51 protein-coding genes and 1 tRNA gene (1 of these 52 cut by a window edge) are annotated in these 56,257 nt (G+C 67.8%); 29 read left to right on the plus strand and 23 right to left on the minus strand.

Annotation, left to right across the window (positions count from 1 at the left end):
* Positions 1 to 326 precede the first annotated feature (326 nt).
* Both ASE22_RS22180 and ASE22_RS22185 read right to left on the minus strand, forming a co-directional pair.
* Positions 327 to 1,460 (minus strand): polysaccharide biosynthesis/export family protein, encoded by a 1,134-nt coding sequence (locus tag ASE22_RS22180; RefSeq protein WP_235537449.1) that lies wholly within the window; start codon positions 1,458 to 1,460, stop codon positions 327 to 329.
* Between the two features lie 154 nt (positions 1,461 to 1,614).
* Positions 1,615 to 2,277: an ABC transporter ATP-binding protein gene (locus ASE22_RS22185; RefSeq protein ID WP_056364768.1), complete on the minus strand. Its 663-nt coding sequence runs from the start codon at positions 2,275 to 2,277 to the stop codon at positions 1,615 to 1,617.
* 132 nt (positions 2,278 to 2,409) lie between these two features.
* Between ASE22_RS22185 and ASE22_RS22190 the strand changes: the two genes are divergently transcribed.
* Positions 2,410 to 3,540 (plus strand): glycosyltransferase, encoded by a 1,131-nt coding sequence (locus ASE22_RS22190; protein ID WP_235536319.1) that lies wholly within the window; start codon positions 2,410 to 2,412, stop codon positions 3,538 to 3,540.
* Positions 3,541 to 3,576: 36 nt separating this feature from the next.
* Positions 3,577 to 4,899 (plus strand): glycosyltransferase family 4 protein, encoded by a 1,323-nt coding sequence (locus tag ASE22_RS22195; RefSeq protein WP_056364773.1) that lies wholly within the window; start codon positions 3,577 to 3,579, stop codon positions 4,897 to 4,899.
* Here the strand turns inward: ASE22_RS22195 and kdsA are convergent, their stop codons facing one another.
* From kdsA to ASE22_RS22215, 5 genes are all read right to left on the minus strand, one after another.
* The gene (gene kdsA / locus ASE22_RS22200) at positions 4,900 to 5,751 is read right to left on the minus strand and encodes a 3-deoxy-8-phosphooctulonate synthase (RefSeq protein WP_056364775.1); all 852 of its coding nucleotides are present in this window, start codon (positions 5,749 to 5,751) and stop codon (positions 4,900 to 4,902) included.
* A gap of 36 nt (positions 5,752 to 5,787) precedes the next feature.
* Positions 5,788 to 7,656 (minus strand): glucans biosynthesis glucosyltransferase MdoH, encoded by a 1,869-nt coding sequence (gene mdoH, locus ASE22_RS22205; RefSeq protein WP_056364777.1) that lies wholly within the window; start codon positions 7,654 to 7,656, stop codon positions 5,788 to 5,790.
* A gap of 144 nt (positions 7,657 to 7,800) precedes the next feature.
* On the minus strand, positions 7,801 to 9,393 hold the full coding sequence (locus tag ASE22_RS22210) for a glucan biosynthesis protein (RefSeq protein WP_235536321.1): 1,593 nt from the start codon (positions 9,391 to 9,393) through the stop codon (positions 7,801 to 7,803).
* A 76-nt stretch (positions 9,394 to 9,469) separates the two neighbouring features.
* Positions 9,470 to 10,063, minus strand: coding sequence for an HGGxSTG domain-containing protein (locus ASE22_RS28050; protein WP_082545576.1), 594 nt, complete (start codon positions 10,061 to 10,063; stop codon positions 9,470 to 9,472).
* Positions 10,060 to 10,299, minus strand: a complete 240-nt coding sequence (locus ASE22_RS22215) for a hypothetical protein (protein ID WP_235537450.1) — start codon at positions 10,297 to 10,299, stop codon at positions 10,060 to 10,062. The genes ASE22_RS28050 and ASE22_RS22215 overlap by 4 nt, the downstream gene beginning before the upstream one ends.
* A 256-nt stretch (positions 10,300 to 10,555) precedes the next feature.
* On the opposite strand from ASE22_RS22215, the gene ASE22_RS22220 reads away from it, so the two are divergent.
* From ASE22_RS22220 to ASE22_RS22260, 9 genes are all read left to right on the plus strand, one after another.
* Positions 10,556 to 11,020 carry a helix-turn-helix domain-containing protein gene (locus ASE22_RS22220; protein ID WP_056364779.1) on the plus strand — a complete coding sequence of 155 codons (465 nt, stop codon included), beginning with the start codon at positions 10,556 to 10,558 and terminating at the stop codon, positions 11,018 to 11,020.
* 7 nt (positions 11,021 to 11,027) lie between these two features.
* Complete coding sequence (locus ASE22_RS22225) at positions 11,028 to 11,366, plus strand: hypothetical protein (RefSeq protein WP_056364781.1); 339 nt, start codon at positions 11,028 to 11,030, stop codon at positions 11,364 to 11,366.
* A 180-nt stretch (positions 11,367 to 11,546) separates the two neighbouring features.
* Entirely contained in the window at positions 11,547 to 12,197 is a 651-nt protein-coding gene (locus ASE22_RS22230; RefSeq protein WP_056364786.1) for a heavy metal-binding domain-containing protein, read from the plus strand.
* A gap of 20 nt (positions 12,198 to 12,217) precedes the next feature.
* Complete coding sequence (locus ASE22_RS22235) at positions 12,218 to 12,616, plus strand: DUF6232 family protein (RefSeq protein WP_056364788.1); 399 nt, start codon at positions 12,218 to 12,220, stop codon at positions 12,614 to 12,616.
* 244 nt (positions 12,617 to 12,860) lie between these two features.
* Positions 12,861 to 13,601: a DUF5131 family protein gene (locus ASE22_RS22240; RefSeq protein WP_056364792.1), complete on the plus strand. Its 741-nt coding sequence runs from the start codon at positions 12,861 to 12,863 to the stop codon at positions 13,599 to 13,601.
* Entirely contained in the window at positions 13,601 to 14,767 is a 1,167-nt protein-coding gene (tcmP, locus tag ASE22_RS22245; protein ID WP_056364794.1) for a three-Cys-motif partner protein TcmP, read from the plus strand. Before ASE22_RS22240 ends, tcmP begins: the two co-directional genes overlap by 1 nt.
* 89 nt (positions 14,768 to 14,856) lie before the next feature.
* The gene (locus ASE22_RS22250; RefSeq protein WP_056601484.1) at positions 14,857 to 15,270 is read left to right on the plus strand and encodes a DUF3010 family protein; all 414 of its coding nucleotides are present in this window, start codon (positions 14,857 to 14,859) and stop codon (positions 15,268 to 15,270) included.
* A gap of 7 nt (positions 15,271 to 15,277) precedes the next feature.
* Positions 15,278 to 16,360 carry a serine/threonine protein kinase gene (locus ASE22_RS22255; RefSeq protein ID WP_082545579.1) on the plus strand — a complete coding sequence of 361 codons (1,083 nt, stop codon included), beginning with the start codon at positions 15,278 to 15,280 and terminating at the stop codon, positions 16,358 to 16,360.
* 183 nt (positions 16,361 to 16,543) lie between these two features.
* Positions 16,544 to 17,299: a hypothetical protein gene (locus ASE22_RS22260; protein ID WP_056364804.1), complete on the plus strand. Its 756-nt coding sequence runs from the start codon at positions 16,544 to 16,546 to the stop codon at positions 17,297 to 17,299.
* Positions 17,300 to 17,717: 418 nt separating this feature from the next.
* On the opposite strand, the gene ASE22_RS22265 is transcribed toward ASE22_RS22260, so the two are convergent.
* Positions 17,718 to 19,592, minus strand: coding sequence for an ABC-F family ATP-binding cassette domain-containing protein (locus ASE22_RS22265; protein WP_056364807.1), 1,875 nt, complete (start codon positions 19,590 to 19,592; stop codon positions 17,718 to 17,720).
* Positions 19,593 to 19,874: 282 nt separating this feature from the next.
* On the opposite strand from ASE22_RS22265, the gene acs reads away from it, so the two are divergent.
* The 6 genes from acs to ASE22_RS22295 all read left to right on the plus strand — a co-directional run bounded on the left by acs (position 19,875) and on the right by ASE22_RS22295 (position 25,412).
* Positions 19,875 to 21,812 (plus strand): acetate--CoA ligase, encoded by a 1,938-nt coding sequence (gene acs, locus ASE22_RS22270; RefSeq protein WP_056364810.1) that lies wholly within the window; start codon positions 19,875 to 19,877, stop codon positions 21,810 to 21,812.
* Positions 21,813 to 21,864: 52 nt separating this feature from the next.
* On the plus strand, positions 21,865 to 22,407 hold the full coding sequence (locus ASE22_RS22275; protein WP_056364812.1) for a cytochrome b: 543 nt from the start codon (positions 21,865 to 21,867) through the stop codon (positions 22,405 to 22,407).
* A gap of 694 nt (positions 22,408 to 23,101) precedes the next feature.
* Positions 23,102 to 23,617, plus strand: a complete 516-nt coding sequence (gene rplJ, locus ASE22_RS22280) for a 50S ribosomal protein L10 (protein ID WP_056364815.1) — start codon at positions 23,102 to 23,104, stop codon at positions 23,615 to 23,617.
* A 62-nt stretch (positions 23,618 to 23,679) separates the two neighbouring features.
* Positions 23,680 to 24,057 carry a 50S ribosomal protein L7/L12 gene (rplL, locus tag ASE22_RS22285; RefSeq protein WP_056364819.1) on the plus strand — a complete coding sequence of 126 codons (378 nt, stop codon included), beginning with the start codon at positions 23,680 to 23,682 and terminating at the stop codon, positions 24,055 to 24,057.
* A gap of 153 nt (positions 24,058 to 24,210) precedes the next feature.
* Positions 24,211 to 24,882, plus strand: coding sequence for a hypothetical protein (locus ASE22_RS22290; protein ID WP_056364822.1), 672 nt, complete (start codon positions 24,211 to 24,213; stop codon positions 24,880 to 24,882).
* A gap of 35 nt (positions 24,883 to 24,917) precedes the next feature.
* Entirely contained in the window at positions 24,918 to 25,412 is a 495-nt protein-coding gene (locus tag ASE22_RS22295) for a hypothetical protein (protein WP_156397276.1), read from the plus strand.
* 45 nt (positions 25,413 to 25,457) lie between these two features.
* On the opposite strand, the gene ASE22_RS22300 is transcribed toward ASE22_RS22295, so the two are convergent.
* From ASE22_RS22300 to ASE22_RS22320, 5 genes are all read right to left on the minus strand, one after another.
* On the minus strand, positions 25,458 to 26,204 hold the full coding sequence (locus ASE22_RS22300) for an HvfC/BufC N-terminal domain-containing protein (RefSeq protein ID WP_056364826.1): 747 nt from the start codon (positions 26,202 to 26,204) through the stop codon (positions 25,458 to 25,460).
* A complete protein-coding gene (gene bufB / locus ASE22_RS22305; protein WP_056364831.1) occupies positions 26,201 to 27,034 on the minus strand; it encodes an MNIO family bufferin maturase in 834 nt (277 codons plus the stop codon). The genes ASE22_RS22300 and bufB overlap by 4 nt, the downstream gene beginning before the upstream one ends.
* Positions 27,035 to 27,090: 56 nt before the next feature.
* Positions 27,091 to 27,360: a BufA2 family periplasmic bufferin-type metallophore gene (bufA2, locus tag ASE22_RS22310; RefSeq protein WP_056364834.1), complete on the minus strand. Its 270-nt coding sequence runs from the start codon at positions 27,358 to 27,360 to the stop codon at positions 27,091 to 27,093.
* Between the two features lie 84 nt (positions 27,361 to 27,444).
* Positions 27,445 to 28,086 (minus strand): DUF1109 domain-containing protein, encoded by a 642-nt coding sequence (locus ASE22_RS22315; RefSeq protein ID WP_056364835.1) that lies wholly within the window; start codon positions 28,084 to 28,086, stop codon positions 27,445 to 27,447.
* A complete protein-coding gene (locus ASE22_RS22320) occupies positions 28,083 to 28,622 on the minus strand; it encodes a sigma-70 family RNA polymerase sigma factor (RefSeq protein ID WP_056364840.1) in 540 nt (179 codons plus the stop codon). The genes ASE22_RS22315 and ASE22_RS22320 overlap by 4 nt, the downstream gene beginning before the upstream one ends.
* Positions 28,623 to 28,855: 233 nt before the next feature.
* Here ASE22_RS22320 and ASE22_RS22325 point away from each other — a divergent pair, with 233 nt between their 5' ends.
* From ASE22_RS22325 to ASE22_RS22335, 3 genes are all read left to right on the plus strand, one after another.
* A complete protein-coding gene (locus ASE22_RS22325) occupies positions 28,856 to 29,125 on the plus strand; it encodes a BufA1 family periplasmic bufferin-type metallophore (RefSeq protein WP_056364842.1) in 270 nt (89 codons plus the stop codon).
* Positions 29,126 to 29,195: 70 nt separating this feature from the next.
* Positions 29,196 to 29,699, plus strand: a complete 504-nt coding sequence (locus tag ASE22_RS22330; RefSeq protein WP_200933202.1) for a DoxX family protein — start codon at positions 29,196 to 29,198, stop codon at positions 29,697 to 29,699.
* Between the two features lie 171 nt (positions 29,700 to 29,870).
* Positions 29,871 to 30,563, plus strand: a complete 693-nt coding sequence (locus ASE22_RS22335) for a VIT1/CCC1 transporter family protein (protein WP_056364845.1) — start codon at positions 29,871 to 29,873, stop codon at positions 30,561 to 30,563.
* A gap of 137 nt (positions 30,564 to 30,700) precedes the next feature.
* On the opposite strand, the gene ASE22_RS22340 is transcribed toward ASE22_RS22335, so the two are convergent.
* Entirely contained in the window at positions 30,701 to 31,699 is a 999-nt protein-coding gene (locus ASE22_RS22340) for a L,D-transpeptidase (RefSeq protein WP_056366092.1), read from the minus strand.
* Between the two features lie 286 nt (positions 31,700 to 31,985).
* Between ASE22_RS22340 and ASE22_RS22345 the strand changes: the two genes are divergently transcribed.
* From ASE22_RS22345 to ASE22_RS22375, 7 genes are all read left to right on the plus strand, one after another.
* A complete protein-coding gene (locus tag ASE22_RS22345; protein WP_156397277.1) occupies positions 31,986 to 32,237 on the plus strand; it encodes a hypothetical protein in 252 nt (83 codons plus the stop codon).
* Between the two features lie 63 nt (positions 32,238 to 32,300).
* Positions 32,301 to 33,206: a hypothetical protein gene (locus tag ASE22_RS22350; protein WP_156397278.1), complete on the plus strand. Its 906-nt coding sequence runs from the start codon at positions 32,301 to 32,303 to the stop codon at positions 33,204 to 33,206.
* A gap of 340 nt (positions 33,207 to 33,546) precedes the next feature.
* Positions 33,547 to 37,911, plus strand: coding sequence for a DNA-directed RNA polymerase subunit beta (rpoB, locus tag ASE22_RS22355; protein WP_056366095.1), 4,365 nt, complete (start codon positions 33,547 to 33,549; stop codon positions 37,909 to 37,911).
* Between the two features lie 77 nt (positions 37,912 to 37,988).
* A complete protein-coding gene (gene rpoC / locus ASE22_RS22360) occupies positions 37,989 to 42,260 on the plus strand; it encodes a DNA-directed RNA polymerase subunit beta' (protein WP_056364856.1) in 4,272 nt (1,423 codons plus the stop codon).
* A 1,409-nt stretch (positions 42,261 to 43,669) separates the two neighbouring features.
* Complete coding sequence (locus tag ASE22_RS22365) at positions 43,670 to 44,020, plus strand: hypothetical protein (RefSeq protein WP_056364859.1); 351 nt, start codon at positions 43,670 to 43,672, stop codon at positions 44,018 to 44,020.
* A gap of 21 nt (positions 44,021 to 44,041) precedes the next feature.
* Positions 44,042 to 44,974, plus strand: coding sequence for a diacylglycerol kinase family protein (locus ASE22_RS22370; protein WP_056364862.1), 933 nt, complete (start codon positions 44,042 to 44,044; stop codon positions 44,972 to 44,974).
* A complete protein-coding gene (locus ASE22_RS22375; protein ID WP_056364864.1) occupies positions 44,971 to 45,702 on the plus strand; it encodes a metallophosphoesterase family protein in 732 nt (243 codons plus the stop codon). The genes ASE22_RS22370 and ASE22_RS22375 overlap by 4 nt, the downstream gene beginning before the upstream one ends.
* Positions 45,703 to 45,727: 25 nt before the next feature.
* Here the strand turns inward: ASE22_RS22375 and ASE22_RS22380 are convergent, their stop codons facing one another.
* The 3 genes from ASE22_RS22380 to ASE22_RS22390 all read right to left on the minus strand — a co-directional run bounded on the left by ASE22_RS22380 (position 45,728) and on the right by ASE22_RS22390 (position 48,553).
* A complete protein-coding gene (locus ASE22_RS22380; RefSeq protein WP_056364867.1) occupies positions 45,728 to 46,906 on the minus strand; it encodes a GGDEF domain-containing protein in 1,179 nt (392 codons plus the stop codon).
* A 287-nt stretch (positions 46,907 to 47,193) separates the two neighbouring features.
* Positions 47,194 to 47,270, minus strand: a tRNA-Asp gene (locus tag ASE22_RS22385).
* Between the two features lie 62 nt (positions 47,271 to 47,332).
* Entirely contained in the window at positions 47,333 to 48,553 is a 1,221-nt protein-coding gene (locus tag ASE22_RS22390) for an AI-2E family transporter (RefSeq protein WP_056366098.1), read from the minus strand.
* A 385-nt stretch (positions 48,554 to 48,938) separates the two neighbouring features.
* Between ASE22_RS22390 and ASE22_RS22395 the strand changes: the two genes are divergently transcribed.
* Positions 48,939 to 49,508 (plus strand): cell wall hydrolase, encoded by a 570-nt coding sequence (locus ASE22_RS22395; RefSeq protein ID WP_056364870.1) that lies wholly within the window; start codon positions 48,939 to 48,941, stop codon positions 49,506 to 49,508.
* Positions 49,509 to 49,602: 94 nt separating this feature from the next.
* A complete protein-coding gene (gene ybaK, locus ASE22_RS22400) occupies positions 49,603 to 50,079 on the plus strand; it encodes a Cys-tRNA(Pro) deacylase (protein ID WP_056364871.1) in 477 nt (158 codons plus the stop codon).
* A gap of 91 nt (positions 50,080 to 50,170) precedes the next feature.
* Here the strand turns inward: ybaK and ASE22_RS22405 are convergent, their stop codons facing one another.
* From ASE22_RS22405 to ASE22_RS22430, 6 genes are all read right to left on the minus strand, one after another.
* On the minus strand, positions 50,171 to 50,500 hold the full coding sequence (locus ASE22_RS22405; RefSeq protein ID WP_056364874.1) for a hypothetical protein: 330 nt from the start codon (positions 50,498 to 50,500) through the stop codon (positions 50,171 to 50,173).
* A 10-nt stretch (positions 50,501 to 50,510) separates the two neighbouring features.
* Positions 50,511 to 51,908 (minus strand): MBOAT family O-acyltransferase, encoded by a 1,398-nt coding sequence (locus tag ASE22_RS22410; RefSeq protein WP_056364877.1) that lies wholly within the window; start codon positions 51,906 to 51,908, stop codon positions 50,511 to 50,513.
* Positions 51,909 to 52,036: 128 nt separating this feature from the next.
* Positions 52,037 to 53,473 carry a GDSL-type esterase/lipase family protein gene (locus ASE22_RS22415; RefSeq protein ID WP_056364880.1) on the minus strand — a complete coding sequence of 479 codons (1,437 nt, stop codon included), beginning with the start codon at positions 53,471 to 53,473 and terminating at the stop codon, positions 52,037 to 52,039.
* Positions 53,470 to 54,666 (minus strand): SGNH/GDSL hydrolase family protein, encoded by a 1,197-nt coding sequence (locus ASE22_RS22420; protein ID WP_056364885.1) that lies wholly within the window; start codon positions 54,664 to 54,666, stop codon positions 53,470 to 53,472. The genes ASE22_RS22415 and ASE22_RS22420 overlap by 4 nt, the downstream gene beginning before the upstream one ends.
* Positions 54,667 to 54,953: 287 nt before the next feature.
* On the minus strand, positions 54,954 to 55,652 hold the full coding sequence (locus ASE22_RS22425; protein WP_056364888.1) for a glutathione binding-like protein: 699 nt from the start codon (positions 55,650 to 55,652) through the stop codon (positions 54,954 to 54,956).
* Between the two features lie 568 nt (positions 55,653 to 56,220).
* Positions 56,221 to 56,257, minus strand: partial view of a DUF885 domain-containing protein gene (locus tag ASE22_RS22430; RefSeq protein WP_056364893.1) — the final stretch only. Its footprint extends 1,778 nt past the window's final position; the window shows 37 of its 1,815 coding nt (coding positions 1,779-1,815); the start codon falls outside the window, past its right edge — the gene reads right to left on this strand; it ends in the stop codon at positions 56,221 to 56,223.

Consider the following 56,257-nt stretch of genomic DNA (forward strand, 5'->3'; position numbering starts at 1 on the left):
GACTTAGCTTTATACCGAGATATCACGACCTTGAATATCGCAACACCCGGAGCCGCCGCCCACATGTCCCTTCATCTTCCAACAATGTCAAAGAACCGGGACGCCTAATTACCACCCGGAACTGCTGTCCCAGGGAGATCGTAACCGATCCGATAATGAGGCGCGGAAGCGAACCGGAAAAACCAACTCGCCGCCGCCGGTGAGGGGGCCTTCTATGCAGATCCCTACAGGTCGTCAAGCACTTTGTGTCGAGGCCTGAAAATTCTTCGCCGACACACGGAGCGCGCCCGAAAGACCGGGCGAGCGAAGGCCCGCCCGGCCGCGAATCAGTTGTTGCTGTCGGTCAACACCCTCGCCGTCAGCAGCGGGGCGAAGAGCTGGTTGAGAATCGCGACGAACTTGCTGACCGGGTTGGCCGCCGAATTGGCGATGTAGATCAGGTCCTTGTCCCGCATCGGAAAATTCTGGGCGATGATGTAGCTCTCGGGCTTCATCAGGTTGAGCCGGTAGATGACCGGCGGCTCGCCCGCGGCGATCGCGGCGGCGTCATAGCGGAACAGGAACACCGCCTTCGGATCGGCCTGCGCGTCGTTCGGCCCGCCGACCCGCGCCAGCGCCTCGGCCAACGACAGATTCGGCTCCCCGAACGGGACCTGCGACACCCGTGGCGTCGCACCGAAGGCACTGAAGCTGCGCGGCTCGCCGACCAGCTCGATGCGGTCGCCCGGCAACAGGGTGAGATCGTCGCTGCTGCCCGGCCGGACGTCGCCCAGCCGCATCTCGGCGCTCTCGCCGCCGCGCGTGATCCGGATCATCGTGTCGGCGCTGCTGACCTTCGACCCGCCCGCCGTCGCCACGGCGTCGAGCAGCCGTTCCCGCGCCGGGGTCAGCGCTATCCGGCCGGTCCGCATCACGTCGCCGAGCAGATAGACGCTGTTGCCGGGACTATTGACCACCGTCACCATCGCCTGCGGACTCTGCGACTTGCCGTGCAGCGCCTGCTCGATCATCCGCTGGACGTCGTAGGCGGTCGAGCCGGCGACCATCAGCCGCCCGACATAGGGCAGGCGAATCGTGCCGTCGCTGGCGACGGTCACGGCGTTCATCGCCTGCGTGCGGGCCGAATCGGGTTCGGACATGGCGCCCGGGCCTATGCCGCCGCTACTGCCGAAGAGGGTCATGCCGACTTCGTAGATGCTGACCTGCAACACATCGCCGGGGCCGATCCGATCGACCCGGCCGTCGCGCGCCAGGGCCGCGAGCCGGCCGACGGCCCGCCCCGTGGGCTGGACCTGGACCAGCTTCTGGAAGGCCGCCCCGTCGAGGTCGACGACCTGGAATCTGAGCGCGGCGTCGGGGTCCTTGGCACCCCTCATCACCTGGCGGCCGGTCGGGCCGCTCGACGGCAGCGAGGCACAACCCGACAGCAATATGGCAAGCGTCGCCAAGGCGCCGGTCACTCGGAGGCGGGGACTGGAACTGGAAATCATGGGGGTCCCTATAGCGACGATCGAGGCAAATCTATGGCTTGCGCGCAACGAGAAGCGCGGGAGGCACGAGTTCGTCAAGCGTTAATCATCGGAGCGGTTGGGCCGCAAGCTGTGCATCGGCGCATCAAGCGGCGCGCATCTGAAGCCCGTGATGGACTTCGCTCGCCTCGGCCACCGTGTCGTAGAAGGTCAGGTTGCCCCCATAAAGCACCGCCCCGCGCTCGCAATATTGCTGCAGCATGTGCGGATCGTGCGACACCATGACGAGCGTCCCCTCCGCGCGCCGTTTCATCAGTTCCTCGTGCGACCGGCGGCGGAAACGCTCGTCGCCCGCGCCCGTGACCTCGTCGACCAGATAGCAGTCGAAGTTGATCGCCAGCGAGATGCCGAAGGCGAGGCGCCCGGCCATGCCCGACGAATAGGTCCGCACCGGCTGGTGGAAATAGGGCCCGAGCTGCGCGAAGTCCTCGACATAGTCGAGGATCTCCTGCTCTGGCTGACGGTAGATGCGGGCGATGAAGCGGACATTGTCGCTGCCGGTCATCGACGCCTGGAAGGCGCTCGAATAACCGATCGGCCAGCTGGTCGTCATGCTCCGCTCGATCCGCCCGGCGGTCGGATGCTCGACCCCGGCGATCAGCCGCATCAGCGTCGACTTGCCAGCTCCGTTCGCACCGCAGATGCCGATGCTCTCGCCGCGCCCGATCTCGAAGTTCAGATTGCTGAACACCTGCTTCTGGAATTTGCGGATATGGTAGGTCTTCGAAACATTCTCGAAACGGATCATCGAGCGGTCTTCTCCAATCCTCGCCCCGCAACGTACAAAAAGGCTGGACGCTGTATGTCCAGACTGCGATGCCGGTCAGCATAGACGATGCCCGGCCAAACGCAAAACGTCCCCGTCGCAATCGACGCCCGCATGCTGGGTCGCCAAGGTACTGGCGTCGCCACCTACGCCGCCGCGCTCGAAGCGGCGCTGGTCAGGTCGGGGCGCGCGCCCGTGAGAATAGCCGATCGCAGCTGCGGACGGCCGATGGACCGCGCGGCCCGGCCGGCGCGCTGGCTGCGCTGGGCCGATGCGCTGGTCGATCGGCCGCGCACGCTGAAGCTGCGCGACGAGGGGTTTGCCGCCCGCGACATCTTCCGGCTCGCCCAGGTCCATTTCGACCGGCACGGCACGATGCTGCGGCTGCGGGCGCCGGGCCCGCGCGGCCTCGTCCACTGGACCTATCCGCTGCCGATCCGGATCGACGGCTGGATCAACGTCTACACCGTCCATGACGCGATCCCGATCTTCCACCCGTCGCTCAGCCAGATCGACGCCGGCCGCCATCGCCGCCTGCTCGACGCGCTGGCCGCCAGTGCCGAGCATATGCTGACGGTGTCGGAGGCGGCGCGCCGCGACGTCGTCGCCGCGCTCGGCTGCGCTCCCGACGCGATCAGCGCCTGCTCCCCCGGGCTCGACATCGAACCCGCCACGAGCCCCCTGCCCGCGGGCCTGGTCGCTGGCGGCTTCCTGCTTGCCGTCGGCAGCGTCGAGCCTCGCAAGAACCTGCTCCGGCTCGCCGAAGCCCATGCCAGGAGCGGCTTGGCGCTGCCGCTGGTGATCGCCGGCCCCGACGGCTGGCATGCCGACCACATCGCACCGCGCCTCGCCGCCCATCCCGGCGTTATCCGGTTCCCCTATGTCGACCGGCCGACGCTGATCGCGCTGATGGCGGCCGCGCGCGCGCTCCTGTTCCCGACGATCGCCGAGGGCTTCGGCCTGCCGATCGTCGAGGCGATGCAGCTCGGCACGCCGGTGCTGACGTCGCGCGGGGGGGCTACCGAGGAGGTGGCCGGCGGCGCGGCGCTGCTCGCCGACGCGCTGTCGACCGACGAGATCGCCGCGCAGATCGCGCGCCTCGCCGACGACGCCCTAGTCGCGCGATTGCGCGACGCGGGGCTGGCGCGCGGCCGCGCCTTCTCGACGGCGGCCTTCGCCGCCCGCATCGACGCGGTCCATCGCGGGCTGCTCGCGCGACATAGTGGCCAAAGCGCCGCCGACTGATTAGGGGCCGGCGGGCAACGGAACAGACGGATCGGGATGACCAGGCTCACCATCGGGATCGACGGCTTCAACCTCGCCATGCCGCGCGGCACCGGGGTCGCCACCTATGGGCTCGGCCTCGCCGAGGCGGTGGCCGCGCTCGGCCATGCGACGCTGGGCGTCTTCGGCATAGATGTCGGCGACAAGGCGGACAGTCGCGAGTTGCTCTTCTACGACCGGATCGGCAAGGAGCGCGCGCCCGAGAACCGCAAGCAGCATCGCCGCCGCCTGCGCCGCGAGACCTTCCGCTCCTTCCTGCCCGCGCACGGCTATGAGGTGCCGATCACCGACGCGGTCGAGAAACAGGGCTTCGCGGGCCGCCTCCCCCGCTTCGACCGGCTGGTCAGCAGCCCGGCGCTGTTCGACGTCGCCGACCGGCGCCTGCGCCGCGCCGGCAGATTCCTGACCCTGCGCATGCCCGACCCGCCCGCGATCATGCACTGGACCTATCCGGTGCCGGTGCGGTTGGAGGGGGCGCGCAACGTCTACACGTTGCACGACCTGGTGCCGCTCAAGCTCCCCTACACCACGCTCGACAACAAGCAGCATTACCGGCGGCTGATCGAGCTGTGCGTCAGCGAGGGCGACCATATCTGCACCGTCTCGGAGTCGAGCCGCGCGGACATATTGAGCCTGTTCCCCGCCGTCGCGCCCGACAAGGTCACGAACAGCTACCAGACCGCCCCCGTCCCCGCCGACCTGCTCGCGCGCGACCCGGCCGAGGATGCGGCGGTGGTGGAAGGGTTGTTCGGGTTGAGGCGGCGGGGCTATTTCCTGTTCTTCGGCGCGCTCGATCCCAAGAAGAACCTGGCGCGGATCATCGAGGCGCATCTGACCAGCGGCAGCGCCACCCCGCTCGTCATCGTCGGCGCGCGCCATTGGGGGACCGAGCAGGAGGCCCGCATCTTCGGCGACCAGAAAAAGGGCGTCTCGCTCTACGGCGAAGCGGCGGCGAAGGGGCTGGTCCAGCTCGACTACCTGCCGCGCGAGATGCTGCTGCGGCTGGTGCGCGGCGCGAAGGCGGTGATGTTCCCCTCGCTCTACGAGGGCTTCGGCCTGCCCGCGCTGGAGGCGATCCGGCTCGGCACGCCGGTGATCTCCTCGACGATCAGTTCGCTGCCCGAGGTGGTGGGCGACGCGGGGCTGCTCGTCGACCCCTATGACGCCCAGGCGATCGCCGGGGCGATGCGCGCGCTGGACGGCGATCCGGCGATCGCCGCGCGGCTGGCGGCGGCGGCCCCCGCCCAGGCCGCCAAGTTCAGCGACGACGCCTATCGGGCGCGGCTGGCGGCGATGTACGCGAAGATCCTCGCCGACTGATCAGGCGTTGTCGGGCCAGCGCCGCCGCGCCTCGATGCCGTGCGCGTCGAGCGCCTGAAGCTCGGCCAGCAACGGCTCGAGCCGGTCGAGCGGCCAGGCGTTGGGCCCGTCCGATTTCGCGCTGGCGGGATCGGGATGGGTTTCCATGAACAGCCCGGCGATGCCGACCGCGACCGCGCCGCGCGCGAGCACCGGCACATATTCGCGCTGCCCGCCCGAGGAGGCGCCGAGCCCGCCGGGGAGCTGCACCGAATGGGTTGCGTCGAACACGACCGGCGCCCCGGTATCGCGCATGACGACGAGGCCGCGCAGGTCGGTGACGAGATTGTTGTAGCCGAAGGATGTGCCGCGCTCGGTGACGAGGACCGGCGTCTCGACCCCGGCCGCGGCCGCCGCGGCCTCGGCCTTGCGGACGACGTGGACCATGTCGTGGGGCGCCATGAACTGCGCCTTCTTGATGTTGGCGATCCGCCCCGACGCGCCGACCGCCTCGATCAGGTCGGTCTGCCGCGCGAGAAAGGCGGGGGTCTGGAGGATGTCGACGACCTCGGCCGCGGCGCGGACCTGCTCGACGTCGTGGACATCGGTCAGCACCGGCAGGCCGGTCTCGGCGCGGACCTTCTCGAGGATGCGCAGGCCGCCGTCGATCCCCGGCCCGCGGAAGGAGGCGCCCGAGCTGCGGTTGGCCTTGTCGAACGAACTCTTGAACACGACGAACAGGCCGAGCCGGTCGGCGATGCCGCGCAGCGTCTCGGCGACCGACAGCACCAGCGCCTCCGATTCGATCACGCAGGGGCCCGCGATGACGAACAGCGGCGCGTCGAGCCCGACTTCATGTCCCAATATCTTCATCGGCGCTTCTTAGGCGCCGGAACCGGGCGAAGGCAATCAGCCCCGCGCGATCGCGAAGCTGGGCTCGGGGACGAGGTCGGCCGGCTGCTCGGGTCCCTCCTCGAAGCGGCGATGGTCGGCGGGCGAGACGAAATAGCCGCGGCGGACCAGCCAGTCGCCGACGTCGGCGCGCGCGGTCAGCCAGACGGTGACCGGCGCGAGCAGCAGCCCGATCGCCACCGGCAGCGACCAGATGCTGCCGTCGAGGCCGAGCGCGATCGCCGCCATCAGCGCCATGCCGAGCAGCAGGTGCCAGCGGTAGAAGCGCGTCACCTCGCCGAAATCGAGCCCGTCGACCTCGCGCCGCTGCGGCGACCAGCCGCTCTGGCGGCCGCGCAGGATGTCGACGATCGCCATCGACTGGGTCAGCATCATCGCCGGCGCGGTGACGATCGAGGTGAGGATCTCGATCGCGGTGCCCTTGGCGATGCTGCCCCAGCCGCCGAGCTGGCGGACGAGCTCGCGGTCCTGGCCGAGCGCGATCAGCGCGGCGATCTTCGGCCCGAACAGCATCAGGACGGTGAGCCCGAGCAGCCAGCCCGACGAGATCAGCACATAGCCGTCGAAATCGGCGCGGAGCTGCTCGAACATCGCGGCGCCGAGCAGCAGCAGCCAGAGCGGCGAGGTCAGATAGGCCGAGGCGCCCATCAGCAGCTGGAGCCGGCTGACCCAGTGGAAGCCGGCGCCGCTGAGCAGGCGGAGATGCTGGAGATTGCCCTGGCACCAGCGCCGGTCGCGGATCGAATGGTCGATCATCGTCGGCGGGAATTCCTCGTAGCTGCCCTCGGGCATCGACACCATGTGCACCGCCCAGCCGCGCCGCCGCAGCAGCGCCGCCTCGACCATGTCGTGGCTCATGATGTGGCCGCCGAGCAGGCTGTCCTCGGGCAGTTCGGGCAGGCCGCAGCTTTCGGCGAAGGCGCGCACCCGGACGATCGCGTTATGGCCCCAGAAGGTCGCCTCGGTGCCCGACCACCAGCGCAGGCCGGCCGAGGCGACCGGGCCGTAGACCGACGAGGCGAACTGGTGCCAGCGCGCGAACATCGTCTGGCCGTTGATGAGCTGGGGCACCGTCTGGAGCAGGCCGATCGCCGGCCGTGCCTCGATCGCCGAGGCGAGCCGCGCCATCGCCGCGCCGCTCATCAGGCTGTCGGCGTCGAGCACCAGCATATAGTCGTAGGCGCCGCCGAAGCGCCGCACCCAATCGGCGATGTTGCCCGGCTTGCGCGCGGTGTTGCGCGGGCGGCGGCGATACCAGACGTTCGCCTTGCTCGTCTCGCGCAGCCGGCGGAAGGCCAGATATTCGCGGGCATGGTTGCGCTCGTGCGAATCGCTGAGGATGAAGAAGTCGAACCGGCCAGCGCCGCCGACCTGGGCGACCGAATCGGTCATCGATTCGAGCCGGCGGAAGACCGCGCCGACATCCTCGTTGTAGATCGGCATCAGCACCGCGGTGCGCCCCTCGGGCAGCACCAGCCGGCTGCGCGACACCTCCCCCACCGGCCCGCGGCCGAGCAGCACGAACAGGCCGGCGACGGCGTTGAGGAAGCCGAAGGCGATCCAGGCGAACAGCCCGAAGAACAGGGTCGCGAAGCCGAGGTCGATCCAGTCGATTCCGTCGGACTGGAGCGGGGTGAACATCTCCTGCGCGGCGAGCAGGCCGAACAGGAAGCTGCCGACGATCAGGAACAGGCGCCGCTGGAACAGCGGGCCGACCGGCACGATGGGATCGCCCGCGGCGATGTCGGGCATGCGCGACAGATCCTGCACCGGCATGGCGAGCGGTGCCTCGGGCGGAAGATCGCCCTCCCCGCGCGGATCCTGCTCGGGGGCGCCTTCCGCTAAATCCTTGTCAATCCGGTACAATCGTCACGTTCCTGCGTTGATCGGCCGTGGCTCATGCCAGATGCGGCTCCGATAGTTCCTGCCTTTGCGCCGGACCGCCCCAGGCTCCCGACAAATGGCGCCCGACCCCGCACCGTACAAGCCCCGGACCGGCGGCAGCGCCCGTCAGTAGAACTGATGGATGACGGTTTCGCTGAGCGCCCGGCCGTTCCGTTCGAGGGTCGCCCGCAGATTCGCGGGCCGGCTGGAGCGGGTGACGTCGGCGATCATCCGCCAGCGCCCCGGCTGCCCGACCACCGGATAGGCATCGACCGTCAGCAGCCTGCCCTGGTCGATCGACACGGCGGCGGTGACCCCCGATTGCCGGTCGAGCCCCTTGAGCGCGGGCCCCGCGAAATCGACGACGAGGCGGCGGGCATTGGCGATCGGCTCCAGCCCCGGCCGCCCGGCGGTGCCGGTCCAGCGGTCGACGACCCGCGCCGGAGCGATCGCCGGTGCCGGGGACTGGCTCTGGGCCGGGGACTGGGACCCGGCGGGGGGCTCGCCGGGCAGCCAGCGGAGCCGATAGTCGAAGGTGAAGGTCGAGCCGGCGGTCGCGGGGCGATCGGGGGTCCAGAAGGCGACGACATTGTCGTCGGTCTCGCGGTTGGTCGGGATCTCGTAGAGCATCACCGCACCGGGGCCCCAGTCACCCTTCGGCTCGACCCACAGGCTCGGGCGCTTCTCGTAGAAGACGCCGTCGTCCTGATAATGGTCGAAGTTGCGGTCGCGCTGGAGCAGGCCGAACGCGCTGCCGCCCTGCGGATCGGCGAAGACGTTGATCGTCGGGCGCGGCGGGTTGCCGAGCGGGCGCCAGAGCCGCTCGCCCGCGCGGTTGTGGATCAGCAGCCCGTCCGAATCGTGGATTTCGGGACGCCAGTCGGCCCGCGCCTGGGGATTGCCCTCGTCATACCAGAACATGCTGGTCAGCGGCGCGATGCCGAGCCGCTCGACATCGCGGCGCAGCCAGATCGCCGAGGACACGTCCTGGACGACGGCGGCGTCGGTCATGCGGGTGACGAAGCGCCAGGCCCCGACGACGCTCGGGCCCTGGAGCAGCGCGTAGATGGTGAGCCCCGCCCCGGTCCGTTCGAGCCAGAAGCTGGTGAAGGCGGGGAATTCCTCCTTGCCATCGATGCCGGTGTCGATCGCGAGGCCGCGCGCCGACAGGCCATATTGGTGGAGCGTCCCCGCCGAGCGGAAATAGGAGGCGCCGAGGAAGGCGAGCCAGTCGCCGACCCCGCCCTCGTTCATCACCCGGAAGCCCGAGATGCCGCGCAGGACGTGCGGTGCGGACCCCTCGCCGGGGCCGACCTCGAACATGTCCTCGCTATGCTCGATCCGGCGGGCGCGGCCGCGTTCGACGATCGATATGTCGACCGGCACCGGCGCCGCCCGGAGCAGCGGGAACAGCCGCACGCCATAGCCGTCGTCAGCGAAGATCTGCTTTTCGGGGCGGAAGCCGATCCGGTTCGCCGCGTCATAATCATTGGCGAGCGCGCGCGGATCGGGTTTGGGCAGCGGGGTCGCCCGGCTGCGCGCCATCGCGGCGGCATGGCCCTTCAGCCAGTCCCAGGAGAAGGGCTCGCCACCGGCGCCACCCCTACTGCCGCCACCACCGACGCCGGTCCCGCCGGATCGGCGGGGCGCCGCGAGCGCATAGCCCTCGACGGCCATGAAAGCCCCCAGCGCCGCCATTGCCTGCCGTCTGTCGATCATATCGGTCCGCCGTGATTTCGTTTCGCCTACGGTCCACGAGGGACATCGTCCAGACCCCCGGCGCGGGCGAAAGTTCCTATAGCGGCCGAAGCTGAACCCCGCCTGTCGCGGCGACGGGCCCCGGAAAGCCGCCGCGCCGCCGGGGCCGTCGGGGCCGTCGGGGCCGGCGGGCGGGTGATTCGGGCAGGCCAGCGGGCGGGCTATCGGGTTGGCGATCGAAGGGGGCGGCGGACGACCCCGACGCGAGCGCTTTCCCGTTGCATGGGGTTGTGCGTTCGTTTTTTCGCTTTTTTTCTTTTGCCGCCCCCTCCCCCGCGCCGAGAGCGGGGGCAGGCGTCGGTGCAGGCGGGGGCACGGGCGCAGGGGCCGCCCCGGCCTCGAGCGCCATGCGGCGGATCGCGGCGGGGCTGGTCGCGCGCAGGAAGCGGACGACCTCCCCGATCCAGGCCGAGCGCCCGCCATGTTTCCAGGCGTTGCGATTGCCGCGCGGGGCGCCGCTGCCCTTGCCGCCATGCATGCGGCAGCGGGCGCGGCCCTGCACGGCGGGCGAGCGGCACGGCGCGCCGCACCGGGTGCGCGCGCCGCAGCGGGGGGCCTGCGCCAGCGAGGTGGGTTCAGGGACGGCTCGGGGCTCGGGGATGGGGTGGGATGCGGGCGGGGCCGGCGTCATGCGTCGCCGTTGCGGATCGCTTCGCGCTCCCGCGCCCGCAGCAGCGCGCGTTCTGCGCGGGCCAGCGTATCGAGCGACGCGCGGCAGTTGGACTGGGCCCGCAGCGCCAGCCGCACCAGACGCTCCGCCGTCGTCGGCCATTGATCGATATTGGTCGCGGCCTTCCCGATCAGTTCGGCGAACATCACGTCGAGATCGGTCGCCTGCGTCATCAACATCGTCCGCAGGCGGTCCATCGAATCGTCGGGAAGGGTGACGGAAGCTTCGCCATCGGGGGCGCCGGGCGTGCATGTTTCGGTCATCGGATGCCTTTCGAGGGGCGGCGACGGTAGCATGACGCGCCGCGAAAGGCAAGAACATATCAGGAACATGATCCGCGCCCGATCCTTCGAAACGCCGGCGGAACGGCTATTCGCATTGACTTATGTTCGATCTTTGTTCTTTTCTGCGCCAGCCGATTCCCGGCCCCCACCAGCAACGAGGACAAGGGCGATGACCGCCACCAACCGCATTCCCACGCATATCGACTATGGCCACCGCATGGCCGAGATCGCCGCCGAGATGGCCGGCTACCGGCTGGACGAGCTGCGCGACTGGGGGCAGCGCCGCGACGACGGCCGGAACCGGCTGTACCGCGCCTTCCTGCGCAAGGGCTTCGAGGCGGTGAAGATATTGGGGCCGGCGATCGTCGAATGGGAGACCCCGCCGGGGGAGAAGGTGCCCGATGCCGTCCGCACGGCGGGCGATGCCGAGGGGCTCCACGCGCTGACGACGGTGCGCCGGTGGCGGGGCCTGTCGGTCGAGCAGCTCGCGCAGGCGTCGGGCCTGTCGCCCGAGCTGATCGCGGCGATCGAGGCGCACGCGCTGGTCGCGAACGAGATGCACGAGATCGCGCTGGCCAGGGTGCTGAACGTCACCCCGCACGCGATCACCGACTGGCGCATCAAGCCCGCCTGAGGCGATCGTGGCGATCTACCGGGACGGGCTCAAGATCCCGACGCAGATCTGGGAGGCCGCGGCGATGCACCAGGTGGTGATGGTGGCGTGCAACGCCACCGGCTGCCGCAACCGGGCGGTGTTCGATCCGCATGGCCTGTGGGGCGTGTTCTGGAAACGCGGCTGGGACGACAGCTTCGGGGCGGCGGCGCGCCGCTTCTATTGCCGGCCATGCTCGTCGGCGGCGCAGCGGCGGGTGAAGCGCGCCAGCATGACCGCGCTGCCCGTTGCCGCGCCGGTGACGCATCGCTTGCCCGCTCCCGATGAGCGGGCGTGGAAGCGGTTTCTGGAGCGGCATCGGGGGTGAGGGGTGGGAGGGGTTAGTATCGTGTCGCCGAATTATAGGGTCCCCGAACCTGAATTTTCGAGCGTATTAATAGGATCGGCTCCACATCCCTCCATTTCGGACATTCCCCATCTCGACATTCCCCTGCGGCGTGCGAGAGATCGTTACGCCGACAGCGATTCGGTACAGAGCGGGGGGCTCATGGAAGAGGAAGATAATTGCGCGCACTGTGGGGAACGACTGAAGGTCGGCGCCTTCTCCTCGAACCAGTTGCTCGCAAAGCGCAAGGTCGACGTCATCAACCATGTGGAGGGCACGACCCGTACCCATGCGTGTGACAAGTGCGGCACTCAGGCGTATGAGAAGGCATCCCGCAAGGTTGCCAGTGAGCTTACCCGGCTCCAGGAAAACATCAGCGCGGGCCTGTCCTTAATTCCGATCCTCTCCATTCATAGCCCGCCCGGATGGACCTACCGCCCCCTGGAAATCATCACCGCGCAAACGGTCACCGGCACGGGCTTCTTTGCCGAGTTCACCTCGGCCTGGACGGACGCATTCGGCGCGCAGTCGAATGCCTTCACCAAGAAGCTGAGAGCCGGCGAAGATCTTTGCAAGGCAAGCCTGAGGCTTCAGGCGCTGCGTCTTGGTGGCAACGCGATCGTGGCGTCGGATGTCGACTATGGCGAAGTGGGCGGGGTGAAGGCCATGCTGATGGTCTGCATGACAGGCACTGCGGTCGTCGTCGCCGACGAGTGCCTCGACGCAGTTGCGCGGCCCCAACGCGAAATGCTGGCCGCCGCCATCAAGACGCACGCTGCTCTGCAGAAGTTCGGCATCGCGCCGGAGATGTAGGCCGCATATCGGGGGATATTATGCGTTACCAGAATCGAGACATTTCCATAGACGACGATTTCGCGCGCTTCGGTTCGAAAAGCTATGCAATCGACAAGATCAACAGCGTGGATGTGAAAGCCCAACCGCGCAGCGGCTGCCTCTGGATCATACTTGCGTGTATCGCTGCGCTGCTCCTGTTCGCTGCGCTCGGAAATCTCGTCGGATCCGGCGACAAGGGCAGCTTTGGAACAACGCTGGCGATCGCGGTTGCCATCGGCTTCGTCGCCTGGCGCGCCTCGATCCATGCAGCCATCGTCGATTACACGCTGCTGCTCACCACATCGAGTTCGGAGGCGCAGGCCACCCAGACGACCGATGGCGCCGAGGTTGAGAAGATGCGTGCCGCGATCGAGACGGCAATGGTCTCGAAGCGATAAGGCGGTGCGATGCGTACAATATTTTGGAACGTGCGCTACAGGCGCCCACGGGTGGCAACAGTTCCGGGACACAATACTTATCCTTTCCCGAAGATGATCTTGTTCGGTGGCAGCTTGCGCACGAATCTCGCCAGATTTCTGCGAAATCTCGCGAGCGAGCTTCAGATTTAGTATTGTGTCCCCGGAATTCTTGCATCGCAATTTATGCTGTGGCATTGTTCCATGTATGTTCTAATGGGGCGGAATGGCAGACGGCAGCGCTATCGAATGGACCGACGCGACGTGGAATCCGGTAACGGGTTGCACCAAGATCACCGCTGGGTGCGACAATTGCTACGCCGAGCGCTTCTCGGAACGGTGGCGTGGCATTCCTGGTCACCCCTTCGAGCACGGGTTTGACTTGGTCCTAAGACCCGAACGGCTGAGTCAGCCGCTGACGTGGAAGCGTCCCCGGATGATCTTCGTCAACTCGATGAGCGACCTGTTTCACAAGAAGGTGCAATTCGAATTCATCGACCGCGTTTTTGACACCATGGAGAAAGCTGACTGGCACGTCTTCCAAGTGCTGACGAAGCGTAGCTCGCTCATGCGAGACTATTTGAAGCGCCGCTATCGTTACGTGATGCCGCCGGCACATATCTGGCTGGGCGTCTCGGTGGAGGACGGCGAGTCCCATGCGCGGATCGACCATCTCCGCCAAGCGCCTGCGGGCGTGCGGTTCCTCTCGGTCGAGCCATTGATAGGCGCCATCGGCAAAGTCGACCTCTCCGGAATCCACTGGGTGATAGCAGGCGGAGAGAGCGGGCCCGGGGCGCGTCCCATGGCAATCGAATGGGCACGTGAAATCCGCGACCAATGCGCGGAGCAGGGAGTCGCCTTCTTCTTCAAGCAGTGGGGGGGCATCCGACCAAAGTCCGGCGGACGCGAACTCGATGGCCGCGAATGGAACGACCTCCCCGTGGCAGTTGCGTCTCGAGCGGCCTGATGCGACCTGACCTGGCAAATTATTTGGGCCGGGAGCAGGCTTATGTGAAGCATCACTTTCTCGCGGACTATGTCGAACGCTTAGTCTTTAAGGTGGCAAGCGCATATAGGGACGTGGTCTACATCGACGGCTTCAGTGGCCCATGGAAGGACCAGGGGCAGAGCTTCGAGGATACGTCGTTCGGCATCGCACTCGAGGCCCTGCGCAAGGCAAAGGCGGAATGGAAGCGGATCAAGGGCATAGACGTCACGATGACGGCGTTGCTCGTCGAACGCGATTCCGATGCGTATCGCCGGTTGCAGGAGGTCATCTCCCTGTATCCAGACATCCAGATCAGGACCTTCCCTGGCGAGTTCGTCCCGCTGATCGACGACCTAATCAAGGCGATACCGCCGCGTGCCTTCACCTTCGTTCTCATGGACCCGAAGGGTTGGAAGATCGACATGAACGCGGTTGCCCCGCTGATCCGCAGGCCCAACACCGAAGTCGTGCTCAACTTCATGTTCGACTTCATAAATCGGTTCGCGACGATGCAGCAGCAGGCGATTCAGGCAGGGCTCGACGCGCTGCTTCCAGGAACTGACTGGCGGCAACGGATGGCCGAACTCGACGCCGACCCGGCGGAGCGAGGGGCGAACCCACGCAAAGACATTCTAGTGTCGGCCATCAGCGACGTGATTACCCGGCTTGGCCGCTATCCCTACGTCATGGAGACTCCGGTTCTGTATCCCACCAAGGACCGCACCTTCTATTCACTCATCTATGCGACTCGTAGCAACGTAGGGATCGAGGTCTTCCGCGAGTGCCAGCACGATGCCCTCAAGGCACAGGATCAAGTTCGCGATCAACTCAAGTCCAGCAGGCGAGCGGAGGCGACGATGATGGACGACCTATTCGCCGGCACGCCCACTGGCAACGAATTCGCCGCCCGTTGGATTGCCGAGCAGGAGGTGGCTGCTCGTGCTGCTCTGCTGGAAATGATACCAGCGAGTCCGGCCTTCATCCGCTATGGGGAGGTATGGCCGGCCATCATGGCGAAACATGGGGTGCGCGGGCGACGTTTAGCACGCATGGCAGCCGAGATGCGGGCCAGCGGCACGCTGAAATTCCTCGACTGGGCACCCCGCAAGCAGGTGCCTGACGACGATTATAGAATCCAGCGCTAAGATTTCGTTTGCTTTACGAAACGAGGCAATGGCGCTAACTGCGTCAGCCACGACGACCGCATTTTGGCGGAGGTTATAGGAGAAGGTTTGTGATCGTCTGCGGAGTGGACATTAGGTCGAATGAAGCGACCCTAGTCCTTGTCGAAGCCAAAGACGATGTAACTGTCTACATTAAGTGCGCCACGAAAAAACTCGCACTTAACGACGATAAGGAAGCAAACTCTCTCAACACACTAAAGGCGGCGATCGAGGCCTTCGCGATGAAGCACGACGTCGAAACATTTATCATCAAAGCTCGACAATCGTCTGGACGAATGGCGGCAAGTGGAGTGACCTTCAAGATCGAAGCGCTGTTTCAGCTGGCAGGAACCCCAGTTGAGTTCGTCAGTGCCCCGACTCTCTCGAAGTTCGCGAAGAGCAACAAAGGAGGCATTCCCACCGGGGTCGCCAAATATCAGGAGGACGCCTTTCGCGCAGGCGCCTGGCGGCTGGCTGGTCAATAACGCGACGATGGCAGTGGATCTCACCATTTTGCCGGCCGGCATTGCCGCCGCAGCAACCGAGCTCGCCAAGAAGATCGAGTTCGAGAGCGTCAACGACAAGGGTGCCAACGGATACGTCCTGATAGGGCGCAACCGCCAACTTGCCCGCAAGGTGGTCGTAAAATTCTATTTCTGGGGCGACGGTGCCCATGCCGAGCCAAAGCTCCTTGCGGATCTGGCTTCGCCGAATGTCCTAGAGGTGCATGACGCCGCAGCAATCGACGAGGATGACGCTTACTTCGTTACGCCGTTTTGCGAACATGGCGATCTCGATGATGTCATCGCCGCTGGTGGAATTGGCGTCCGTCAGGCTGTCGATATGCTACTGCAAGTTGCCAGCGGCGCGAGCTTCATTCATGGCAAGGGCTACGTGCACCGGGACTTGAAGCCATCTAACGTATTTAAACGGGGCGACGGTTCCCTCTTAATCGGTGACTTTGGGTCAGTCGTGAGGAAGGGCGATGGCGGCTACGCCGAAACGAAGTCGCGCCACTCTCTGCTTTACCGATCGCCCGAAGAGATCGCGACCGATCGATCTTACGAGCAAAGCGACATCTACCAACTCGGCATCCTATTCTACCAGCTGCTTGGGGGACGCCTGCCATATCAGATGATGGATTGGCTTAACGCGAAGGAAAAAAGCGAATACGCCAACCTTCCACACCCGGACAACGAACTCTACGCGATCGAAGCCTTCGAACGCAGGATCATTTCCAAGGGCAGATTGCTCGATCTGGACAGCCTTCCGCCTTGGTGCCCTTCGGGTCTGCGCGGCGTAATCCGTACTTGTTGCAAGGTCGATCGTACGAAGCGCTTCGAGAGCGTGTCGGCGTTGATCACGAAGCTCAATAACCTACGGGCGTCGCTGCCGGACTGGCGCTGCGAGCCAGAACCGGTGCTTTATCGCCCGCGGGCGAAATTCAGGATTGTCGGCTCGACGGGTAGCTTCTCAATAGAGAAGATGGTCAGCTCGGGAACTGCATGGCGGAAGGTCCGCGCGGCGAAGCCGTCCACGCTGCGGGAGGCCGTCGAAGCCGCAGAGCGGCTGTGACAGATTGAGGCGTGGGGGCTGAACCTGCCAGACAGCTAACGGCCCAATCCGCCCGACCCGCACCGCATGTTGCCCCTGACGCAATGAACGCGCCCACCGCCTGCGATTGAACGCAATCCTGGCTTGCCGCAGGTTCGGGGTCTCCGCGCAGCTGGCGCGTCACATAGCAAAGAGGGCCCCCCCATGAACCGAAGCTGGCACCGTTTAGTCGCCCTCGCGCTGGCCGCGCTGGGCGCCGTGGTGATGACGCCGGCCGCGCAGGCCGAGACCAAGGACGCGGTCAAGGATGCGGAGGGGCTTTGGGCCTATACGCTGCTGGAGGCGCGCGGGCAGGCGATGCCGCTGACCGGGGTCATCCTGTTCAAGGACGGGCTGTTCGTCCAGCAATCGATCTTCGACGGCGAGCCCTTCGCCACGCAGGGGGCGATGGCGCATGCCGGGACGTTCGGCCCCGGGCCGCGCGGGGTGCATATGGTGGGCGAGCAGACGATCAGCACGTCGCCCGGCGGCATGCTGCCCGACAGCGCGACCGCCGGCAAGGAGCCGGCGCTGCGCTTCCGCCGCGACAGCCAGCATGACATCAGCGTCGACCGCGACGGCGAGACGATGACGATCGTGTTCGGATCGGGCACGATCCAGAAGTTCCGCCGGATCGGCCCCGCCAAGGGCGACATCTACAAGCTGGAAAACGGCGTGCTGGCGCTGGTCGACGGGCATTTCGTGCTGGTCGCGGGCGACGCGACGGCGGTCGTCACCGGCTATGGCACGGTGCGCCGCAGCGGGACGGCCTATGAGTTGGGCGTGACCCGCTGGGCCGAGGCGACGCCGGACAAGGCGATCAACCGCAAGGACGGGACGATCAAGGCGACGTTCGACGGCAAGGTCTTCACGCTGGCCGACGGGCGGGCCTTCCGGGTGGTGGCGGCGCCGAAGAAATAGGGGGGGCTTTCGCCGGGTTTGGTCGGTCCGGCGGGGGTGGACTCTCTTCGCCTGTCCGGGGCGGGCGGGTGGGGGTGTTTCCGCGAAGAAGGAGAAGGAGAAGGAGAAGGAGAAGGAGAAGGAGAAGAAGAAGAGAAGAAGAAGAAGCGGGATCCCGGATCAAGTCCGGGATGACGGGGGGGGGGGGGGGGGGTTTCTTTTCCTTGTCGTCGCCGTGGGGGCGGTTTTCGTGTCGCTCGACAGCTCGACGGCACCGCCCGTGGGGAGAGACATGGGCCCCGGCCTGCGCTGGGGCGACGTGTCGGGGTTGCGGCGCGCGCCTCTCCGGAGCGGCGTGCCGCCCTTGCTTCATGAGACCCCAGCCTGCGCTGGGGTGACGGTTCAGGGGCGTGGAGACGGGTGCGTTGGGGCCGGCCGATCAGGCGGCGGCTTCGAGGGCCTCGTTCGCTTCCAGCCATTCGGCCTCGACCGCCTCCAGCTCGCGCTCGACGTCGGCGCGCAGTTTCATCAGGTCGCCGGTGGTGCGCTTCGCGTCGGCCGGGCCGGCCGACTTCGGATCGAACATCGCGCGGTCGATCTCGCTGCGGCGCGCGGTCAGGGCGGCGATCCGCTCCTCCATCGACCGGACGGTCTTGCGCAAGGTCTGGAGCTGCTCGCGCGCCTGGGCGGCGGCCTTCTTGTCCTTCTTCGCGGCCTTGCCGCCGCCGGCGCTCCCCTCGCCCTTCGGCTGGTTCCTGCCGAGGATCAGGTCGGTGTAGTCGTCGAGGCTGCCGTTGAACTCGGTCGCGGCGCCGCCGTCGACCAGCACCAGCCGGTCGGCGGTCAGCTCGATCATGTGGCGGTCGTGGCTGACCACCACCACCGCGCCCTCATAGGCGTTGAGCGCCTGGACCAGCGCCTCGCGCGCGTCGACGTCCAAATGGTTGGTCGGCTCGTCGAGGATCAGCATGTGCGGCGCGTCGCGGGTGATCAGCGCCAGCGCGAGGCGGGCGCGCTCGCCGCCCGACAGCTTGCCGACCCGGGTCGTCGCCTTTTCGCCCGAGAAGCCGAAGCGGCCGAGCTGGGCGCGCACCGCGCCCGGGGTCATGCCCTTCATCATCCGGGTCATATGCTCGAGCGGGGTATCGTCGCCGTCGAGCTCCTCGACCTGGTACTGGGTGAAATAGCCGACGCGCATCTTGCCCGACGCGGTCATCGCGCCGTCCATCGGCTTGAGCTGCGCGGCGAGGAGGCGGGCGAGCGTGGTCTTGCCGTTGCCGTTGCGGCCGAGCAGCGCGATCCGGTCGTCGGGGTCGAGCCGCAGGTTGAGCCGCTGGAGGATCGGCTTGCCCTCGGTATAGCCGACGCTGGCCATGTCGAGCGTGACCAGCGGCGGCTTGAGCTCGTCGGGGCTGGGGAAATCGAACGACAGGCTGGGATCGTCGGCGAGCGCGGCGATCGGCTGCATCTTCGCCAGCATCTTGGCGCGCGACTGCGCCTGCTTCGCGGTCGAGGCGCGGGCGCTGTTGCGGGCGATATAGTCCTGCAGCTTGGCGCGCTGGGCATCCTGCGAGGCCTTGGCGGCGGCGAGCTGGGCGGCGCGCTCGGCCCGCTGGCGCTCGAAGCTGTCATAGCCGCCGGTGTAGAGGGTGGTCTTGCCGCCCTCGAGGTGGAGGATATGGTCGACGACGTTGTTGAGCAGATCGCGCTCATGGCTGATCACGACCATCATCGCCGGGTAGCTCTTGAGGAAATTCTCGAGCCACAGGGTCGCTTCGAGGTCGAGATGGTTCGACGGCTCGTCGAGCAGCAGCAGGTCGGGCTCGGAAAAGAGCAGCGAGGCGAGCGCGACGCGCATCTTCCAGCCGCCCGAATAGCTGTCGAGCGGGCGCTGCTGCATCTCCTCGTCGAAGCCGAGGCCGACGAGGATGGTCGAGGCGCGCGACGGCGCGGTGTAGGCGTCGATCGCCATCAGCCGCTCATAGACCTCGCCGAGCCGGTCGGGATCGTGGCAATGCTCGGCCTCGACCAGCAGGGCGGCGCGCTCCTTGTCGGCGGCGAGCACGGTGTCGATCGGGGTCGCGGTGCCGCTCGGCGCCTCCTGGGCGATATAGCCGATGCGCAGGTCGCGCGGCTTGTCGAGATCGCCATCGTCGGCCTCGAGCGAGCCGATCATCACCTTCATCAGGGTGGACTTGCCGGCGCCGTTGCGGCCGATCAGCCCGACCCGCGCGCGCGGCGGCAGCGCGGCCGAGGCGCGGTCGAGGATCGTGCGCCCGCCGAGCCGGACCGTGAGATTCGAGAAATTGAGCATATCGCCGCGCCGATAGAGGATTTTGCGCCGCAGCGAAACAGGGCGATGCCGGGGGCGCGCCGAGCCTGCTTCGCGTCACGCCGGCGCAGGCTGGCATCTCAGGAGATGAGGGGCCGCTACTCTCCCGAGATCCCAGCCTTCGCTGGGATGACGGATGGGGGGAGGGGTTGGGGAGAGGTTGGCGGGGGATTTTCGCGCGGCGTCCCCCCGCCTGGGTGCTTGATGCCGAAACGGCAGTGACCCATTAGGGCCGGGCGATTCGAAAACAAGCGAGAGGGCCGCATGACCGATCTTTACCCCGTCCCCGCCGACTGGGCCGCCAAGGCGAAGGTGACCGCGGAGTCCTATGCGACGCTCTACGCCCGATCGATCGACGACCCGCACGCCTTCTGGCTGGAGCAGGCGAAGCGGCTCGACTGGGTACGCTTTCCGACCAAGACCAACGAAAGCTCGTTCGACGAGGCCGATTTCGGGGTGAAGTGGTTCGCCGACGGCCAGCTCAACGTCGCCGCCAACTGCCTCGACCGCCATCTCGCCGAGCGCGGCGACCAGGTCGCGATCATCTGGGAGCCCGACGCCCCGACCGACGAACCGCGCCGCTTCACCTACCGGCAGGTGCATGAGGAGGTGTGCCGCTTCGCCAATGTCCTGCGGTCGCAGGGCGTGGCGAAGGGCGACCGGGTGACGGTCTACCTGCCGATGATCCCCGAGGCGGCGTTCGCGCTGCTCGCCTGCGCGCGGATCGGCGCGATCCACTCGGTGGTGTTCGGCGGCTTCTCGCCCGAGGCGCTGGCCGGCCGCATCGAGGATTGCGACAGCAAGCTCGTCATCACCGCCGACTGCGGCCGGCGCGGCGGCAAGCTCGTCCCGCTCAAGACCAATGTCGACGCCGCCGCCCAGCATGCGCCGAGCCTCCAGACGGTGATCGTCGTCAAGGCGACCGGCAGCGAGGTGCCGATGCAGGCGGGCCGCGACATCTGGTATCACGAGGCCGCGGCCGAGATGAACGCCGAGTGCCCGGCGGTGGGGATGGACGCCGAGGACCCGCTGTTCATCCTCTACACCAGCGGATCGACCGGCAAGCCCAAGGGCGTGCTGCACAGCAGCGGCGGCTATCTGCTGTGGGCGAGCCTGACCCACGAGACCTGCTTCGACTATCGCCCCGGCCAGGTCTACTGGTGCGCGGCCGACATCGGCTGGGTGACGGGGCACAGCTACATCGTCTACGGCCCGCTCGCCAACGGCGCCACGACGCTGATGTACGAGGGCGTCCCCAACTGGCCCGACGCCAGCCGCATCTGGCAGGTGGTCGACCGCCACCAGGTCGAGATCGTCTTCACCGCGCCGACCGCGCTGCGCGCGCTGATGAAGGACGGCGACGACTTCGTCGCGAAGACCTCGCGCAGGAGCCTGAAGCTGCTCGGCACGGTCGGCGAGCCGATCAACCCCGAGGCGTGGCGCTGGTATCACGAGGTCGTCGGCGAGGGCCGCTGCCCGATCGTCGACACCTGGTGGCAGACCGAGACCGGCGCGGCGATGATCGCCCCGCTGCCCGGCGCGACCGACCTCAAGCCCGGCTCGGCGACGAAGCCCCTGTTCGGGGTGGTGCCCGAGCTGGTCGACGCCGACGGCAAGGTGCTCGACGGCGCGACCGACGGAAACCTGTGCATCACCCGCAGCTGGCCGGGGCAGATGCGCACCGTGTGGGGCGACCATGAGCGCTTCTTCCAGACCTATTTCTCGACCTACAAGGGCAAATATTTCACCGGCGACGGCTGCCGCCGCGACGAGGACGGCTATTACTGGATCACCGGCCGGGTCGACGACGTGATCAACGTCTCGGGCCACCGCATGGGCACCGCCGAGGTCGAGAGCGCACTGGTCCTCCACCCCAAGGTCGCCGAGGCGGCGGTGGTCGGCTTCCCCCACGACATCAAGGGCCAGGGCATCTACGCCTATGTCACGCTGAACGCGGGCGAGGAGACCGGCGAGGCGCTGCGCAAGACCCTGCGCGACTGGGTCCGCACCGAGATCGGCCCGATCGCCACCCCCGACGCGATCCAGTTCGCCCCCGGCCTGCCCAAGACCCGCAGCGGCAAGATCATGCGGCGCATCCTGCGCAAGATCGCCGAGGGCGACACGTCCTCGCTCGGCGACACATCGACCCTCGCCGATCCGGCGGTGGTCGACGATCTGGTTGCGAACCGCGTCAAAAGCTGATCCTATCGGGCGACGGGCCGCCCTGCGCGGCCATCGCCCGAGAGGAGACGCCATGACCGGGGCCCTAGTCCACTATAACCGCGTCGCCCGCCTGCTCCACTGGACGATCGGGACGCTGATCATCGTCAACCTGCTGCTCGGTATCCTGCACGATCCGCTGGGCAAGCTCTTCCCGGCGATGCCGATCCACAAGTCGATCGGCTTCCTGGTGCTGCTGCTGAGTCTGTTCCGGCTGGGCTGGCGCCTCACCCACCCCGCCCCGCCGCTGCCCGCGTCGGTGCCCGGCTGGGAGCGGGTGTCGGCGCACACGCTCCACTGGATCTTCTACGCGCTGATGATCGTCATGCCGATCACGGGCTGGACGTTCAGCTCGGCGGGCAAGAGCCCGCTGACCTTCTTCTTCCTGTTCGACATCCCCAAGCTCGCGGTCGAGAAGGGATCGGCGCTCGCGCAGGGCACGCACAACGCGCATGTCGTGCTCGGCTTCACCTGGGCGGTGCTGCTGATCGGCCATGTCGGCGCGGCGCTGCGCCACCATTTCGTCCTCAGGAACGGCGTGCTGACGCGGATGTGGCGGTCGGCGCCGGGGGCGTAGCTTTCGCCGCGCCCTATCTCCGTCATTCCAGCGAAGGCTGGAATCTGCGCGGGACCTTTGCGTACCACGTCATCCCGGCGGAGGCCGGGATCTCCGGAAAGAGGAGACGAGCGCGMGGCAGGAGCCKCCCGAGATGCCAGCCTGCGCTSGCATGACGCTTGGGGGACYRGAYGCTCGCGCGATATCTCCGTCATTCCAGCGAAGGCTGGAATCTCCGGAGAGAGGAGACGAGCGCGAGGCAGGAGCCTCCCGAGATGCCAGCCTGCGCTSGCATGACGCTGGGGGACCAGACGCGGAGGGACCGGGTGCAGCTTATCCAAAGACCGGCCGCCTCGCGAGACTCGACATCTCCGCGTCGATCCTGTAGGGCCCGCGCCTTCACGTTCCGAGTCCGCTCCGGCGGGCGCGGGACTGTACCGTCCGAGACAGCAGGTGCGGGTGTTGTTGGGACCTTGATTCACGCTTCAGGCCATTCGGCCTGAAACGATCAAGGTCCAGGCCCCGCTTAATGTCCTGCCCAGACGGGGAAAAGTTTACCGGCCGCGCCCTTAGGGGATCAGGCCGGGTCTGCCGGTGTCCTTCCAGGTCCTCGGCCAGGCGACCGACCCCTCGGACGGGTCGAGGGACGGCGTATCGGTCCCTTGGCTCAAAGCCCCTGCGGATGTGCTGCAGGGGTGGTTCTAAGGAGTAAGGCATGGATCGAGCTCAAAAAGCCGAGCTGGTCGCCGAGCTGCAGAGCACCTTCAAGGGCACGAGCGTGGTGATCGTCACCCGCAATCTCGGCCTGACCGTCGCGCAGTCCACTGCGCTTCGTCTGAAGATGCGCGACGCCGGCGCCAGCTACAAGGTATCGAAGAACAAGCTCGCCCGCATTGCCGTCGAGGGCACGCCCTACACAGCGATCAACGATCTGCTGGTGGGGCCGACCGCGCTCAGCACCTCCGCCGACCCGGTTGCCCCCGCAAAGGTGATCGTGGATTTCGCGAAGACCAACGACAAGTTGGAAATCGTCGGCGGCGCGATGGGCGACACGGTTCTCGACGTGGCCGGCGTCAAGGCGCTGGCCGAGCTGCCGTCGCTCGACGAACTGCGCGCCAAGATCGTGGGCCTCGTGCAGGCGCCCGCGACCAAGGTCGTCCAGATCGTCCAGGCACCCGCCGGCCAGCTGGCCCGGGTGTTCGGCGCTTATGCGGCGAAAGAAGACGCCTGATCTTTCGATATCAGACCGACTGAAAAACTTTTGGGCCCGCGCGGCCCTGATGGAGACTTAAAATGGCAGACCTGAACAAGCTCGTTGACGATCTCTCGGCCCTCACCGTTCTCGAAGCCGCCGAGCTCTCGAAGCTCCTCGAAGAGAAGTGGGGCGTTTCGGCCGCTGCGGCGGTTGCGGTTGCGGCCCCGGCCGGCGCCGGCGCCGGCGCTCCGGCCGCCGAAGAGAAGACCGAGTTCGACGTCATCCTCACCGGCGACGGCGGCAAGAAGATCAACGTGATCAAGGAAGTCCGCGCGATCACCGGCCTGGGCCTCACCGAAGCCAAGACTCTCGTCGAGTCGGCTCCGAAGGCGGTCAAGGAAGGCATCAACAAGGACGAAGCCGAGAAGATCAAGAAGCAGCTCGAGGAAGCCGGCGCGACCGTCGAACTCAAGTAAGCTTCTCTCCGTCCGCGCGCGGACGGGAAGACTTCGCGGAAGGGCGGCTTCTCCCAGGAGAGGCCGCCCTTTCTTTTGCGCGCGCGGCAGGAACGGGAGTCCGCGCCGTCCGACGCGCATTGTCTCGCCGATGCGAATCGGAGATGATGCGGCATGGACTTCATGAAGTGGCTGAACTCGCTCGACGAGCTCCTCTACGAGGTCATCAGCTGGCTGATCTTCTACCCGGTGACGCTCGGCCGGACGCTACTGCATCCGATCGCGATGATGGGCTATGCGGATCGCCAGCTCGCTCTCCCCCAGGAGCAGCAATATGGAGCGGCCCTGAGCCCCCCGCTATTCCTGGCGCTCACCCTGTCGATCGCCCATCTCGGCGCCACCGCGCTCGGCGAAACCGACCAGCTGGTCGCGAACCGTCATGGCCTGTCGAACCTGATCGACGACGACGCCAGCGCCCTCGCCTTCCGCCTGCTGATCTTTTCGATCTTCCCGCTGCTGATGTCGCTGCATTTCGTTTGGAGGCGCCGCCTGCCGCTCGATCGGAACAGCCTGCGGCTCCCTTTCTATGCGCAATGCTACCCGGCCGCGATCTTCGCCCTGGGGCTGAGCTTCGGCACGATGGCCATCAGCCTGAAGAGTGCGGGTGCCCAGTCGGCCGGAGCCGCGATCATTGTCCTGGCGATCCTCTTCTATCTGCTCGTGGAAGCGCGGTGGTTCGCGGTCCAGTTCCGCACGGGTCTCGTCCGGGGCGCCGCGACGGCCTCGGCGGCGCTCATCGAGGGCGCGACCATCCTCGTGGGAGCGGGACTGCTGCTCGGTACATAAGGCCAGATATATTCTGCAAGGCGAGGAGATTGATCATGCGACATGGAAGATCGGCCCTGATCATGGCGGCGGCATTGGCCGGACCGGCCCTCGCGGACTCCGAGGCGGGCGACGGGGCGCCCATCAACCTCATCTGCACGGGCCGCGGGGAGAAGATGACCGGGGGCTATACGACCACGCTCGAATGGGATCGCTACGACCACAAATATCGTCCCAAGAGCGGGTATGAAACGCAGATGCGCGGCTTCGAATCCGCCGTGACGCTGCAGATCGACGGCGAGGACGGCCGCATCCGATTGCCGGAAAAGCTCATTCCGCCCCTGAATTCGGGCGGCGACCACCAGCATTGGTGGCAGCTCAGCGACGTGATCGTCGGTCAGAACGAGATCAGGGCAAGCTACCGGCTGAACGGCCTGAACAAGCCGAAGCTGCGGATCGACCGACAGACCGGCGAGATCAGCATCAAGGGCACCGGGCAGGATTTTTCCGGCATATGCGAAAAGATCGACCCAGGGCAGCGGCGCTTCTGAGCGGCTCCGCCGGGCGGCCCCCTGTCGAACGGCCACGTCATCCCACTATCGGCCGCCGACGATCAGCCCGTCGCGCAGCCATTGTCCCAGCACCGCGCCGGCGGCGGCGATGCCGCCCCTGGCGCCGAGTTCGTCGGTGAGCGACGCGCAGAGGTCGCCGAAGGTCCGGCCTGCGCGGGCCTGCGCGAGCAGCCGGCGTTCGCGCGCGTCGATCGTGCGGAAGCAGGGCGCATAGCCCTGCCGCCAGACGATCAGGGCGGCCGGTTCGTCGAGCCGCCGCGCCGGCGGCGGCATCTCGCCCGCGGACAAGGCCGACCAGATCGCCGCGGCATTGGTGGTCGCGTCGGCGATCGCCAGCGTCGGCGACAGGGGCAGCACCGCAGCGTCCCAGTCGATCGCGGCCGCGACGTCGAGCGCGAGCGGTTCGGCGTCGGGGCCGGCAAAGGCGTCGGCGAGCGCATGATCGAGCCAGCCGAGTTCGGCGACCTCGGGATCGTCGGGATATAGCGCGGCCAGGGTGGCGACGAAGCCCGACGGATAGGCGTCCAGCGTCCAGTGGCCGGGCGGAGCGGCATCGATATGCGCCGCCGCCGCCGCGCGGAACGCGCCGTCGCCGAGCCAGGCGTGGACCCGCTCGAACGCTTCTTCGAGGCAGGCGACGAGCTGCGCGCGATAATTATTCTGGTAGACCGCGAGGCCGGCGGTCGCGCGATCGCCGATCCGGGCGGCGGCGGCCGTGTCGCCGTCCACCAGCCAGGCGCGGAAGTCGCGCTGGAGCGCGACGAGGCTCATGCCGCGCTCCGGAGCCGCGCGGCCCCGATCGAGCGCGCGTGGCCGAGTTCGTCGAGCAGGTCGGCGAGCGGCGGGATCGCGTCGTCGCGTTCGATCATCGTCGCGACGGGACCGAGCCGGTCGAGCGCATGATCGTAGAGCGCCCAGACCGCCGGCGGCACCGGCTGGTCGTGCGTGTCGATCAGCAATCCGTCGCCGCGGCTGTGCCCGGCGAGGTGAACCTGGCGAACGGGGCCGGCCGGCACGCCGTCGATATAGGCGAGCGGATCGAAGCCGTGATTGGTGGCGCTGACGAAGATGTTGTTGATGTCGAGCAGCAGGCCGCAGCCGCTCCGCGCGCACAGCGCGTCGAGAAATTCCCATTCGGTCATCGTCGACCCGTCGAAGACGACGTAGCTCGACGGATTTTCGACCAGCATCGGCCGGCCGAGCACATCCTGCGCGGTCGCGACATTGGCGCAGACGAGGTCGAGCACCTCTTCGGTATAGGGCAGCGGCAGCAGGTCGTGCGCGCTGAAGCCTTCGAAGCGCGACCAGCTGAGATGGTCGGAGACGAACAGGGGCTCGATCTCGTCGACCAGCGCCTTGAGTCGGTCCAGATAGGCGCGGTCGAGCCCGTCGGCCGATCCGATCGACATCGACACGCCGTGGAGCGCGACCGGATGCCGCGCACGGACCCGGCGCAGGATATCGCGCGGGCGCCCGCCGTCGACCATGAAATTCTCGGAGATAACCTCGACGAAATCGACCGGGATCTCGCGGTCGAGAAAGTCGCCATAATGGTCCTTGCGCAGGCCGAGGCCGTAACCGGAGAAGCGTTGATCGGGCATGGCGATGCTCGCGAAAGAGGAAGGCCCGGCCGGCACGAACCGGCCGGGCCGCGCCGTCACTTGACTTCGGTCAGGCTGCCGCCGGCGGCGGTGCACGCCTTGGCCGACATTTCCTTGAAGCCATGGCCCTTGCAGCTGTTCATGCCCTTGCAGTCGTTGCTGGCGGTCTTGCAGTCCGACGTGCCCTTGCAGCTGTTGACGCCGTAGCAATGCACCATTTCCGCCTTCTCGCCCTTGGCGAAGGCCGGGGCGGTGGTCGATGCGGCGGCGATCGCGAGGAGGGCCGCGGTGGTGGCGATGCTGAGGCTGGATTTGACGGTGATCATGGGGAAGTCTCCGAAAGGATATGCCGTGCTGGCATCTCCAGTTCGCCGCCGCCGCGCCGCCGGTTACACGCGGCCCGGAATCTTTTACCAGCGCAGCAGGCGCGGGCCGAGAATCGCGCCGATCGCCGCCGCCAGCCCGATGCCGAGCGTGTACCAGGTCAGCACGAAGATGGCCGACACCTCGGGACAGTGGAGGCAGTAGAGGGTCGCCGCGCAGGCGCCCGCCGCCAGCCCCGCGGTGGCCCCCGCCAGGCGCAGCCGGGTCGGCGCGAGGCGCCGGAACGACCAGAGCAGCCCGACGAAGATCGGCGCCGACAGCATGAGCACGAGCCAGGGGCATTGCTTCCAGCTATGGCCCAGCCACATCGCCAGCCACTCCGCCGGGGGCGCGTGCGCCATTTCCAGCGCGGCGAGGCCGGCGAGCAGGACGATCGGGACCGCGATCAGCCACATCCAGCGCAGCCGCACCGTATCCGGCCGCGCCAGCCGGGCGATCATCGCGATCGCACCGATCCCCAGCGAAGCCGTGTAGGCCCACTTCACCCAGAAGGAGGAGCCCTGCATCGCGAGGATCAGGTCGGGGCGGATGCCGAGGCCCGACAGGATCGCGACCAGGCTGACGACGGCGCCGGCGAAGATGCCGAGCGCGAGCCGGCGGCCGACCGCATGGCGCGGCACGGCCTTCACATTCTCCGCGAGCGAGCGGATCAGCGCGTCGGTGTTCATCGCCGCTCCCCCATGATGCGCGCGGCCAGCGTCTTCAATCCGCGGTGGACCGAAACCTTGACGTCGGATTCGCCGATGCCGGCATGTTCGGCGGCTTCGGAGATGCTGAGGCCGTCGATCCGCGTCTGGCGGATCGCCCGCGCCTGTTTCGCGGGGAGCCCGCCGAGCAGGCGATCCATGTCCATGCGGGCATGGGTCGCGTCCTCGAAGCCCTCGGCCGCCAATATCTCCTCGAGCCCCTCGATCGGGCAATGGTCTCTCATGCGCCGGAAATGGTCGATCATCTTGTAGCGCGCGACCGCGAACAGCCAGGCGGTGAAGGCGCGGTCGCGGTCATAGGTCGCGCGGCGGGTGTGAACGGCGATCAGCGTTTCCTGCACCAGATCCTCGATATCGTCCCCGGCGCCCGACATCCGGCGACGGTAAAAGGCACGCAGCAGCGGCACGAGCGCGGACAACAGCGCGGCATAGATCGCCGCGTCCCCATCGAGACCGCCGATCATCATCGCCCTGAGCTCGTCTTCGCTTGCCCGCATGCACGCTCCTGATAGCCTATTCGCAGGGGAGACGCGCCTGGTTACACCCGCCGTCACATCCCGACTTCACATCGCGACCTCACATCCCGACCTCACGGCGCGACGCGACGTGACGATCGCCGGCCGGTGTAACCGTTCGGCCGTCCGCGCCGAACTGGCAGCGTGACCCGGCCTTCCCAGCCTCGCCCGGGTCGTCCCGCCGCGGCGGGAAGGCGCAGACCTGGACATGTTCGATGACCCACACCACCCATGCGGCGCTCGCCGCCGCCCTCGCCATCGCGGTCGCCGGCAGCGCCGCCGTCGCCGCCGACGCCCCGCCGACCGAGAAATGCTACGGCGTCTCGCTCGCCGGCAAGAACGACTGCAAGGCGGGGGCCGGCACCTCCTGCGCGGGCACCTCGCGCGTCGACTATCAGGGCGACGCCTGGAAGCTGGTCAAGGCCGGCACCTGCACCAAGATCAAGACGCCCAAGGGCATGGGATCGCTCAGCCCCAAGGCCTGACGCGCCGCCTGACCCGCCGCCGGGCGACCCCCGGGTCGCCCGCCCCCTCCCCCGGACACGGATCGCCGCCATGTGCTCTCCGATCGACCATTATCGTCGCGCCGCCGCCATGCTCGAACAATGGACGCCGCAGGCCCTGTTGCTGCTCGTAGCGAGGCTCGGCATCGCCGCGATCTTCTTCCTGTCGGGCCGCACCAAGGTCGAGGGGCTGCTGACGATCACCCCCGGAACCTACGAGCTGTTCCGCACCGAATATGCGCTGCCACTGATCCCGCCCGAGATCGCCGCCCACGCCGCGACCTATTCGGAGCATCTCTTCTCGATCCTGCTGCTCCTCGGCCTGTTCACCCGCCCGGCCGCCGCCGCCCTGATCGGCATGGTCGCGGTGATCGAGATCTTCGTCTATCCCGACGCCTGGCCGACCCATCTCGGCTGGTTCGGCCTCCTGCTGCCGCTGCTCGCCCGCGGGGGCGGGGCGTGGTCGCTCGATCGACTGCTCGAAAGGGCCGTCGGCGGCCGCCGGCGCGGGCGAGCCGAAGCGGCGCGTGCCACTCCGGACGCTATAGTCCGGTAACCGCATTGGAGCCTGCCGGAAATCGTACAATCCGGGGTTCCCATGCGCTCACGCCCCAGCATGCCAAGGCCGGCGCCCGTCCGCATGGAACGATCAATGGCTATTCGTAGAGGACCCGATAGACAGATCGGCGCCGGTGCAGAAAGATGCCGCCACCTTGGAGGGCGAGCGATGAGACGGCACGGCGAGCAGCACCTTGTTTCCCGCATCGGCTGGCTGCGCGCCGCCGTGCTGGGGGCCAATGACGGGATCGTTTCCACCGCCAGCCTCCTTCTCGGCGTCGCCGCGGCGGGCGCCGACCGGTCCGCGATGCTGGTCGCCGGCACCGCCGGACTCGTCGCGGGCGCCATGTCGATGGCTGCGGGCGAATATGTCTCGGTCAGCTCGCAATCGGATACCGAACGATCGGATATCGCCCGCGAGCGGCACGAGCTTGCGAGCTTCCCCGACGCCGAGCTGGCGGAACTTGCCGCGATCTACGAAAGCCGGGGGGTCGACCCCGCGACCGCCCGGTCGGTGGCGGAACAGATGACGGCGTTCGATGCGCTCGGCACGCATAGCCGCGACGAACTCCACATCACGGAGACGACCACGGCGCGGCCGGTGCTCGCCGCGGCGACCTCGGCGGCGACCTTCACCGCCGGGGCCGCGTTGCCGCTCGTCCTCACGGCGGTCCTGCCGATGTCGCTCATCGTGGCAGGCCAGGCCGTCGGTTCGATAGCCTTCCTCGGCCTTCTCGGAGCGGTCGGCGCGGTGACGGGCGGCGCGCGGCCATTCAAACCCGTTGCCCGGGTGGTGTTCTGGGGCGCGCTGGCGATGGCGCTGACCGCGGGCATCGGCCGTCTCGTGGGAACCAGCCTCTAGGACGTCCGGAGGCCGGACCAGCTCGCGCGGCCCCCTAGAACGGTTCACGATCTGATTGCATCGGATCGGCCGGTCTAACGTGTTGCTTTATCGCGATTTCCGAGTCGGCAGATGTTCCCATCTGCCTCGAAACCGCACTAGTTCCCCGCGGTCATCACCGTCATCTTCTTGCCCGCGCCGCCGCTGCGCAGCGTGTCGGGGGTGACGACCACGGTCGTTCCCGGCGCGACGACGGCGGCCATCGCCAGCCTTATGTCCTCGGGCACCGTCAGCCGCGACCGTTCGTCGGGGGTGACCTCGACCGGGCCGTCGAGGCTCTCGCCCGGCATCGGCAGCTTCATCCAGCGGTAGTTGCCATTGTCGATCGCGCCGAGCGTATAGGCCGAGGTGCCGGTCACCACCCCGGCGATCTTGACCGGCGCCGAGCCGATCGGCACGCCGTTGCGCAGCACCAGCATGCGCTTGTCGGCGCTGCTGACGATGATCGAGACCGGCCCGGTCTTCGCGCGCTCGGGCTGCCAGAGCGAGCCGCCGAACAGGTCGTTCTCGCTGCTGGTGGCGGTGTTGCTCAGCACCGCCGGCGACGGCGCGAAGCGCGGCACCTCGGCCCCGGCGGTGACGATCACGGTCAGGCCGAGCCTGGTGATGCCGTAGAGCAGCTTGGCGAAGCCCATCGGCAGGCGGACGCAGCCGTGCGACGCCGGATAGCCCGGCAGGTTGCCCGCGTGCATCGCGATCCCGTCCCAGGTCAGCCGCTGCATATAGGGCATGGGGGCGCTGTCGTAGAGGTTCGACTTGTGGTCGATATTCTTCTGGAGGAGCGTGAACACGCCGGTCGGCGTCTCATGCCCCTTCTTGCCGGTCGACACGGTCGAGACGCCGATCGGGATGCCGTTGCGATAGGCATAGGCCCGCTGCTGCGCGATCGAGACGACGATCACCACCGGGCCCTCGGGCGCGACCTGCGGCGCCCACAGGAAATCGCCCGGCTTCATCGCGGCCACCGTTTCCCCGACCGTGGCGCCCTGCAGCGAGGGCGTAGCGGTCTTGAGCTGGGCGCCGGTGGCAGGAGCGACGGCCGCCAGGGCGACGAAGGCAGCGGCGACGGCGAGGAAGACGGGGCGGGGGCGGGTCATCGGCATGTCTCTGCAATCTGGTCGGACCAGTATCCGGTCGGAGCCAAATTGTGTCAGGGGCGGGCCGGATGCAAGCGTCGCGAGGCGATGACGGGCCCCGGTCGGAAAGGAAGCGCCCGCCATCCCAAACCCGCCCCCTCCAACCCCACCCTGAACAGGGCGTCCCCGCCCGCCCCCCCGGGGCCGACCCGGCCGGCTCTTGTGGAGTAGTCCCTTGCGATCGATTGACGGTCCGGCCCTCCCCGGTTTCAGTTTCGACCGTGTCGAACGATCAGGGAGGGCTTCGATGAGATTCCGGATGGTGATCGCGCCCTGCATCCTGATGCTGGGGCTGGGGCTCGGGGGATGCACGAGGAGCTGCGAGGACCTGGCGGCCGAAGCCAGGGCGAAATCCGCCGACGCCATGCACATGGCGGCGGATGCCTATGCGGATGGCGCCTCGACGGAGAAGATCGCCGCGAAGATGTCGAACCTCCAAAAGGACATGATCGACCTGCGCAACGAAATGGCCGGCAAGAACTGCCCGATGACATTCTGAGCCATCCTCGCCCGGTGCATCGGCCGGTCGGATGGGCCCATCTATCGTGGAGAGGCGGACCTTATGAAGAAACGACCCATGACCGGCCTGGCACTGGCGGCCACGATCCTGTCGGCCTGCGGGTCCGACCGGCACGAAAATGCGGCGCAGCGCGACGCCGGCACCGTGGAGCCGGCCGCCGCTGCGGCGGCCGCGCCCCCTTCGCCTACGGCCGAGGCGTTGCCAGAGGATGTCGCGATCGGCAGCGCGCCGCTGATGGCCCCGGGGTCGCCGCCGCTCGAGATCCTCGGCGTGGCGATCGGCCAGTCGCTCGCGGAAGCGCGCGCCGCCTTCAAGGCTTCCGCCGCTTCCGGCTTCACCGAATATGAGGAAAAGCTGGGACCGTTGCCGAAGCCGCTCGACAAGCGGTTCCTGAGCGGACTCTATGCCAAGAACATGTCGCAGCCTGGGCTGAACAACGAGCTGGGCGCCCTGCTGCTGGGGCCGCCCGCATCGCCGCAGGTCTGGTATGTCGGGCGGCACATCACCTATGCGCCGAACGAGGGGCCATCCAGGGCCAGCGCCTTGAAGAGCCTGGTCGACAAATATGGCCCGCCGCATTTTGAGCGCAGGCCCGACCTGTTCTACTGGTATTGGGGAGCGGACGGAAAGCCCGGCGCCCAGCCCATCGACCCCGACTGCAAGCTGCGAACCGAGACCGGCACCGTGTCGCTCTATGTTTCGCCTCCGAACAACGGCGCCGTCCTGGATCCCGTGCTGATGAAGCGGGTCCGCGAGACATGCCCGCGCGTCGTGCAGGCCCTGATCCAGGCGCGGAACGACATCGTCACCGATTTCCAGCTGGGCGTGGCGGACTATGGGATGATGGGGCGAGGCGCAGAGCAGGCGATCGGGGTCGCCCAAGGCGCGGCGGATGCGGCCCGGCGCGACCTGTTGCAGAAAGCCGGACAGAGAGCGCCGGAAATATAAGGCGCGCGGCGGGCTGCGGCTGCAGGGCGATGGCCCCTTCCCGCTTCCGCGCGATGCCCCCCTTCCCAAAGCGAGGGGCCGGGACTATATAGCCCGTCTACTCACATCGGCAGATGCCCGACGCGCAGAGCGCGGGTGCCGCCCTTGACCCTCCGGGACACGGTCCTTCCAGCGAATGGACCGCGACGAATTGGAGAAGGATTTCAAGGGTTTCCAGAACGCTGGCAGTGCGGTTCCGATCAGCCCGGACCCGCACTTTTCGTCGTGGGATGACTCCCGCGAATCGGGCTGCGGGCCGCTGAAAGGCGGAAAAAAGTTTTTGACGCGAGGGAAGATACGCATGGCCACCCAGGCAGTTCCGGCGACCGCCAAGAAGCGCATCCGCAAGGTCTTCGGGAACATCCACGAAGTCGTCCAGATGCCGAACCTGATCGAGGTTCAGCGCGAATCCTACGAGCAGTTCCTGCGTTCGCGACCGGCCGACGGCTATGTGTCGGGGCTGGAGAAGACGCTGCGCTCGGTCTTCCCGATCCGCGACTTCGCCGGCACCGCCGAGCTCGACTTCGTCCAGTACGAGCTGGAAGACCCGAAGTACGACACCGACGAGTGCCGCCAGCGCGGCATGACCTATGCGGCGCCGATGCGCGTGACCCTCCGCCTGATCGTGTTCGAGGTCGATCCCGATACGGACACCCGTTCGGTCCTCGATATCAAGGAGCAGGACGTCTACATGGGCGACATGCCGCTCATGACCGAGAACGGCACCTTCCTGATCAACGGCACCGAGCGCGTCATCGTCTCGCAGATGCACCGTTCGCCGGGCGTGCTGTTCGACCATGACCGCGGCAAGACCCACGCCTCGGGCAAATATCTCTTCGCCGCGCGCGTCATCCCCTATCGCGGCTCGTGGCTCGACTTCGAGTTCGACGCCAAGGACATCGTCAACGTCCGCATCGACCGCAAGCGTAAGCTGCCCGTCACCTCGCTGCTGCGCGCGCTGGGCGACGCGGTGCTCGACGTGACCCCGGAGAAGGGCAAGTTCGAGGTCGGCGACATCGTCGCGATCTCGGGCGTCAACCGCGCCTGCCGGGTCAAGGCCGTCAGCGGCAGCCTCGTCACCATCGAGGACCCGACCGGCGCGATCATCCCGGGCGGCACGATCCAGACCGCCGAGGGCGAGAAGATGGGCCGCGTCGCGCGCATCCGCCTGCAGGGCATGTCGGGCGAGGAGATCCTCAACTATTTCTACCGCACGCAGCGCTTCGTGCGCGGCGAGAACGGCTGGAAGGTTCCCTTCGTCGCCGAGAACTGGCGCGGCCAGAAGCCGGCGTTCGACGTCGTCAACGCCGACACCGGCGAGATCGTCTTCCCGGCCGGCACCAAGATTTCGCCGCGCGCCGCGAACAAGGCGGGCAAGGACGGACTCGAGACGCTGCTGATCCCGACCGACCAGATCTACGGCCGCTATTCGGCCCACGACCTGATCGACGAGTCGACCGGCCGCATCTACATCGAGGCCGGCGACGAGGTCAGCCCCGAGAATCTCGAGGCGCTCGACAAGGCGGGCTTCGACCATGTCGACCTGCTCGACATCGACCATGTCTCGACCGGTCCGTGGATCCGCAACACCCTCAAGGCCGACAAGGTCGAGGATCGCGACCATGCGCTGAGCGAGATCTATCGCGTCATGCGCCCCGGCGAGCCGCCGACGAAGGAGACCGCCGAGGCGCTGTTCGCCGGCCTGTTCTTCGACGCCGAGCGCTACGACCTGTCGGCCGTCGGCCGCGTCAAGCTCAACATGCGCCTCGAGCTCGACGCCGAGGACACCGTCACCACGCTGCGCGCGGAGGACATCCTCGCGGTCGTCAAGACGCTGGTCGACCTGAAGGACGGCAAGGGCGAGATCGACGACATCGACAATCTCGGCAACCGCCGCGTCCGTTCGGTGGGCGAGCTGCTCGAGAACCAGTACCGCGTCGGCCTGCTCCGCATGGAGCGCGCCGTGAAGGAGCGCATGTCGTCGGTCGACGTGTCGACGGCGATGCCGAACGACCTGATCAACGCCAAGCCCGCGGTCGCCGCGGTCCGCGAATTCTTCGGCTCGTCGCAGCTGTCGCAGTTCATGGACCAGACCAACCCGCTCTCCGAAGTGACGCACAAGCGTCGCGTCTCGGCGCTCGGGCCGGGCGGCCTCACCCGCGAGCGCGCGGGCTTCGAGGTCCGCGACGTCCACCCGACCCATTATGGCCGGATCTGCCCGATCGAGACGCCGGAAGGCCCGAACATCGGCCTGATCAACTCGCTCGCGAGCTTCAGCCGGGTCAACAAATACGGCTTCATCGAGACGCCGTACCGCAAGATCATCGAGCACAAGGTCACCAACGACGTCGTCTATCTGTCGGCGATGGAAGAGGCCAAGCACACCATCGCGCAGGCGAACGCCGAGCTCGATGCCGAGGGCCGCTTCGTCGAGGACCTGGTGTCGGCCCGCGAGGCCGGCGAGTTCCTGATGGCGCCGCGCGACCACATCACCCTGATGGACGTCAGCCCCAAGCAGCTGGTGTCGGTCGCCGCATCGCTGATCCCGTTCCTGGAGAACGACGACGCCAACCGCGCGCTGATGGGATCGAACATGCAGCGCCAGGCGGTGCCGCTCGTTCGGGCCGAGGCGCCGTTCGTCGGCACCGGCATGGAAGAGACCGTCGCCCGTGACTCGGGCGCCGCGATCGGGGCCCGGCGCTCGGGCATCGTCGACCAGGTCGACGCGACCCGCATCGTCATCCGCGCCACCGGCTCGGTCGACGCGGGCAAGTCGGGCGTCGACATCTACACGCTGATGAAGTTCCAGCGCTCGAACCAGTCGACCTGCATCAACCAGCGCCCGCTGGTGAAGGTCGGCGAGTTCGTCAACGCCGGCGACATCATCGCCGACGGCCCGTCGACCGAGTTCGGCGAGCTGGCGCTGGGCCGCAACGTCCTCGTCGCGTTCATGCCGTGGAACGGCTACAACTACGAGGACTCGATCCTGATCTCCGAGCGGATCGTGAAGGACGACGTCTTCACCTCGATCCACATCGACGAGTTCGAGGTGATGGCCCGCGACACCAAGCTCGGGCCGGAAGACATCACCCGCGACATCCCGAACGTCGGCGAGGAAGCGCTGCGCAACCTCGACGAGGCGGGCATCGTCTACATCGGCGCCGAGGTCGAGCCGGGCGACATCCTGTGCGGCAAGATCACGCCGAAGGGCGAAAGCCCGATGACGCCGGAGGAGAAGCTCCTCCGCGCCATCTTCGGCGAGAAGGCCTCCGACGTCCGCGACACCTCGCTGCGCCTGCCGCCGGGCGTCTCGGGCACCGTCGTCGACGTGCGCGTGTTCAACCGCCACGGCATCGACAAGGACGAGCGCGCGATGGCGATCGAGCGCGAGGAGATCGACCGCCTGACGAAGGACCGCGAGGACGAACGCGCCATCCTCAACCGCGCCAACTATGCGCGACTGAAGGAGATGCTGCTCGGCCAGGTCGCGACCGCGGCGCCGAAGGGCATCAAGAAGGGCTCCGAGATCGACGAGGCGTTGCTCGAGGAGGTCGAGCGGCGCGAATGGTGGAAGTTCGCGGTGCAGGACGACGCCCGCCAGGCGGACCTCGAGGCGGTCAAGGCCCAGTATGACGAAGCCGTCGGCCTGATCGTCAAGAAGTTCGAGGACCGGGTCGAGAAGCTGCAGCGCGGCGACGAACTGCCCCCGGGCGTGCTCAAGATGGTCAAGGTGTTCGTCGCGGTGAAGCGCAAGCTGCAGCCGGGCGACAAGATGGCCGGCCGCCACGGCAACAAGGGTGTGATCAGCCGCATCCTGCCGCAGGAGGACATGCCGTTCCTCGAGGACGGCACGCCGGTCGACATCGTGCTCAACCCGCTCGGCGTGCCGAGCCGGATGAACGTCGGCCAGATCTTCGAGACCCACCTCGGCTGGGCCGCCCGCGGCCTCGGCAAGCAGGTGACCCATGCGCTCGAAGCGTGGCGCGAAGCCAATCCCGACGCGCAGGGGGCGACCCCGCCGACCGCGGTGATCGAGCGGCTCAAGACGGTCTACGGCAAGGAATATCATGCCGACATCGACGGCCGTTCGACCGACCAGATCGTCGAGATGGCGGGCCTGCTGAAAAACGGCGTGCCGATGGCGACCCCGGTGTTCGACGGCGCCCGCGAGGCCGACGTCGCCGAGATGCTCCGCCGCGCCGGGCTCGACGAGAGCGGCCAGGTGGAACTGTTCGACGGCCGCACCGGCGACCAGTTCGACCGCAAGGTGACCGTGGGCTACATCTACATGCTGAAGCTCCACCACCTCGTGGACGACAAGATCCACGCGCGTTCGATCGGGCCGTACAGCCTCGTCACCCAGCAGCCGCTGGGCGGCAAGGCCCAGTTCGGCGGCCAGCGCTTCGGCGAAATGGAGGTCTGGGCGCTCCAGGCCTACGGCGCCGCCTATACGCTGCAGGAGATGCTGACGGTGAAGTCGGACGACGTCGTCGGCCGCACCAAGGTCTACGAGGCGATCGTCAAGGGCGACGACACCTTCGAGGCCGGCATCCCCGAGAGCTTCAACGTGCTCGTCAAGGAAATGCGGTCGCTCGGCCTGAACGTCGAACTGTCCTCGATCGAGACGACGGACGACGAGGACGGCATCGCCGAAGCGGCGGAGTAAGGGCCGGAGCCCCTGCCTCCCGAAGGCAGGGGCCGGCCGCTCCGCCCGAGAGATTGACCCTTCAGAGGGACTGAAACATGAACGAACTGACCAATTTCGCCAATCCGGTCGCGAAGCCCGAGACCTTCGACCAGATCCAGATCGGCATCGCCAGCCCGGAGCGCATCCGCAGCTGGTCCTTCGGCGAGATCAAGAAGCCGGAGACGATCAACTACCGCACGTTCAAGCCCGAGCGTGACGGCCTGTTCTGCGCGCGCATCTTCGGTCCGATTAAGGATTACGAGTGCCTGTGCGGCAAGTACAAGCGCATGAAGTACAAGGGCATCGTCTGCGAGAAGTGCGGCGTTGAGGTCACCGTCTCGAAGGTCCGCCGCGAGCGGATGGGCCATATCGAGCTGGCCGCCCCGGTCGCGCACATCTGGTTCCTGAAGTCGCTGCCGTCGCGCATCGGCTTGCTGCTCGACATGCAGCTCAAGCAGCTCGAGCGCGTGCTCTACTTCGAGAGCTACATCGTCATCGAGCCGGGCCTGACCCCGCTGGAGAAATATCAGCTCCTCAACGAGGACGAGCTGCTCGAGGCGCAGGACGAATATGGCGAGGACGCCTTCTCGGCCGGCATCGGCGCCGAGGCGGTCCGCCGCATGCTCGAGGAACTCGATCTCGAGGGCGAGAAGGAGGATCTCCTCAAGGAGCTCGCCGAGACCAAGTCCGAGCTGAAGCCCAAGAAGATCATCAAGCGACTCAAGGTCGTCGAGAGCTTCCTCGAATCGGGCAACCGTCCCGAGTGGATGATCCTCGAGGTGATCCCGGTCATCCCGCCGGATCTCCGCCCGCTGGTCCCGCTCGACGGCGGCCGCTTCGCGACGTCGGACCTCAACGACCTCTATCGCCGCGTGATCAACCGCAACAACCGCCTCAAGCGGCTGATGGAGCTGCGCGCGCCGGACATCATCGTCCGCAACGAGAAGCGCATGCTGCAGGAGTCGGTCGACGCGCTGTTCGACAACGGCCGCCGCGGCCGCACGATCACCGGCGCCAACAAGCGTCCGCTGAAGTCGCTCAGCGACATGCTCAAGGGCAAGCAGGGCCGCTTCCGCCAGAACCTGCTCGGCAAGCGCGTCGACTATTCGGGCCGTTCGGTGATCGTGACCGGTCCCGAGCTCAAGCTGCACCAGTGCGGCCTGCCGAAGAAGATGGCGCTCGAGCTGTTCAAGCCGTTCATCTACGCCCGCCTGGACGCCAAGGGTCTGTCGATGACCCTGAAGCAGGCCAAGAAGTGGGTCGAGAAGGAGCGCAAGGAGGTCTGGGACATCCTCGACGAGGTGATCCGCGAGCATCCGGTGCTGCTGAACCGCGCGCCGACGCTCCACCGCCTCGGCATCCAGGCGTTCGAGCCGGTGCTGATCGAGGGCAAGGCGATCCAGCTCCACCCGCTGGTCTGCTCGGCCTTCAACGCCGACTTCGACGGCGACCAGATGGCCGTCCACGTCCCGCTGTCGCTCGAGGCGCAGCTGGAAGCGCGCGTCCTGATGATGTCGACCAACAACATCCTGTCGCCCGCGAACGGCAAGCCGATCATCGTGCCGTCGCAGGACATGGTGCTGGGCCTCTATTATCTGTCGATGATGAAGGAAGGCGAGCCGGGCGAGGGATCGCTGATCTCGGACATGCAGGAAGTCCACCAGGCGCTCGCCGCCAAGGCGGTCACGCTGCACACCAAGATCATCAGCCGCGTCCCGCAGACCGACGAGGACGGCAACCAGTATATGAAGCGCGTCGAGACGACGCCGGGCCGCATGCTGCTCGGCGAGACGCTGCCGAAGAGCCACAAGGTGCCGTTCGAGACGGTCAACCGCCTGCTGACCAAGAAGGAGATCGGCGACGTCATCGACATCGTCTATCGCCACACCGGCCAGAAGGAGACGGTGCTGTTCGCCGACGCGATCATGGCGCTGGGCTTCCGCCACGCCTTCCAGGCCGGCATCTCGTTCGGCAAGGACGACATGATCATCCCCGAAGCCAAGGAGAAGGAGGTCGAGGAGACCCGTCTGCTGGTGAAGGACTTCGAGCAGCAATATCAGGACGGCCTGATCACGCAGCAGGAGAAGTACAACAAGGTGATCGACGCCTGGTCGCGGTGCGGCGACCGCGTGGCGGCCGAGATGATGAAGGAGATCTCGGCGGTCAAGAAGGGCGAGGACGGGCGCGAGAAGCCGATCAACGCGATCTACATGATGGCGCACTCCGGTGCCCGCGGTAGCGCCGCGCAGATCAAGCAGCTCGCCGGCATGCGCGGCCTGATGGCCAAGCCGTCGGGCGAGATCATCGAGACCCCGATCATCTCGAACTTCAAGGAAGGCCTCACGGTTCTCGAGTATTTCAACTCGACCCACGGCGCCCGCAAGGGTCTCGCCGACACCGCTCTGAAGACGGCGAACTCGGGCTACCTGACCCGCCGTCTCGTCGACGTGTCGCAGGACTGCGTCGTCGTCGAGGTCGACTGCGGCACCGACCGCGCGCTCGACATGAAGGCGATCGTCCAGGGCGGTGCCACCATCGCCTCGCTGGGCGAGCGCATCCTGGGCCGCACCACGGCCGAGGATATCGTCGATTCGAAGAACAACGAGGTCCTCATCCCCGAGGGCACGCTGCTCGACGAGCCGATGGTCGCCGCGATCGAGGCGATCGGCGTCCAGGGCGTCAAGATCCGCAGCCCGCTGGTCTGCGAATCGAAGGGCGGCGTCTGCGCGGCCTGCTACGGCCGTGACCTCGCCCGCGGTACGCCGGTGAACATCGGCGAAGCGGTCGGCGTCATCGCGGCGCAGTCGATCGGCGAGCCGGGCACCCAGCTGACGATGCGGACCTTCCACATCGGCGGCGCGGCCCAGCTCAACGAGCAGTCGAACCTCGAATCGGTCGCCGACGGCACCGTCGAGTATCGCGAGCTCCGCACGATCACCGATCCGCGCGGCCGCCACGTCTCGCTCAGCCGCAGCGGCGAAGTCGCGATCATCGACAGCGAGGGCCGCGAGCGCGCGACCCATCGCCTGCCTTATGGTGCGCATCTGCTGCTCGACGACGGCGCCAAGGTCACCAAGGGCGACCGCATCGCCGAGTGGGATCCGTTCACCATGCCGGTGATCACCGAAACCGGCGGCGTCGTGAAGTATCAGGACCTGATCGACAACCAGACGCTCACCGAGCAGACCGACGAGGCCACCGGCATCAGCCAGAAGGTCGTCATCGAGTATCGCGTCACCAGCCGGAAGGAAGACCTCCGTCCGCGCCTGACCCTGCTCGACGACAGCTCGGGCGAAACCGCGCGCTACATGCTGGCGCCGGGCGCGATGCTCTCGGTCGAGGACGGCCAGACGGTGAAGGCCGGCGAGGTTCTCGCCCGCGTCAGCCGCGAGTCCGCCAAGACCCGCGACATCACCGGCGGTCTGCCCCGCGTCGCCGAGCTGTTCGAGGCGCGCAAGCCCAAGGAGAACGCGATCATCGCGAAGGTCTCGGGCCGCGTCGAGTTCGGCAAGGACTACAAGGCGAAGCGCAAGATCATCATCCGTCCGGACGACGGCTCGGATGCGGTCGAGTATCTGGTGCCGAAGTCGAAGGTCATCGACGTGCAGGAAGGCGATTACGTCAAGCGCGGCGACAACCTGATCGGCGGCTCGCCCGATCCGCACGATATCCTCGAGGTGCTCGGCATCGAGCCGCTCGCGGAATATCTCGTCTCGGAAATCCAGGAGGTCTATCGTCTCCAGGGCGTGAAGATCAACGACAAGCACATCGAGACGATCGTCCGCCAGATGCTGCAGAAGGTCGAGATCACCGACGGCGGCGACACCACCCTGCTCCCCGGCGAACAGGTGGACCGCGAGGAGATGGACGAGATCAACGCCAAGGCGGAAGCCGAGAACCGCGCGATCGCCCATGGCAAGCCCGTCCTGCTCGGCATCACCAAGGCCTCGCTCCAGACGCGCTCGTTCATCTCGGCGGCGTCGTTCCAGGAGACGACCCGGGTCCTCACCGACGCGTCGGTGCAGGGCAAGGTCGACACGCTGAACGGCCTCAAGGAGAACGTCATCGTCGGCCGGCTGATCCCGGCGGGTACCGGCGCCGGCATGAGCCGCCTGCGGGTCACCGCCACCAGCCGCGACGCCGCGCTCCGCGCCGCGCAGCGCAACTGGCAGGAGTCGCTGATCGCGCCGCAGAGCGCCGCCGAGGAGCATGCCGCCGAGCTGCGCCAGCCGGTGCAGGCCGACACCGGTGACGATCCGCTCGGCGCGGTCGTCGGCGAGTCGCACGGCACCGATGCCGATGCCGGCGATTATCTGACCGAGAAGTGATCGCGGCCTGAGGCCCGATCGTCGCGAGACAGGAACCCCGCCGGTGCGAGCCGGCGGGGTTTTTCTATGGGGGCGAGGTGCCGACCGGCTTGGTGCGTCCATCGGGCGCCCTGGTTGAGCGCGTCGGAAACGGCTGTTCGCCCCCCATGCACCCGTCACCCCGGGCTTGACCCGGGGTCCCGCTTCTTGGCTTCTCCGGCCGGGCGATCGTGCTGAAGCAGGAACCCGGCCGCCGTCTGCCCCCATCGACGGACGAGAAAGGAAGCGGGACCCCGGGTCTGGCCCGGGGTGACGACTGTGGGGAATGGCACGCTCCCCTCTCCCGGCCGGTCCGAGGGCCGCAGCCTCGCCTGTTCGCCACCCCTTGCACCGTCCCCCCGGCTTGACCCGGGGTCCCGCTTCTTGGCTTCTCCGGCCGGACGATCGTGCAGAAGCAGGCACTCGGCCGGCGGTCTGCCCCATTTGATGGACGAGAAAGAAGCGGGACCCCGGGTCAGGCCCGGGGTGACGACTGTGGGGAATGGCACGCTCCGCTCTCCCGGCCGGTCCAAGGGCCGCAGCCTCGCCTGTTCGCCACCCCTTGCACCGTCACCCCAGGCTTGACCCGGGGTCCCGCTTCTTGGCTTCTCCGGCCGGGCGATCGTGCAGAAGCAGGAACCCGGCCGGCGGTCTGCCCCCGTTCGATGGACGAGAAAGGAAGCGGGACCCCGGGTCAGGCCCGGGGTGACGACTGTGGGGAATGGCACACTCCGCTCTCCCGGCCGGTCCGAGGGCCGCAGCCTCGCCTGTTCGCCACCACTTACACCGTCCCCCCGGGCTTGACCCGGGGTCCCGCTTCTTGGCTTCTCCGGCCGTACGATCGTGCAGAAGCAGGAACCCGGCCCGCCGTCTGCCCCCATTCGATGGACGAGAAAGGAAGCGGGACCCCGGGTCTGGCCCGGGGTGACGACTGTGGGGAATGGCACGCTCCGCTCTCCCGGCCGGTTCGAGGGCCGCAGCCTCGCCTGTTCGCCATCCCTTGCACCGTCACCCCGGGCTTGACCCGGGGTCCCGCTTCTTGGCTTCTCCGGCCGGGCGACCGTGCAAAAGCAGGAACCCGGCCGCCGTCTGCCCCCATTCGATGGACGAGAAAGGAAGCGGGACCCCGGGTCTGGCCCGGGGTGACGACTGTGGGGATACGCCCTTGTTCCAGCGTCCACCGGAGCCTGGTCGGAGCGACGGGCTCCTGCCGGGCCGCTCCAGCAATCCCTTCAGTCCTCCGATCGATCGACCAGTTCTTTCAATGAGAGTCGCCCAATCGATTTTATTCTCCGAAGTTGTCATAAAAGTGAAACAACAAAATTCTTCCGAATTCCGGCGATTCTGTCATCATGATGCAACAAACAACGGTTTCGAATCGGAGGGTTGCCATGAAGTTCAATTGCGTTCTCGTCGGTGCGGCTCTGGCCATTGCGGTTCCGGCTCTTGCCCAGCCGACCGAAATTGCCGATCCTTATGGCGCGGGATCGATCTCCAAGGGTCGCTACGGCACCGTCGAGCGCAAGCTCGAGGCCGCCTACCAGAAGGGCGACCGCTCCCCCGAAGTGCTGCTGAACCTCGCCGCCATCCGCCTGGGCGAGAAGCGCGGCGCCGAGGCGCGCGACCTGTACAAGGCGGTGCTCGACCAGCCCAATGTCGACATGGCGACCCTGAACGGCAATGCGATGTCGCACGAGGTCGCGCAGCGCGGCATGGCCGGCGCGCTGGCGATGATCGACTGATCCGATCCCCTTCGCTTTCCCATGGCCCGCCGGATCGCTCCGGCGGGCCTTTTTCTTGCCGCCCGTCGCGGCCGGGGAACCGCGACCGGCGACGGCCATTCCATCGCCATGCGCGCCTGGCTGATCGTCAACCCCTCCTCCGGCTCGGTCCCGGGGGCGAGCTCGGCCGATCCGCTCGCCGCCGTTCCGGGCCTCGTGCCCGCCGGCACCAGCATCTTCCCCGACGACCCCCTGCCGACCCCCGAGCAGCTGGCCGCCGCGCGGATCGAGCTGCTCGTCCTGTTCGCCGGCGACGGCACCATCGCCGCCGCCGCCACCGCGCTCGACCGCTGGGCGGGGCGCGTGCTGATCCTGCCCGGCGGGACGATGAACATGCTGGCCCGCCAGCTGCACGGTCCCGCCGACCCGGCGACGATCCTGGCGAGGACGACCGCAGGGGACGGCCCGGCCGCCATCCCCCTGCCCTATGTCGCCGCCGGCCCGCACCGCGCCTATGTCGCGCTGATCGCCGGGCCACCCTCGGTCTGGGCGCGGGCCCGCGAAGCGGTGCGCAAGGGCCGCCTGGCCGCCGCCTGGCGCGCCGCGCGGCTCGCCTGGGCGCGCAGCTTCGCCGGCGGCGTGCGGCTGCAGGGCGGCCCGCGGCGGCGCCGGCACCGGGCGATCGCGATCATCCCCGGCGGCGGCGGCATGGACGTCGCCGCGATCGACATCGACAGCTGGCTGCAGGCCGCGCGGCTCGGCCTCGCATGGCTGGCCGGCGACTGGCGCGCCTCCCCCCATGTCGCCCTGTCGCGCCCCGACGAGGCGATATTGACGGGCGGACGGGCGATCCATCTGCTGTTCGACGGCGAGGCGACGAAGCTTCCGGCGCCGGTGCGCGTTACCCATGGCATGAGCAGGCTGCAGTTCGTCCGGACGCTCGACGGGGCGCCCGCCGCAGAGGATCAGGCATGAGCATTCGCGTCTTCCACGTCAGCGACCTCCATTTCGGCTGTGCCGACGAGGATGCGCTCGCCTGGTTCGCCGGGACCGTCGCGGCCGAGCGGCCCGATGCGGTCGCGGTGACCGGCGACCTGACGATGCGCGCGCGGCGGCACGAGTTCGAGGCGGCGGCGCGCTGGCTGGAGGCGTTGGGCGTCCCGCTGACGATCGAGCCCGGCAATCACGACCTGCCGTGGAACCCGGTGCCGCGCCTGCTGCACCCCTATCGGCGGTTCCAGCGGGTGAAGCGGCACCTCGAGCGGCCGCTCGACCTGCCGGGGCTCCATATCGTCCCGCTGAAGACGACGGCGCGCGTCCAGCTGCGGCGCAACTGGTCCTGGGGGGTGGTCGGCCGCAGGAGCCTGACCACGGCGCTGGAGATGCTGAAGCGCAAGACCCGCGACGGGATCGCGATCGTCGCCGCGCACCATCCGCTGGTCGACCGCGAGGACATACGCTCGCGCGGGCGGACGCTGGGCGGAGCCAATGCCCTGGCGCAGCTCGCCGAGGCGGGTGCGGACGCGGTGCTCAGCGGCCATGTCCACGACCCGTTCGACGCGGTGATCGAGGCGGGCGGGCGCGAGATCCGGGTGATCGGCGCCGGCACGCTGTCGCACCGCACCCGCGCGTCGCGCCCCTCCTTCAACATGCTGACGATCGACGGCGGCCGGATCGAGACCGCGATGCGGGTGATGGACTGACCGCGATCCGCGCAGGACGCGCGGATCAGCCGTTCTCGCCGGCCGCCCCGCCCCAGCGGGTGCCGTCATAGGCCGAGACGCCGGTCGCCCCGCGCTTGCTGCTCTTCAGGGCGCGCTCGGCGCTCAGCAGCAGCCGTTCGAGGTCGGCGCCCTGCTGCAGGTCGATGGCATAGCCGATATTGGCGGTGATGATGATGTCCTCGCCCGCGACCGCATAGCTCTTGTCGAGCGTGGCGACGATCTGGTGGGCCAGCCCCTGCGCCTCCGCAGCGTCGGCCATGCCGGGCTGGATCACGACGAAATCGTCGCCATTGAGATGGATGACGAGATTGTCGCCCCGCACCACCCGGCGCAGCCGCTGCGCGATCGCCTTGAGCAGGGCATCCCCGGCCATGTGACCGTACATCTCGTTGACCGGCTCAAGCTGGTTGATGTCGAGGCAATGGACCGCGATCAGCTCCGATTCGTCGGCGCGGGCGATCAGCTGCTCGAAGCGCTCGCGCAGCACGAGGCGGTTGGGCAGGCCGGTGAGATCGTCCTGCCGGGCCAGCGTCTCCATCAGCCGGCGCATCGAGATCTGGGCCGCGGTCTCGTGGTAGCGCTGGACCATCGACATGACGCCGCCGGCCAGGAACAGCGCGGTGAGCAACGCCGCCCCCCAATGCGCGCCATCGGGCATCAGCATGGCGGTCAGGATCATCGGCACGATCGCGATCAGGATCGCGGTGACGCTGATCCACAGGCGCAACGCGACCGTCGCCGCGACGCCGGCGCCATAGCCGTAGACGAGCGCGACGAGCGGGATATGCAGATCCGGCGTGGCGATCGCATAGGCCCGCGCCGCGAAGGCGCCGAAGGCGACCGCGAAGCCGATATAGGCCAGGCCGAAGCCGCGCTCGATCGCGCTGGCGACATGGACGCCGAGGCCCGGCACCATCGCCCGGCGGCGCAGGCCGAACAGGGCGAACAGCCGGATCGCCGAGGCGATCAGCCCGAGGCCGTAGAACAGCAGCAGCAGAGGATCGTCGATGCGCGTCATCAGGAAGGCGCCGGTGCCCGCGAAGCACAGCGTCATGATCATCGCGGGAGCGGTGTACCCGAACAGCGACTGGACGAGCTCGACATAGGTGGCGTCGGGCAAACGTTCCCCGCCGGGCCGGACCGCGCGACGGCGGCCGCGGATAAGGGAACGCAATAGATTCAACCGACGCTCCTTCCGGTTGCCCTGACCGATCCCAGCCTGGCTGATAGCAGAAAGCGCCCGGCAAGGTAACAAACTCTCTCCCGTCTCTCTCAGCAATTGGTTTAAGAAAGGCTGAAAGCTGCGGCGGGCCGATCGCGGCGGGACGTGCGAGCGGCAGCGGCCGCGCGTGCGCGGGATCGGGGCGGGGATCGGAAGATCTTGCTGCGCGGAACCGACGCCAGCAGCGCAGGGGCCGGAGGATGGCGCACCATCCCGTCCGGTCCAAAAAGCCACCTTTTCAGGAGAAGTGGCGCGAGTGACGGGGCTCGAACCCGCGACCTCCGGCGTGACAGGCCGGCGCTCTAACCAACTGAGCTACACCCGCGAACTGTGTCGGTGGAGGGGGCACCTAGTGGAGCCCCGCCCCCCTGTCAACATGGGCCGGCATCATTTTCTGAGCTCGGGCGGCAAAGCCGCATCCTCGTCCTGATGCGTGTTGGTGAAGGTGCCTTCCGCGAACAGGAAACCGGCGATGTCGGGCCAGCCCGCGGCATCGAGGATCGTCTTCAGGATGATCAGCAGCGGAACCGCGAGCAGCGCCCCCGCGGTGCCCCACACCCAGCTCCAGAAACTGAGCGCGACGAGGATCAGCAACGGGTTGATCGTCAGCCGGCGGCCGACCAGCATCGGCGTCAGCACATTGGCCTCGACCAGGTGGACCGCGACGAACAGCAGCGCGGGCACGAGCGCATAGCCGAGATCGGAGAAGGTCATCAGCCCGCCGACCGCGAGCAGGCCCGCCGCCACGATCGGCCCGAAATAGGGGACATAGTTGAAGATCGCGACGAGGCCGCCCCACATGATCGGGCTGGGCATGCCGGCGAACCACAGCATCAGCGAGACGAGGACGCCCATGCCGATGTTCACCGCGGTGATCGTCGCCAGATAGGCCGAGGTGCGGTCGACCATCTCCTGGATCACCCGCGCGGTCGTCATCGCGCTCGAGAAGCTGCCGCGGCTGGTGATCGTGCGGCGGCGCATCCGCGTCCAGCTCGACAGGAAGAAATAGACAACGAGCGTCGCGAAGACGAGCTGGACCAGCGCGTGCGGCGCCGAGCTGGCGACATAGTCGAACAGCGAGTTGGGTTCCTGCACGGTCACCGTCCGCCCGCGCGCGGTGTTGCGCAACAACGATCCCATCGTCTCGTCGACGAAGCGTTCGAACGAGGAATAGATGTCGATCAGCGGCGAGAGATTCTTGCGGATCAGCTGGATGCGCGACGGCAGCCGCGCGAACCATTCGGTCGCCGGGATGATCACCGAGGCGATCGCCGCATTGGCGAGGCCGAGGAAGATGATCACGCACAGCAGCGCCGCGAGCGGCGACGGCAGGCGGCGCCGCTCGAGCCATTCGAGCAGCGGCACCATCGCCACCGCGATCACCAGCGCGATCGTCACCGGCAGGAAGAATTCGGAGCCCGAGCGCAGCGCGAACGGAATCGCCAGGATGATGCCCGCCCCGGCGGTCAGCGCCAGCCAAGCGAGCAGCCGATCGCGGCGATAGGCCATCTCGACCTGCCCGGCCATCGATTCGCGCAGGGCGTCGACCATGGGCTGCGAGCCTGCCGCAATCGGCTGCTCCTGCCGGTCGACCACTTCCTCCTGCATCGATTCGCTCCGCCGCTCCACACCCGATTCCGATTATCGCCACCGCCCGGAGATGTCGTCAGCCGATTGCTTTCGCGCCGCCGCCGCCGTCCTCGATATTATTACGACAACACAACAGCTTCATGGCGAAGATATGGCCGGTTGCGTTAGCAGCTGCACAAAAACACAATATGTTGGGGTTCCTCAGCCCATCTCGGCGATGAAACGATTCGTCGTGCGTTTCTTGACTCCTCGGCGGCCCCGGCCCATTGCGCGCCGAAATCAGGTCGTCCGGGGCACGACGTACTTACCGCCTCCTGCCGACAAGACGTGAAAGAGCATCTCGCCCTCAGTGTTTGAGGTTTTCGGGCGAGCATGGGCTTTTGCGCACGACGTGGAGTACTGAATGTCCGCCAAACTGGCTCAACACCCGCTCATGCTGGCCGCGATGCTGATCGCCGCCGCCACGGGCGCCATGGGCATAGCGGCCATTCCGGCGTCGCAACCGACGCTGGCCTATCAGGTTACCCCCCAGTTCGTCGCCGACGACGCCGTCGCCGATGACGGGATCGACGAGGTCCTCTTCAAGGAGGCCGTCAATACCAGCAAGGTCGACCGGCAGCTCGAATGCATGGCCAAGGTCGTGCTGCACGAAGCCGCCAACCAGACGCGCAGCGGCCAGCTCGCCGTCGCGCAGGTGATCATGAACCGCGTCGGCCAGGACCGTTTCGGCGAGAATGTGTGCGAGGTCGTCAACCAGCCCGGCCAGTTCTTCCACACCGCCTCGTTCAATCCGCGCCGCGACACCGATCGCTGGGCCACCGCGGTCGAGGTTTCGCGCCAGGCGATGGCCGGCGATGCCGACCAGGTCGTCCCCGGCGCCGTCTTCTACCATTCCGCGCATCAGCCGCCGAACCGCTTCTTCCGGACGCGCCAGCGTCTGTCGATGGTCGGCGACCATGTGTTCTATCGGTAAAATCGCTAACCGACATCAGATCGGAGAGGGTGCGGGGGCCCGGCGGAAACGCCGGGCCCCTTGCTTATGGCGCATCGCCGATTAAGCCGGCGCCATGTCCCGTTCCACCCGCGCCACCCAGTTCCTGACCCAGGCGAAGATCGCGTACGGCGTCCTCAGCTACGATTACGACCCCGGCGGCGAGCGGGTCGGCCTGCAGGCCGCCGAGGCGCTGGGCGAGGATCCGTGCCGGGTGCTCAAGACGCTGATGATCGAGATCGACGGCCGCCCCGCCTGCGCGGTCATCCCGTCCGACCGCGAGCTGTCGATGAAGAAGGCCGCCGCCGCGTTCGGCGCCAAATCGGCCCAGATGATGAAGCCCGCCGACGCCGAGCGGATCACCGGCTACCATGTCGGCGGGATCAGCCCGTTCGGCCAGAAGAAGCGCGTCCCCGTGGCGATCGAGCAGGCGGCGATGGCGGAAGCGCTGGTCACCATCAACGGCGGCCAGCGCGGGCTGCAGGTGCGGCTGGCCCCCGGCGATGCGGCGAAGGCGCTGGGCGCGGCGGTCGCGGCGCTGGTGGCCGATTGATCGACTTCGCGGAGCCGGGGATGCGTGCGCAAACGCTACCCCTTTCGCCGGGATGACGGCGAAGAGGGCGGAGACGGAAGGAAGAGGCGGTTCACTGCGTGCCGGCGGGGGCCTCTTCGCCGAAGCGTTTCGCCTGGACCTGCTTCCAGCGGGCGTGGAGCGCGTCGCGCGGGGCGGTGATCCCGATCCCGTCCATCGTCGCCTTCCAGCCGGCCGCCAGTTCCGACGCGCGCTGCTGCCGCTGGCTCACGGGCTTCTCGTCGACCCAGGCCGACAGGGTGCCGGCATTGGCGAATAGCAGGACCAGCGCCGCCACCGCGATCGTCACCGTCGTCCAGGCGAGCGGGTCGCCGTCCCCGATCGGCTCGCCGGGCAGGTCGACCGGGGAGACCAGCTCATGCTCCTTCATCCTGCGCGCCATCGGACCTCCGTCAGAACTGGTAGTAGATGAAGGGCGCGACCCCTTCGAAGCGCATCGCGTCGACGAGGATGATCGTCGCCGCCACCAGCAGCCCGAGCACCGGGGCGGGCAGCAGCCGCAGCCGGAGGGCGATGCCCTGGGCCAGCAGCGGCGGGGTGAAGTGGAAGGCCATGCCGAGCAGCATCAGCCCCGCCAGCAGCGGGGTGGTGAGCCCGTTGCTCCAGTCGCCGCTGCCGAGCCCGCCGAGGAAGGCGATCGCCGCGTCGAAGCTCTCGGCGCGGAAGAAGATCCAGCCGAGCGTCACGATGTGGAAGGTGACGAGGATCGCCAGCGGCCTGGGCAGGCCCGGCAACCCCATCTTGCGCCACAGCGTCTCGATCACCTGGACGCCGCCATGGAGCCCGCCCCAGATCAGGAAGGTCCATTTGGCGCCGTGCCAGAAGCCGCCGAGCAGCATCGTCAGCATGATGTTGCGGCACTGCATGGCGAGTCCGCCGCGATTGCCGCCCAGCCCGATATAGAGATAGTCGCGCAGCCAGCTCGACAGGCTGATGTGCCAGCGCCGCCAGAAATCCTGCAGCGAGGAGGCCCGGTAGGGCTGGTCGAAATTGCGCGGGAAGCGGTAGCCGAACAGCGCGGCGATGCCGATCGCCATGTCGCTATAGGCCGAGAAGTCGCAGTAGATCTGCACCGCATAGCCATAGGCGGCGAGCAGCAGATCGAGGCTCGAATGCGCGGACGGGTCGAAGAACACCGGGTCGACGAGGTTGACCGACAGCTCGGAGGCGACGACCGCCTTCTTGAACAGGCCCCAGACGATCAGCAGCAGCGCCATCGACACCATCTCGCGATTGAGCCTGGGGGTCTTCGCGAACTGCGGCAGCAGGTCGGCGCCGCGCACGATCGGCCCCGCGACGAGATGGGGGAAGAAGGACATCAGCAGGGTTATGTCGAGCAGCGACGCCGCGCGCAGCCGCCCGCGATAGACGTCGATCAGGTAGGACATGCCCTGAAAGGTGAAGAAGGACACGCCGACCGGCAGCACGATCTGGAGCAGCGGCAGGTCCCGCGCCATGCCCCAGCCGGCCAGCAGCGCACCGAGCTGTTCGAGGAAGAAGTCGTAATATTTGAAGAAGCCGAGGATGCCGAGATTGGCGACCACCCCGACGGTGACGATCGCCTTGCGCGTCGCGTGCGACCGCGAGGCGTCGATCAGCCATGCCGATCCCCAGTTGATGAAGGCCGACAGGATGAGCAGCGCGACGAAGCGCCAGTCCCACGCGCCGTAGAAGACCCAGCTCGCGACGAGCAGCAGGATCTTGCGCCATTCGTTGCTCGCCGACACCGCCCAGACGAGGACGAAGGCAACGAGGAAGAACAGCCCGAAGTCGAGCGTCGGGAACAGCATCTAGCGGATCATCTTCAGAAGAACGTCATTCCAGCGAAAGCTGGAATCTCCCTGCCTTCCCGGCCGGCCGAAGAAAAGGGAGATCCCGGCTTTCGCCGGGATGACGTAAAGGAGACTGCCACCCCCCATCACCAGCGCCACCCCGCGCCCGCGGCGGCGTCGAGGTCGGCCTGGAGTCGCGAGGCGATCTCCTGGCCGCCGGCGCTGTTGTAATGAACATAGTCGGGGCGCATCCGGGTCGGCTGCAGCTTCACCCAGGCGACCGCCGTGCAGCGCCCGCCCATCCGCGCCTCCCAGTCCCAGAAGCCCAGCCGCAACTGGTGCGCGACCTTGCGCTGGACCTCGCGGACCGCCTTCAGGCCGGGCGGCGGGAAGAGCGGCCGGGCCGTGATCGCCCAGCCGACGCGCGGCTGGCTGGCGACCGACGCGGCCGTCGCCGGCAGCAGCGGCGCGGTGGGCTTGGCGACCGACGCCTGCTCGCCGAGCGCCTCGAGCACGTCGTCGATCGCGTCGGCGGTGCGGGGTTGCTGCGGCGGCGTCTGCGCGGGCGGTTCGGCGGCGAGCGGCGGCAGCGTCACCGGTTCGATGCACGGCGCGGGGGTGACGGTCGGCGCGTTGTTGAGAAGCTCGTTGCGGCGGGTCAGCGCATCGGGCGCGCCGAGCAGCAGGATCGGCACGCGCCCCGCCAGCCGGCGGATGCGCCCGATCTGGCTGCGCAGCGCGATCTCATATTCCTGCGGATTGATCCGCGGCGAGAAACCCTCGTTGGTGCCGAAGGCGATGACGATCAGGTCGGGATCGTAGCTGCGCAATTCCTCGGCGACGACCGCGTCGTCGTTGCGGCTGAAATGGATGAACTGCGACCCGACCACGCCGAGATTGGACAGGGCGACCCCGCCCGCGTCGCGGAAGGTGGCCCAGCTGGTGATCGTCACCGGCCCGCCCTCGGTCACCACCGACACCGCCGGCTGCAGCCGGTCGAAGCGCATCTCCTTGCATTCGGGACGGGTGATCAGCGAGCCGAGTTCCATCCGCTCGGTCTCGCCGCCGACGCTGATCGCGAGCGTGCCCGCCCCGGGCTCGGCGATCGCGCAGATCACGAAGCGGTTGAAGGCCTCGAGCGCCGAGGCGGTCAGCCCGATCCGCGCGCCCTCCATGCTCGAGGTGATGCTGAAGCCGGAGAGGCCCAGCGCACCGCGCGGGCTGCGCGAACCGGGGCCGAAGATCGAGGAGATGTTCCAGCCGCCGGTCATCTCGACGCTGACCCCGCGCGGGCCATAGCCCTGGAAGGGCCGGCCCGGCGGCAGCACCCCGCGCCCGCCGCTGCCGTAGCGGGCCTGGAGCAGGTCGCGCCACGCGCCGGAGATCGCGTCCCCGGCGGTGTGGCTGTCGCCGATCTGGAGGATGTGAACCGGCTTGCCGCCGCCGCCCCGCGCCGCAGCCAGCTTGTCGAAATAGGGCTTGAGCACGGCATAGTCGCACAGCCCGCCGGCGCAGTCGGCGGTGACGGCGGGCGCGGGCGCCGCCGCGAGGGCCGCAGCGGCAAGGGCGATCGCGGCGATCATCGACGGTCGGCGTCGGGGCGGGCGGCGTCGGGGCGGGTGGCCTCGTCGCGCAGGTCGGGGGGCAGGAGATCGGCGGGCGCTCCCCTGGCGGGCGGCAGCACGGGTTCGGGCGGCGGCGGCGCCTTCGACGCCCTGGGCGTTTCGGGCAGATCCGCCAGCGGGTCCTCGAGCTTCGGCACCTTCGGCGCGACCTTCACCGGCGGCGGCACGACCAGCGGCGTGGGCGCGACCACCGGCGGCGGCGGCGCGCCGTCGCCCGCCCGGCCGCGCGCCTGGTCGACATAGGAGCGGATGCGCCCCGACAGGCCGCGGGTGATGCGAATATAGCCGTTCATCGACATGTGGATGCCGTCATTGGCGCGCATCAGCTGCGGCTTGCCGGTGGCCGGATCGGGCAGATAGGCGGCGTAGCGCCCCTCGCCGTCCACCGAATAGGGCGCGGTCTCGATGAAGGCGACGCCGAGGCGGCCCATCAGGTCGCGGTAGAAGGCGTTCATGCGGACGACGTCGGCGTCGTAGGCGGCCTCGCGCATCTTGGGCAGGCCGACCCAGTAGACGATCGCCCCCTGCCCGCGCAGCATGGCGACATAAGAGGTCACGCGCCGCGCGATCGCCGCCTTCCAGTTGGGGGTCAGCAGCGCGTAGACATGGCCGCCGTCGGCCACCCCCATCATGTCGTTGGCGCCGAAGGAGATCACCGCGATGTCGACCGGCGCGGATGCCAGCCGGGTGCGGTCATGCTCCTCCAGGTTGAGGGTCTTGTAGCGGGTGAAGCCGGTCGCCTGCTGGCTGTACTTGATGACCTGGTAGCCCGACTTGCGGCTGAGCTGATTGTAGAGCGCCGACCAGATGCCGTCGCCGAAGCTGTCGCCGAACACCCCGATCCGCACCGGGCGGCCGGCCGCGATCGCGTTGACGATGCCGGGCTGGATCGGCCGGGTCTCGGCGACCACCGGCGGCTGGGGCAGCGCACCCGGCTTCGTCTCGGGCGGCTTTTCGCCGGGGACGGTGGCCGCATTGCCGGGACCACCGGGAAGGCCGAGCGCCTCGGGCGCGGGCGCGCTTTCGCCGCCCATCGCGACGGGCACCTCGACCTGCTGCCGGACGCCGAAGGCATATCCGATCGCGGCTCCCGCCGCGACACCCAGGAACAATACCGCCGTCCGATCGAACAGAAACAGCCCCGCCCTCATCGCTCCACCCGCACACACTCCCGATACGAACCGACGCGGCTGGAGGAAACTCAGCGGAACGCGATCGCCGCCGATGTCCTTAATATGGCGCGCGCGCGCCTGTCGAGCCGCTTCGGGCGGCCCGACCCGTCTGGATCACGGCTGGGCAGGTAATGGCGGGGCGGAAGGGTCCGCCTTCTTCATCATGCCGAACGCGGGCATGCGATCATTGGGGGGCGAGACGCTTCCCACCGTCGTCACCCCGGGCTTGACCCGGGGTGACGGTGGCGGTGGTGGTGTACGCGGCGTCAGGCGTTGGCCGGCTGCGTCCCGAACAGGTTGCGGCGGCGCTCCTCCTCGGTCGGTTCGGGCAGGTCCTTGAACCGGTCGGGCACCGCATAGGCGCGTACCGTCGCCGGCCGCGCGGCGATCGCGTCGAACCAGCGCTTGAGGTGGGGGAAGTCGCCGAGGTCCTGGCCCTGCCGCTCATGAGGGACGATCCAGGGATAGCTCGCCATGTCGGCGATCGAATAGTCGTCGCCCGCGACGAAGGCGCGGTCGGCCAGCCGCGCGTCGAGCACGCCGTAGAGCCGGGCGGTTTCCTTCACATAGCGGTCGATCGCATAGGGGATCTTCTCGGGGGCATAGCCGCTGAAATGATGGTTCTGCCCGGCCATCGGGCCGAGGCCGCCCATCTGCCAGAACAGCCATTGCAGCACCTCGGCGCGGCCGTGCAGCTCCAATGGGATGAATTTGCCGGTCTTCTCGGCGAGGTAGAGCAGGATCGCCCCCGACTCGAACAGCGACACCGGCGCGCCACCGCCGGCGGGATCGGTGTCGACGATCGCCGGGATGCGATTGTTCGGCGCGATCTTCAGGAAATCGGCGGCGAACTGGTCGCCCTTGCCGATGTTGACCGGATGGACGGCGTAGTCGAGCCCGGCTTCCTCGAGGAACAGGGTGACCTTGTGGCCATTGGGGGTGCCCCAATAATGAAGTTCGATCATCGCATCCTCGGCATGGCGTTGAGGATGTTACAGATCGGTACGTCGGGGGTCGGAGTCAAGGGTGAACTTAGCCCCGGTCCTCTTTTGGCAGAATGATCGTTCATCCTGTCCCGCGCTCGTCACCCCGGGCCTGACCCGGGGTCCCGCTTCCTTTCCCGTCCCTCGAATGGGGCAGGGCGCGGCTGGGTCGCCACGTCTGCACGATCGCCGGCTGCCATCCGAGACGCCGAGAAGCGGGACCCCGGGTCAAGCCCGGGGTGACGGGTGCATGGAGATCCATCAGGGCGCCCGGTGGATGCCGAAACGGGCGTCATCGTTCGACGCACGAGACGCTCCCACGCTCGTCACCCCGGGCCTGACCCGGGGTCCCGCTTCCTTTCCCGTCCCTCGAACGGAGGCAGAGCGCGGGCCGGGTCGCCACGTCTGCGCGATCGGCCGGCTGGCCGCTCCGAGACGCCGAGAAGCGGGACCCCGGGTCAAGCCCGGGGTGACGAATGGGAGGAAGGCGAGGCGCTCGGCTTCGCCCCTGCCCCCTGCCCCCTGCCCCCCGCTCCCTGCCCCCCGCCCCTCACCCCCGCGCCCGTGCCTCGACCAGCTGTTCGAGG

Origin of the sequence: Sphingomonas sp. Root720, from assembly GCF_001428605.1 — a bacterium.
Lineage (GTDB): Bacteria > Pseudomonadota > Alphaproteobacteria > Sphingomonadales > Sphingomonadaceae > Rhizorhabdus.

Excerpts from the sequence above, each read along its gene's own strand:
- bufA2 (WP_056364834.1), bottom strand. The coding sequence starts at position 27,360 with ATGATCACCGTCAAATCCAGCCTCAGCATCGCCACCACCGCGGCCCTC.
- ASE22_RS22215 (WP_235537450.1), bottom strand. The coding sequence starts at position 10,299 with ATGGACCGCCTGCGGACGATGTTGATGACGCAGGCGACCGATCTCGAC.
- rpoB (WP_056366095.1), top strand. The coding sequence starts at position 33,547 with ATGGCCACCCAGGCAGTTCCGGCGACCGCCAAGAAGCGCATCCGCAAG.
- ybaK (WP_056364871.1), top strand. The coding sequence starts at position 49,603 with ATGTCCCGTTCCACCCGCGCCACCCAGTTCCTGACCCAGGCGAAGATC.
- ASE22_RS22330 (WP_200933202.1), top strand. The coding sequence starts at position 29,196 with ATGTGCTCTCCGATCGACCATTATCGTCGCGCCGCCGCCATGCTCGAA.
- ASE22_RS22255 (WP_082545579.1), top strand. The coding sequence starts at position 15,278 with ATGGCAGTGGATCTCACCATTTTGCCGGCCGGCATTGCCGCCGCAGCA.
- kdsA (WP_056364775.1), bottom strand. The coding sequence starts at position 5,751 with ATGAAGATATTGGGACATGAAGTCGGGCTCGACGCGCCGCTGTTCGTC.
- ASE22_RS22345 (WP_156397277.1), top strand. The coding sequence starts at position 31,986 with ATGAGATTCCGGATGGTGATCGCGCCCTGCATCCTGATGCTGGGGCTG.
- ASE22_RS28050 (WP_082545576.1), bottom strand. The coding sequence starts at position 10,063 with ATGACGCCGGCCCCGCCCGCATCCCACCCCATCCCCGAGCCCCGAGCC.
- ASE22_RS22240 (WP_056364792.1), top strand. The coding sequence starts at position 12,861 with ATGGCAGACGGCAGCGCTATCGAATGGACCGACGCGACGTGGAATCCG.
- ASE22_RS22335 (WP_056364845.1), top strand. The coding sequence starts at position 29,871 with ATGAGACGGCACGGCGAGCAGCACCTTGTTTCCCGCATCGGCTGGCTG.
- ASE22_RS22275 (WP_056364812.1), top strand. The coding sequence starts at position 21,865 with ATGACCGGGGCCCTAGTCCACTATAACCGCGTCGCCCGCCTGCTCCAC.
- ASE22_RS22340 (WP_056366092.1), bottom strand. The coding sequence starts at position 31,699 with ATGACCCGCCCCCGCCCCGTCTTCCTCGCCGTCGCCGCTGCCTTCGTC.
- bufB (WP_056364831.1), bottom strand. The coding sequence starts at position 27,034 with ATGCCCGATCAACGCTTCTCCGGTTACGGCCTCGGCCTGCGCAAGGAC.
- ASE22_RS22220 (WP_056364779.1), top strand. The coding sequence starts at position 10,556 with ATGACCGCCACCAACCGCATTCCCACGCATATCGACTATGGCCACCGC.
- ASE22_RS22230 (WP_056364786.1), top strand. The coding sequence starts at position 11,547 with ATGGAAGAGGAAGATAATTGCGCGCACTGTGGGGAACGACTGAAGGTC.
- ASE22_RS22350 (WP_156397278.1), top strand. The coding sequence starts at position 32,301 with ATGAAGAAACGACCCATGACCGGCCTGGCACTGGCGGCCACGATCCTG.
- ASE22_RS22320 (WP_056364840.1), bottom strand. The coding sequence starts at position 28,622 with ATGCGGGCAAGCGAAGACGAGCTCAGGGCGATGATGATCGGCGGTCTC.
- ASE22_RS22190 (WP_235536319.1), top strand. The coding sequence starts at position 2,410 with ATGCTGGGTCGCCAAGGTACTGGCGTCGCCACCTACGCCGCCGCGCTC.
- ASE22_RS22185 (WP_056364768.1), bottom strand. The coding sequence starts at position 2,277 with ATGATCCGTTTCGAGAATGTTTCGAAGACCTACCATATCCGCAAATTC.
- ASE22_RS22325 (WP_056364842.1), top strand. The coding sequence starts at position 28,856 with ATGACCCACACCACCCATGCGGCGCTCGCCGCCGCCCTCGCCATCGCG.
- tcmP (WP_056364794.1), top strand. The coding sequence starts at position 13,601 with ATGCGACCTGACCTGGCAAATTATTTGGGCCGGGAGCAGGCTTATGTG.
- rplL (WP_056364819.1), top strand. The coding sequence starts at position 23,680 with ATGGCAGACCTGAACAAGCTCGTTGACGATCTCTCGGCCCTCACCGTT.
- ASE22_RS22415 (WP_056364880.1), bottom strand. The coding sequence starts at position 53,473 with ATGATCGCCGCGATCGCCCTTGCCGCTGCGGCCCTCGCGGCGGCGCCC.
- ASE22_RS22370 (WP_056364862.1), top strand. The coding sequence starts at position 44,042 with ATGGCCCGCCGGATCGCTCCGGCGGGCCTTTTTCTTGCCGCCCGTCGC.
- acs (WP_056364810.1), top strand. The coding sequence starts at position 19,875 with ATGACCGATCTTTACCCCGTCCCCGCCGACTGGGCCGCCAAGGCGAAG.
- ASE22_RS22300 (WP_056364826.1), bottom strand. The coding sequence starts at position 26,204 with ATGAGCCTCGTCGCGCTCCAGCGCGACTTCCGCGCCTGGCTGGTGGAC.
- ASE22_RS22295 (WP_156397276.1), top strand. The coding sequence starts at position 24,918 with ATGCGACATGGAAGATCGGCCCTGATCATGGCGGCGGCATTGGCCGGA.
- ASE22_RS22260 (WP_056364804.1), top strand. The coding sequence starts at position 16,544 with ATGAACCGAAGCTGGCACCGTTTAGTCGCCCTCGCGCTGGCCGCGCTG.
- ASE22_RS22390 (WP_056366098.1), bottom strand. The coding sequence starts at position 48,553 with ATGCAGGAGGAAGTGGTCGACCGGCAGGAGCAGCCGATTGCGGCAGGC.
- ASE22_RS22375 (WP_056364864.1), top strand. The coding sequence starts at position 44,971 with ATGAGCATTCGCGTCTTCCACGTCAGCGACCTCCATTTCGGCTGTGCC.
- ASE22_RS22195 (WP_056364773.1), top strand. The coding sequence starts at position 3,577 with ATGACCAGGCTCACCATCGGGATCGACGGCTTCAACCTCGCCATGCCG.
- ASE22_RS22410 (WP_056364877.1), bottom strand. The coding sequence starts at position 51,908 with ATGCTGTTCCCGACGCTCGACTTCGGGCTGTTCTTCCTCGTTGCCTTC.
- ASE22_RS22405 (WP_056364874.1), bottom strand. The coding sequence starts at position 50,500 with ATGGCGCGCAGGATGAAGGAGCATGAGCTGGTCTCCCCGGTCGACCTG.
- ASE22_RS22315 (WP_056364835.1), bottom strand. The coding sequence starts at position 28,086 with ATGAACACCGACGCGCTGATCCGCTCGCTCGCGGAGAATGTGAAGGCC.
- ASE22_RS22425 (WP_056364888.1), bottom strand. The coding sequence starts at position 55,652 with ATGATCGAACTTCATTATTGGGGCACCCCCAATGGCCACAAGGTCACC.
- ASE22_RS22420 (WP_056364885.1), bottom strand. The coding sequence starts at position 54,666 with ATGAGGGCGGGGCTGTTTCTGTTCGATCGGACGGCGGTATTGTTCCTG.
- ASE22_RS22395 (WP_056364870.1), top strand. The coding sequence starts at position 48,939 with ATGTCCGCCAAACTGGCTCAACACCCGCTCATGCTGGCCGCGATGCTG.
- ASE22_RS22210 (WP_235536321.1), bottom strand. The coding sequence starts at position 9,393 with ATGATCGACAGACGGCAGGCAATGGCGGCGCTGGGGGCTTTCATGGCC.
- ASE22_RS22365 (WP_056364859.1), top strand. The coding sequence starts at position 43,670 with ATGAAGTTCAATTGCGTTCTCGTCGGTGCGGCTCTGGCCATTGCGGTT.
- rpoC (WP_056364856.1), top strand. The coding sequence starts at position 37,989 with ATGAACGAACTGACCAATTTCGCCAATCCGGTCGCGAAGCCCGAGACC.
- ASE22_RS22265 (WP_056364807.1), bottom strand. The coding sequence starts at position 19,592 with ATGCTCAATTTCTCGAATCTCACGGTCCGGCTCGGCGGGCGCACGATC.
- ASE22_RS22290 (WP_056364822.1), top strand. The coding sequence starts at position 24,211 with ATGGACTTCATGAAGTGGCTGAACTCGCTCGACGAGCTCCTCTACGAG.
- ASE22_RS22235 (WP_056364788.1), top strand. The coding sequence starts at position 12,218 with ATGCGTTACCAGAATCGAGACATTTCCATAGACGACGATTTCGCGCGC.
- rplJ (WP_056364815.1), top strand. The coding sequence starts at position 23,102 with ATGGATCGAGCTCAAAAAGCCGAGCTGGTCGCCGAGCTGCAGAGCACC.